Origin of the sequence: Pontibacter coccineus, assembly GCF_030546575.1 — a bacterium.
GTDB lineage: Bacteria > Bacteroidota > Bacteroidia > Cytophagales > Hymenobacteraceae > Pontibacter > Pontibacter coccineus.
In genome coordinates, this window is the sequence record NZ_JAUOTN010000001.1 from 518,086 (window position 1) to 575,320 (window position 57,235).

54 protein-coding genes and 1 riboswitch (2 of these 55 running past the window's edge) are annotated in these 57,235 nt (G+C 53.0%); of the genes, 23 read left to right on the plus strand and 31 right to left on the minus strand.

Annotated elements, in window-relative coordinates; all coding sequences use genetic code 11:
* Both Q4E40_RS02225 and msrA read left to right on the plus strand, forming a co-directional pair.
* Positions 1-363 carry the 3' portion of a hypothetical protein gene (locus Q4E40_RS02225; protein WP_303409772.1) on the plus strand. It extends 336 nt beyond the left edge of the window, so the window shows 363 of its 699 coding nt (coding positions 337-699); its start codon lies beyond the left edge, outside the window; it ends in the stop codon at positions 361-363.
* A gap of 98 nt (positions 364-461) precedes the next feature.
* Positions 462-1,004 (plus strand): peptide-methionine (S)-S-oxide reductase MsrA, encoded by a 543-nt coding sequence (gene msrA / locus Q4E40_RS02230; RefSeq protein WP_303409773.1) that lies wholly within the window; start codon positions 462-464, stop codon positions 1,002-1,004.
* 71 nt (positions 1,005-1,075) lie between these two features.
* Here the strand turns inward: msrA and Q4E40_RS02235 are convergent, their stop codons facing one another.
* The 11 genes from Q4E40_RS02235 to Q4E40_RS02285 form a co-directional block, all read right to left on the minus strand.
* A complete protein-coding gene (locus Q4E40_RS02235; protein ID WP_303409774.1) occupies positions 1,076-1,627 on the minus strand; it encodes an NUDIX domain-containing protein in 552 nt (183 codons plus the stop codon).
* A gap of 22 nt (positions 1,628-1,649) precedes the next feature.
* Positions 1,650-2,669, minus strand: coding sequence for an SDR family NAD(P)-dependent oxidoreductase (locus tag Q4E40_RS02240; RefSeq protein ID WP_303409775.1), 1,020 nt, complete (start codon positions 2,667-2,669; stop codon positions 1,650-1,652).
* A 121-nt stretch (positions 2,670-2,790) separates the two neighbouring features.
* Positions 2,791-3,561, minus strand: coding sequence for an outer membrane beta-barrel protein (locus tag Q4E40_RS02245; RefSeq protein WP_303409776.1), 771 nt, complete (start codon positions 3,559-3,561; stop codon positions 2,791-2,793).
* A 203-nt stretch (positions 3,562-3,764) separates the two neighbouring features.
* Positions 3,765-4,700, minus strand: a complete 936-nt coding sequence (locus tag Q4E40_RS02250) for a M28 family peptidase (protein WP_303409777.1) — start codon at positions 4,698-4,700, stop codon at positions 3,765-3,767.
* Positions 4,701-4,755: 55 nt separating this feature from the next.
* Positions 4,756-4,965, minus strand: a complete 210-nt coding sequence (locus Q4E40_RS02255; RefSeq protein ID WP_303409778.1) for a hypothetical protein — start codon at positions 4,963-4,965, stop codon at positions 4,756-4,758.
* Between the two features lie 214 nt (positions 4,966-5,179).
* A complete protein-coding gene (locus tag Q4E40_RS02260) occupies positions 5,180-5,770 on the minus strand; it encodes a hypothetical protein (RefSeq protein ID WP_303409779.1) in 591 nt (196 codons plus the stop codon).
* A 14-nt stretch (positions 5,771-5,784) separates the two neighbouring features.
* Positions 5,785-6,507, minus strand: a complete 723-nt coding sequence (locus Q4E40_RS02265; protein ID WP_303409780.1) for a head GIN domain-containing protein — start codon at positions 6,505-6,507, stop codon at positions 5,785-5,787.
* A 103-nt stretch (positions 6,508-6,610) separates the two neighbouring features.
* On the minus strand, positions 6,611-7,522 hold the full coding sequence (locus Q4E40_RS02270) for a M48 family metalloprotease (RefSeq protein WP_303409781.1): 912 nt from the start codon (positions 7,520-7,522) through the stop codon (positions 6,611-6,613).
* A 133-nt stretch (positions 7,523-7,655) separates the two neighbouring features.
* The gene (locus tag Q4E40_RS02275; protein WP_303409782.1) at positions 7,656-8,267 is read right to left on the minus strand and encodes a hypothetical protein; all 612 of its coding nucleotides are present in this window, start codon (positions 8,265-8,267) and stop codon (positions 7,656-7,658) included.
* Between the two features lie 147 nt (positions 8,268-8,414).
* Positions 8,415-9,164 carry a YgaP-like transmembrane domain gene (locus tag Q4E40_RS02280; RefSeq protein ID WP_303409783.1) on the minus strand — a complete coding sequence of 250 codons (750 nt, stop codon included), beginning with the start codon at positions 9,162-9,164 and terminating at the stop codon, positions 8,415-8,417.
* Between the two features lie 165 nt (positions 9,165-9,329).
* Positions 9,330-11,588, minus strand: coding sequence for a Tex family protein (locus Q4E40_RS02285; RefSeq protein WP_303409784.1), 2,259 nt, complete (start codon positions 11,586-11,588; stop codon positions 9,330-9,332).
* A 240-nt stretch (positions 11,589-11,828) separates the two neighbouring features.
* Here Q4E40_RS02285 and Q4E40_RS02290 point away from each other — a divergent pair, with 240 nt between their 5' ends.
* From Q4E40_RS02290 to Q4E40_RS02310, 5 genes are all read left to right on the plus strand, one after another.
* Entirely contained in the window at positions 11,829-13,187 is a 1,359-nt protein-coding gene (locus tag Q4E40_RS02290) for a neutral/alkaline non-lysosomal ceramidase N-terminal domain-containing protein (RefSeq protein ID WP_303409785.1), read from the plus strand.
* Between the two features lie 517 nt (positions 13,188-13,704).
* Positions 13,705-17,331, plus strand: coding sequence for a T9SS-dependent M36 family metallopeptidase (locus tag Q4E40_RS02295; RefSeq protein ID WP_303409786.1), 3,627 nt, complete (start codon positions 13,705-13,707; stop codon positions 17,329-17,331).
* A 211-nt stretch (positions 17,332-17,542) separates the two neighbouring features.
* Positions 17,543-17,782, plus strand: a complete 240-nt coding sequence (locus tag Q4E40_RS02300; protein ID WP_303409787.1) for a hypothetical protein — start codon at positions 17,543-17,545, stop codon at positions 17,780-17,782.
* Positions 17,783-17,926: 144 nt separating this feature from the next.
* Positions 17,927-18,508 carry a hypothetical protein gene (locus Q4E40_RS02305; RefSeq protein ID WP_303409788.1) on the plus strand — a complete coding sequence of 194 codons (582 nt, stop codon included), beginning with the start codon at positions 17,927-17,929 and terminating at the stop codon, positions 18,506-18,508.
* Between the two features lie 130 nt (positions 18,509-18,638).
* Positions 18,639-19,223, plus strand: coding sequence for a hypothetical protein (locus Q4E40_RS02310; protein WP_303409789.1), 585 nt, complete (start codon positions 18,639-18,641; stop codon positions 19,221-19,223).
* An 88-nt stretch (positions 19,224-19,311) separates the two neighbouring features.
* Here the strand turns inward: Q4E40_RS02310 and Q4E40_RS02315 are convergent, their stop codons facing one another.
* On the minus strand, positions 19,312-19,800 hold the full coding sequence (locus tag Q4E40_RS02315; protein ID WP_303409790.1) for a peroxiredoxin: 489 nt from the start codon (positions 19,798-19,800) through the stop codon (positions 19,312-19,314).
* Between the two features lie 137 nt (positions 19,801-19,937).
* On the opposite strand from Q4E40_RS02315, the gene Q4E40_RS02320 reads away from it, so the two are divergent.
* The 5 genes from Q4E40_RS02320 (at position 19,938) to Q4E40_RS02340 (ending at position 25,323) form a co-directional block, all read left to right on the plus strand.
* Positions 19,938-20,630 (plus strand): glycosyltransferase family 2 protein, encoded by a 693-nt coding sequence (locus Q4E40_RS02320; protein WP_303409791.1) that lies wholly within the window; start codon positions 19,938-19,940, stop codon positions 20,628-20,630.
* A gap of 19 nt (positions 20,631-20,649) precedes the next feature.
* Positions 20,650-22,131, plus strand: a complete 1,482-nt coding sequence (locus Q4E40_RS02325) for a cellulose synthase family protein (protein WP_303409792.1) — start codon at positions 20,650-20,652, stop codon at positions 22,129-22,131.
* Positions 22,128-23,480 carry an MptA/MptB family glycosyltransferase gene (locus tag Q4E40_RS02330; protein ID WP_303409793.1) on the plus strand — a complete coding sequence of 451 codons (1,353 nt, stop codon included), beginning with the start codon at positions 22,128-22,130 and terminating at the stop codon, positions 23,478-23,480. The genes Q4E40_RS02325 and Q4E40_RS02330 overlap by 4 nt, the downstream gene beginning before the upstream one ends.
* An 87-nt stretch (positions 23,481-23,567) precedes the next feature.
* A complete protein-coding gene (gene bla, locus Q4E40_RS02335; RefSeq protein ID WP_303409794.1) occupies positions 23,568-24,374 on the plus strand; it encodes a subclass B1 metallo-beta-lactamase in 807 nt (268 codons plus the stop codon).
* 514 nt (positions 24,375-24,888) lie between these two features.
* Positions 24,889-25,323, plus strand: a complete 435-nt coding sequence (locus tag Q4E40_RS02340; RefSeq protein WP_303409795.1) for a hypothetical protein — start codon at positions 24,889-24,891, stop codon at positions 25,321-25,323.
* 52 nt (positions 25,324-25,375) lie between these two features.
* Here the strand turns inward: Q4E40_RS02340 and Q4E40_RS02345 are convergent, their stop codons facing one another.
* A complete protein-coding gene (locus Q4E40_RS02345; protein WP_303409796.1) occupies positions 25,376-26,059 on the minus strand; it encodes a DUF2461 domain-containing protein in 684 nt (227 codons plus the stop codon).
* Positions 26,060-26,263: 204 nt separating this feature from the next.
* Between Q4E40_RS02345 and Q4E40_RS02350 the strand changes: the two genes are divergently transcribed.
* The gene (locus tag Q4E40_RS02350) at positions 26,264-27,430 is read left to right on the plus strand and encodes a L,D-transpeptidase family protein (protein WP_303409797.1); all 1,167 of its coding nucleotides are present in this window, start codon (positions 26,264-26,266) and stop codon (positions 27,428-27,430) included.
* A 2-nt stretch (positions 27,431-27,432) separates the two neighbouring features.
* Here the strand turns inward: Q4E40_RS02350 and Q4E40_RS02355 are convergent, their stop codons facing one another.
* The 5 genes from Q4E40_RS02355 to Q4E40_RS02375 are packed head-to-tail and all read right to left on the minus strand — an operon-like array spanning position 27,433 to position 30,640.
* Positions 27,433-28,038, minus strand: a complete 606-nt coding sequence (locus tag Q4E40_RS02355) for a TIGR04282 family arsenosugar biosynthesis glycosyltransferase (RefSeq protein WP_303409798.1) — start codon at positions 28,036-28,038, stop codon at positions 27,433-27,435.
* Positions 28,031-28,549 carry a rhodanese-like domain-containing protein gene (locus Q4E40_RS02360; RefSeq protein ID WP_303409799.1) on the minus strand — a complete coding sequence of 173 codons (519 nt, stop codon included), beginning with the start codon at positions 28,547-28,549 and terminating at the stop codon, positions 28,031-28,033. Before Q4E40_RS02360 ends, Q4E40_RS02355 begins: the two co-directional genes overlap by 8 nt.
* A gap of 7 nt (positions 28,550-28,556) precedes the next feature.
* Positions 28,557-29,621 (minus strand): arsenosugar biosynthesis radical SAM (seleno)protein ArsS, encoded by a 1,065-nt coding sequence (arsS, locus tag Q4E40_RS02365; RefSeq protein ID WP_303409800.1) that lies wholly within the window; start codon positions 29,619-29,621, stop codon positions 28,557-28,559.
* A 3-nt stretch (positions 29,622-29,624) separates the two neighbouring features.
* On the minus strand, positions 29,625-29,960 hold the full coding sequence (locus Q4E40_RS02370; protein ID WP_188500166.1) for an arsenosugar biosynthesis-associated peroxidase-like protein: 336 nt from the start codon (positions 29,958-29,960) through the stop codon (positions 29,625-29,627).
* Between the two features lie 59 nt (positions 29,961-30,019).
* Positions 30,020-30,640: a TIGR04282 family arsenosugar biosynthesis glycosyltransferase gene (locus tag Q4E40_RS02375; RefSeq protein WP_303409801.1), complete on the minus strand. Its 621-nt coding sequence runs from the start codon at positions 30,638-30,640 to the stop codon at positions 30,020-30,022.
* Positions 30,641-30,893: 253 nt separating this feature from the next.
* Between Q4E40_RS02375 and Q4E40_RS02380 the strand changes: the two genes are divergently transcribed.
* On the plus strand, positions 30,894-32,258 hold the full coding sequence (locus Q4E40_RS02380) for an NAD-dependent succinate-semialdehyde dehydrogenase (protein WP_303409802.1): 1,365 nt from the start codon (positions 30,894-30,896) through the stop codon (positions 32,256-32,258).
* A 335-nt stretch (positions 32,259-32,593) separates the two neighbouring features.
* Here the strand turns inward: Q4E40_RS02380 and Q4E40_RS02385 are convergent, their stop codons facing one another.
* The gene (locus tag Q4E40_RS02385) at positions 32,594-33,358 is read right to left on the minus strand and encodes a YdcF family protein (RefSeq protein ID WP_303409803.1); all 765 of its coding nucleotides are present in this window, start codon (positions 33,356-33,358) and stop codon (positions 32,594-32,596) included.
* Between the two features lie 231 nt (positions 33,359-33,589).
* Complete coding sequence (locus Q4E40_RS02390; protein ID WP_303409804.1) at positions 33,590-33,811, minus strand: DUF2905 domain-containing protein; 222 nt, start codon at positions 33,809-33,811, stop codon at positions 33,590-33,592.
* Positions 33,812-33,923: 112 nt separating this feature from the next.
* On the opposite strand from Q4E40_RS02390, the gene Q4E40_RS02395 reads away from it, so the two are divergent.
* A complete protein-coding gene (locus Q4E40_RS02395; RefSeq protein WP_303409805.1) occupies positions 33,924-36,386 on the plus strand; it encodes a type IA DNA topoisomerase in 2,463 nt (820 codons plus the stop codon).
* Between the two features lie 40 nt (positions 36,387-36,426).
* Here Q4E40_RS02395 and Q4E40_RS02400 read toward each other — a convergent pair whose 3' ends face one another.
* A complete protein-coding gene (locus Q4E40_RS02400; RefSeq protein ID WP_303409806.1) occupies positions 36,427-36,828 on the minus strand; it encodes an Ig-like domain-containing protein in 402 nt (133 codons plus the stop codon).
* Positions 36,829-37,260: 432 nt separating this feature from the next.
* On the opposite strand from Q4E40_RS02400, the gene Q4E40_RS02405 reads away from it, so the two are divergent.
* Together Q4E40_RS02405 and Q4E40_RS02410 are read left to right on the plus strand one after the other, a co-directional pair.
* Positions 37,261-38,289, plus strand: coding sequence for an SWFGD domain-containing protein (locus Q4E40_RS02405; RefSeq protein ID WP_303409807.1), 1,029 nt, complete (start codon positions 37,261-37,263; stop codon positions 38,287-38,289).
* A 192-nt stretch (positions 38,290-38,481) separates the two neighbouring features.
* Positions 38,482-39,105: a porin family protein gene (locus Q4E40_RS02410; RefSeq protein ID WP_303409808.1), complete on the plus strand. Its 624-nt coding sequence runs from the start codon at positions 38,482-38,484 to the stop codon at positions 39,103-39,105.
* A gap of 385 nt (positions 39,106-39,490) precedes the next feature.
* Here the strand turns inward: Q4E40_RS02410 and Q4E40_RS02415 are convergent, their stop codons facing one another.
* The 4 genes from Q4E40_RS02415 to Q4E40_RS02430 form a co-directional block, all read right to left on the minus strand.
* Complete coding sequence (locus Q4E40_RS02415) at positions 39,491-40,132, minus strand: carbonic anhydrase (RefSeq protein ID WP_303409809.1); 642 nt, start codon at positions 40,130-40,132, stop codon at positions 39,491-39,493.
* 42 nt (positions 40,133-40,174) lie between these two features.
* Positions 40,175-41,716, minus strand: coding sequence for a SulP family inorganic anion transporter (locus Q4E40_RS02420; protein WP_303409810.1), 1,542 nt, complete (start codon positions 41,714-41,716; stop codon positions 40,175-40,177).
* 181 nt (positions 41,717-41,897) lie between these two features.
* Positions 41,898-43,295, minus strand: coding sequence for an ATP-binding protein (locus Q4E40_RS02425; RefSeq protein ID WP_303409811.1), 1,398 nt, complete (start codon positions 43,293-43,295; stop codon positions 41,898-41,900).
* A complete protein-coding gene (locus tag Q4E40_RS02430) occupies positions 43,292-43,972 on the minus strand; it encodes a response regulator (RefSeq protein ID WP_303409812.1) in 681 nt (226 codons plus the stop codon). The genes Q4E40_RS02425 and Q4E40_RS02430 overlap by 4 nt, the downstream gene beginning before the upstream one ends.
* 117 nt (positions 43,973-44,089) lie before the next feature.
* On the opposite strand from Q4E40_RS02430, the gene Q4E40_RS02435 reads away from it, so the two are divergent.
* Positions 44,090-45,019 carry a cation diffusion facilitator family transporter gene (locus tag Q4E40_RS02435; protein WP_303409813.1) on the plus strand — a complete coding sequence of 310 codons (930 nt, stop codon included), beginning with the start codon at positions 44,090-44,092 and terminating at the stop codon, positions 45,017-45,019.
* On the opposite strand, the gene Q4E40_RS02440 is transcribed toward Q4E40_RS02435, so the two are convergent.
* The 4 genes from Q4E40_RS02440 to hpf all read right to left on the minus strand — a co-directional run bounded on the left by Q4E40_RS02440 (position 45,006) and on the right by hpf (position 47,434).
* Entirely contained in the window at positions 45,006-45,365 is a 360-nt protein-coding gene (locus Q4E40_RS02440) for a DUF1801 domain-containing protein (RefSeq protein WP_303409814.1), read from the minus strand. The two genes, Q4E40_RS02435 and Q4E40_RS02440, sit on opposite strands and share 14 nt — an antisense overlap.
* Positions 45,366-45,549: 184 nt before the next feature.
* On the minus strand, positions 45,550-46,188 hold the full coding sequence (locus tag Q4E40_RS02445; protein ID WP_303409815.1) for a DsbA family protein: 639 nt from the start codon (positions 46,186-46,188) through the stop codon (positions 45,550-45,552).
* 52 nt (positions 46,189-46,240) lie between these two features.
* Positions 46,241-47,023 (minus strand): SDR family NAD(P)-dependent oxidoreductase, encoded by a 783-nt coding sequence (locus Q4E40_RS02450; RefSeq protein WP_303409816.1) that lies wholly within the window; start codon positions 47,021-47,023, stop codon positions 46,241-46,243.
* Positions 47,024-47,128: 105 nt separating this feature from the next.
* Positions 47,129-47,434 (minus strand): ribosome hibernation-promoting factor, HPF/YfiA family, encoded by a 306-nt coding sequence (gene hpf, locus Q4E40_RS02455; protein WP_303409817.1) that lies wholly within the window; start codon positions 47,432-47,434, stop codon positions 47,129-47,131.
* A gap of 170 nt (positions 47,435-47,604) precedes the next feature.
* Here hpf and Q4E40_RS02460 point away from each other — a divergent pair, with 170 nt between their 5' ends.
* The gene (locus Q4E40_RS02460; protein WP_303409818.1) at positions 47,605-48,324 is read left to right on the plus strand and encodes a hypothetical protein; all 720 of its coding nucleotides are present in this window, start codon (positions 47,605-47,607) and stop codon (positions 48,322-48,324) included.
* A 57-nt stretch (positions 48,325-48,381) separates the two neighbouring features.
* A complete protein-coding gene (locus Q4E40_RS02465; RefSeq protein ID WP_303409819.1) occupies positions 48,382-48,795 on the plus strand; it encodes an OsmC family protein in 414 nt (137 codons plus the stop codon).
* Between the two features lie 79 nt (positions 48,796-48,874).
* Here Q4E40_RS02465 and Q4E40_RS02470 read toward each other — a convergent pair whose 3' ends face one another.
* Positions 48,875-50,044, minus strand: coding sequence for a trans-sulfuration enzyme family protein (locus Q4E40_RS02470; RefSeq protein WP_303409820.1), 1,170 nt, complete (start codon positions 50,042-50,044; stop codon positions 48,875-48,877).
* A gap of 10 nt (positions 50,045-50,054) precedes the next feature.
* Positions 50,055-50,156, minus strand: a riboswitch (SAM riboswitch).
* 1,305 nt (positions 50,157-51,461) lie between these two features.
* Here Q4E40_RS02470 and Q4E40_RS02475 point away from each other — a divergent pair.
* Positions 51,462-53,957 carry a TonB-dependent receptor domain-containing protein gene (locus Q4E40_RS02475; protein WP_303409821.1) on the plus strand — a complete coding sequence of 832 codons (2,496 nt, stop codon included), beginning with the start codon at positions 51,462-51,464 and terminating at the stop codon, positions 53,955-53,957.
* A 102-nt stretch (positions 53,958-54,059) separates the two neighbouring features.
* Here the strand turns inward: Q4E40_RS02475 and Q4E40_RS02480 are convergent, their stop codons facing one another.
* On the minus strand, positions 54,060-54,461 hold the full coding sequence (locus Q4E40_RS02480) for a DUF7793 family protein (protein ID WP_484573331.1): 402 nt from the start codon (positions 54,459-54,461) through the stop codon (positions 54,060-54,062).
* Positions 54,462-54,528: 67 nt separating this feature from the next.
* On the opposite strand from Q4E40_RS02480, the gene Q4E40_RS02485 reads away from it, so the two are divergent.
* Both Q4E40_RS02485 and Q4E40_RS02490 read left to right on the plus strand, forming a co-directional pair.
* Complete coding sequence (locus Q4E40_RS02485) at positions 54,529-56,973, plus strand: bifunctional aminotransferase class I/II-fold pyridoxal phosphate-dependent enzyme/GNAT family N-acetyltransferase (protein WP_303409823.1); 2,445 nt, start codon at positions 54,529-54,531, stop codon at positions 56,971-56,973.
* A 36-nt stretch (positions 56,974-57,009) separates the two neighbouring features.
* On the plus strand, positions 57,010-57,235 hold the 5' end (the start) of the coding sequence (locus tag Q4E40_RS02490) for a PAS domain-containing hybrid sensor histidine kinase/response regulator (protein WP_303409824.1). Its footprint extends 1,460 nt past the window's final position; the window shows 226 of its 1,686 coding nt (coding positions 1-226); the start codon lies at positions 57,010-57,012; its stop codon lies beyond the right edge, outside the window.

Here is a 57,235-nt window from a genome sequence, read left to right on the forward strand (position 1 = left end):
TACGAACGCTGGGAGAACCGACAGGAAAGACGGTTGAACACGCCGCTGGACCGTGCAGAGCTGGACCAGTGGGAAGAGCAGCTGCTCCGCGAATTTAAGGATATCGAAAACATAGCACCGCAGGACATGCGCGAGGCGTATCTCACTTTTATGGGCGTTATCCGGGCCAAGCGCCGCAACTGGACGCAGCACGACTGGGACTATGTGGACAATGTGTATGGCCAGCTGAACCTGCGCCGCGGCCAGGTAGAAAACCAGATTTCGAACAGCGACAAGCTCAAGATCAGGGCCTTGCAGGCCGAGTACCTGACCCTGGAAGGAGCCGCTGACGCCCAGAGTACGATGCGAAACATGCGCAATTAAAACTATTGGAGGGCTTATTGGTTTAGTCCTTATACCTTTGCACAGGTACAGCCAAAGGTTTTTGGCTGATTGCCTATACCTACATTAAAGCGAAAAAGATGGAAAAAGCGACATTTGGAGGAGGATGCTTCTGGTGTACCGAAGCGGTGTTTCAGGAGCTGGCAGGCGTGCAGAAAGTGGAGTCGGGCTATGCGGGCGGGCACATGGAGAACCCCACCTATAAGCAGGTGACCTCCGGCACTACGGGTCATGCCGAAGTGCTGCAAATCACCTACGACCCGGCCACTATCAGCTACGATGAATTACTAGAGGTATTCTGGAAAACCCATGACCCAACCACGCTGAACAGGCAGGGCAACGACATCGGGCCGCAGTACCGCTCCATCGTGCTCTACCACAACAACGAGCAGCGCCAAAAAGCTGAGCAATACCTAAAGGAGCTTGACGCTTCAGGTGCCTTCGATGACCCGATCGTGACAATGATCGAACCTTTGCAGGAATTCTACCCGGCCGAAGACTATCATACGAATTACTTCAACACCCACGGTCACGAGCCTTATTGCAGTTTCGTGATCCGGCCGAAGGTGGATAAGTTCAGAAAAGTGTTTGCGGATAAACTGAAGCCCGGCACAATCAGGTAAGCTGCCATCAACAAAAAGCGTCAGCTGCTCATACGAGTGGCTGACGCTTTTTATAACTGTATACTTTGCTTTTAGCCTTGTAGCTGCACCCATTGCTGGGCGATGATGGTCTTGGCATCGGTAAAGCTTTCTTTCAGAAGTTCTTCCCGGGTATAGCTCACCAGTTCAATGTGCTCGTGCTCGTCGTCCTTGCCGCCGCCTTCAGCATGCTGATGCGATACCTCGGCGTAGTACAGCAGCACTTTCTCGGTCGTGCCACCTGGCGAGGAGTAAAAGGTATGCAGGTGCTGCAGGCTGTCTACGCTGTAGCCAATCTCTTCCTCTATTTCGCGGGCAATGCTGGTTTCCGGGCTCTCGCCTTCGTCCACCATACCTGCCACCACTTCCACCAATTCCGATTCAGAGCCTACCCGAAACTGACGGGTGAGGATGTAAAGCTGTTTCTCCGTGTCGTATACCATGGCGGCCACAGCGGTACCCCGGTCAAATTGCTCCCGCGTAAAGGTATGGCCGTTCTGGGCAACGGTCAGTTTATAAATCTTGAAGTAGCCGTCGTAGGCCGTCTCTCTCTTTTTGATTTCCATAAGGGCGAATATAGGCAAAGCCAGGGTATAGCCTGCCATCAGATATTGGTTAATGTTCGTGTTACAGTTCGTTGTTGCGGAAGGCTGCTTTCTGGGTGCGCTCCGTCAGGCCGGACATGGAAAGCGGTGTCTCACTCTCATAGCCCTTCTTGGCCCGCTGCTCTCCGGTTGGTCCCGGCAGCATGCGGTTGAGCAATGCAAATACATCCGTTGTGGTTTCCGGGGAGAGCCCATGGATGAAAGCACCAATTTTGGCAGGTATAGACGTCACCACTTCAGCATCGCCATTCCGGCAGGCATCCAGAATCGATTTGGCAGAATCTTCCGCGCTGATGGAAGTAAGCGGGCTTGAGTCCATGATCTTAAACAATGTATATTCCTCTTCGTGTTGCCCCTTGACGTTGGCATGCCGCGGACTGCCGGTCTGCATCAGGCCCGGAGAGGCGCAGGTGACAATAATATTATACTGCTTCAGCTCAGCACGCAAGCCTTCGGATAAGCCAACCAGGGCGAATTTGCTGGCGCTGTAAGGCACCAGGTGCGGCACACCCAGTTTTCCGCCAATGGAGGCAATGTTCAGGATACGTCCGCCGCCGCGGGTCTTCATGGAAGGCAGCACGGCCAGAGTGGTATACAGCGGTCCCCAGAAATGCGTCTGCATCGCCTCCTCAAAGTCTTTCACGGTCATCTCCTCTAGCGGTCCCGCCGTGATGATGCCCGCGTTGTTGATCAGCACGTCGATCTGGCCAAACTCCCGCTGCACCCGTTCGATCATCTGCTCTACCTGCGCCTGCTGTGTTACATCGCAGGGGAGCACCAGTACGTCGGCCCCATTCCCTGCCAGCTCCATGCGGGCGTCTTCCAACTGCATTTCATCGCGGGAGCACAGCACCAGCCGGGCACCCTCCTTGGCCAGTTGCCGCGCCATCACAAAGCCCAGTCCGCGGGCACCGCCCGTTATCAGCACTGTTTTGTTTCGGAAGCTGTAGGCATTCAGTTTGCGGTTGATGGCACGGGCTGCCAGCAAAGCGCCTGCTCCGGCCGCCAGCCACCACAGGTTTCTTTTCTGTTCTGTTTTCATAGCATTGTAGGTATAACGGGTATAGCCGGAAGCAGCATACTGACAGCTGTTCCGGCTTTTTGTCTACGGGAAGGCGGGGGATGTAGGTTCGCGGATCGGGAACGGGCAGGTATAGCGCTGCTTACTTTTTCTTTTTGAAAGGCTTTATACCTTGACGTTTGCTGGTGAACACCTCATTCTTAGGCATCGGGGTGTACAGTAGTTTGACGGACACCACGCCGTAGTGGTCTTTGTTGTTCTGACTTTGATTGTTGTTGTCGAGATAGTCTGTGGTAGTAAGATGGTACATGACTTCTGGCGCGATACTGATCTGGTCAGAGAAGCGGAACCTGATACCACCTCCAATCGGGATTACCCCGGCTATTGCAGGATATGACCTCAGTCGGTCATAAGTAATATCGGAATTTGGAGGCCTGTTGGTCGGATAAGAACTAGGAGTGTAGTATACGAAGCCAATCCCACCTTTTACAAAGGGGACAGCAAAGCGTTTGCGCAAAGAGCGATAGTTGTTTGATCCGGCGTAACTATCCATCAGATTGTATACCAGCATTCCAGACACATCTATTACCCTTGACTCAATAGTAATATTTTTCGAGTCTTTCGAAACCGCACTCAGTTTTAGATACTCGACTTCGCCATTGAATGACCAAAATGGATTATACTTGAACAAAGCACCTATGCTGAAGGCAGAGCCGATTTCGTTACAACCATAACTGCCGCATATATCGCTTTTCACAGCGGCTAGACCAGCTCCAGCTTGGATGACGAGTCCACGCTCGGGAATCTTACTTACACCCATGCGGCGAAATCCACTATTCTGCGCCTGTGCGGTATTGCAAAATAGAAAGGTGACCGAAAATAATAATAGAAGGAAGTAGCTGCTCCTGTTCATGCTTCAGACAGGTTTCTCATTAAGGTTTGTGTGGCTTGCAGCCCAGGTATTGGCCTTGGTGGGCTTGCTCCCCTTATCTACGCAGGGCCAAAAGAAAGGATCATTAAAATTTATGAATACATTATAATATAGCCATGATAATATAAATGGTGCTATACCTTCCTGTGTTGCGAAGCTGGTTTGGTAGATGCTAACCCCTACTACTAAAAGCCAGTCGTTGAAGCACTTGCACGGAGACTTGGGCGCTTTTTGTTCAGAAGCTGAACAAAGTCGATGACGAGTGCGGCCGCATCCGGATAAAAGGTGGGATTGATATTTTCGTACACATCCGTTGGCTTGTGGTAGTGCGGATGGTCCTCCACGCCGAAGTAAATGTAGGGAATCTGGCGCTTGTGGAATTGGTAATGATCTGACTGCCGTGTCCAGTCGTTCTTACCTTGCTCAGGCCGGTCGTGGCCTGTTAGAAGCCTGGCCTGTGGCCTTGGCTTTACCTGTTGCAGCAGCGGCAACAGGGCCGGATAGTGGTACGCACCACTGGCGTATAGCTCGCCCTTTTCATTCACACTGAGCATGTCCATGTTCACGTTCAGCTGCATCAGGTCGAGGGCAAGCGGTGAATTTTCCAGAAAGGCATTGGCGCCCTGCAGGCCCAGTTCTTCGCCATCGAGTGCGGCGAAGATCAGGGTATAGTATGGTTTGTTTTTCTTGAAATAAGTGGCAGCAGCCAATAGCGCCCCCACGCCGGAGGCATTGTCGTCGGCCCCGTTGTAGATCTCGCCCTTGCGCACGCCCACGTGGTCGTAGTGCGCCGTCAGGACGATGGCTTTGTCGGTTTTGCCAGGTATAAAGCCGATCAGGTTGACAGCTTCCTCTACTACGATGCTCCTCCCCTCCAGGCGGAAGGTATGGCGGTAGCTGTTGTTATAGGCCTGCAGCCCGATCTCGTTGAAACGCTTCTCAATGTACTCCTGTGCCATCCGGTTGCCCTCTGTGCCGCTCAGTCGGCCCGCCATCGAGTCGGCAGAAAGCACCTTTACGTCATGCAGCAGCAGTTGTGAATCGAGTACGGTTTTCTGAGCCAGGACAGAGAACTGCAGTGCACAGACAAGTAAAAGGACAAGGGAGAGGTGGCGTTTCATGGCTATTATTTTAAGCGAAATTACTATAAAATCGCCAACACGTCCTTACAAAATATTAGTTGTTCAGGACAGGCCAGGCTATCCAGCTTTTCTGGCGTGCCGAAGCTCGCTTTTGCTGCTCTGCCACACGGCGCTCTACTTCCTGTGTATAATTTCCGTCTTTCTCAAAAAGCTCGCCTTTCAGCACCCAGCCTGTTTTAACGTAGTCCTGTACTCTGGTTACAAGTGCCTGTAGGTCGTTTGCTTCGATTACGTCGAATTCCATGTTCGTTCCTGTTTTAGTGGTCTTACAAATGGTTGTCAGATGTGATTTAAACAAGGAGCGTGCCACTTACGTTCACCGGCTGCAAATGTTACAATAAATTTAAAACAAACTACATTTCTGCTTACTGAGGCCTCCGGATGGCCCTGAATATCGCTAAAAACAAAACGGACCGATCAGCAGACCGGCCCGTTTCAGCACAATAACTAATTGGATTCTAATTCTTTACATTGATAAAAGCGGGCAATTCTACCGGTCCTACCGAGGTCTGTATGGTCGGCTTGATCTGGAGCATCACATCCGGCTTGGTGGAGCCACCGGACTCGGAAAACATGGTAACCAGGCGCAATAAGTTATTTAAACTAGGTTTGCCATTTTCCTCGGCTATCTGAATGGGCGTGCGCACGTTAATGGTGTTAAGTCCATGCCGCAACTCCACCGGCTCGTCCACGATGCCGCTCAGCGTTTGCTTGCCATCCAGCAGCAATTGCCATTTCAGTTTGGTCACGGTCATGCTGCGATCCTGGCTGCCCTCGTCCAGTTCTACGTTCAACCCCAAGCTGGAGAAGGCAGACAGGTTGTTGTCCGAAAAGGCCGAAAGCAGCAGGGCCGCCTCACTGAAGGAGAAATCCTCGGGCCGCTTCTTGTTCAGCACATTCACGCCGTTCAGCTTCACTTCATTTATACCTGACAGGCTATACTTTGCTTCCTTAAAAGCATCAACATCGCTCTTGGTACCGCATGAGAATGCGAATAAGGCTATACCTAGCAGCAGGGCGAAGGTTAGGAGATTTGTCTTTTTGATCATTTGCTTTAAACTGCTCAGCGCTTTATTACTTTGCCTGAGCCTGAAATAGTTGAGTTAATAGTCGGATTTCCCTGGTAATACACGTTTCCGCTGCCCGAGATCGTAACGGCCAGTTCATTGGCAGCGTTTACCTCCACATTGCCGGAGCCGCTCAGCGCCACGCCGGCACTTCCACTGGGCATACCAAAGGACTTTACGTTACCGGAGCCGGACAGGCTGATATCCTGTGCGTCCGCCTCCCCGACCAGGTCGATATTGCCAGAACCGGTCAGTTTGCTGGTTAACCTGTCAGCCAGGGCATTTATTCGGAGAGAGCCGGAACCATCGAGCACAGCGCGGAAGTCACTTGCTTCGAATTCATCCAGCAGCTCTATTCGCCCCGACCCGATCAGTTCAGCGCTGCTCAGCTCTGGAACCGTCATCTGCACTTCCACGGTTTTGTGGCTGCGCAGGCATCTATCGAAGCTGAGATCCCAAACGCCGTTTGACACATTGGTACTGATCGCATCCAGCACATTGGGCTGCGCCCGTACCTCGATCCGCTGCGTCGCTCCCCGTCTAACAAACACACGGGTATCCCCGTTCACGCGCAGTCCGCTGACCGCATCTAGGTTAAACTCCCGGGTTTCCACATCGCCCTTTCCCCGGATACAATCTACTTCATCGCCGCAGGAGGTAGGCAGCACTACGGGCAGGATAAGCAAAAGCATCCAGCGCCCAAAATTAGCAGGTTTCATAGTTTTATGTAGCTTAATTAATATAGCAGGTTAAATAATCCTGCTACAGCTGCATAAAGCGGCCTGCTTCGTCCACTCAATAATTTAATGCCATCACTAATTTTTAGCTGAAATGCCCTACTCTTTGCCCGCGCTGGTTAACGAGCACACCACTGTCAGTCACAAACAGGCCCTGCAGGAAATCACTCTCGAAGTAAAAAGGATAATCGCGGTTATTGGTACGTTCCAGCTTGCCGATGACGCGGGCGCCCTGTTCAGTCATGTGCACCAGTTGCAGACGCGTGGTCAGGAAGAACTGCTCGTCGGGCGCATTATTGAACACCACTTTGCGCAGCACCAGCCTGCTGTCCAGTCCCTGTGCGACCGTATTAGCCCTGGGTTGCTGCTGCTGCATCTGCTCTCTTTCCTGCTGTGGCGGGCGGCTCCTAGTTGCCCTAGACTGTTGCTGCTGCCCGTTCGCACTGGCCATTAGCTGGGCGTCGGCATTGCCCCAGCCTTTGCTGATAGCTGCCAGCCGATAGTTGCGTCCCGGATGCGTAGCCGAGCTTCTTTCCTCTGACAACACCTGCATGGCAGCCTGCGCCTCCTCCAGGCTGGCTCCCATTTTGCGGAGCACAAAGCCCGAAAACTCATCGGCCTCCAATTCATCGGCGTGGTTACTGCCCTGGCTCGACAAGGTATGGCCGTTCAGGTGATGCCCGATCTCATGCGCCAGAATACTCACCCCGGCCCAGTCAGTGTGCACCGCGTTGTTGATGGCATTCAGAAAACGTTCGTCGTACAGGATATAGCGCTTGCCGTTGTGGATGACGGCGGCGGCATTCTCGATGTTGGCAGAGCGCACCTCAAAGCGCGGCTTGAGACCAATCACGTCAATAATCTCGCTGATCACGTCGCGGGGGGCGGCTTTGGCGGTGGTATAGGGCGCCGGACCAGGAACAGCTGCTGCCACCGCCGCAAATAGCGGAGTCAGGGCCAGTAGCAGGGCCAGGCAAGTGATGTTCAATCGATTCATAGGAGGTCCCTTTCTGTAGGTGGATAAACACAGCATATCCAAAACGAAAAATAAGTGGACGCTGGTATAGCTTGCTATGCAAGTACTTTGCCAGATTTATTCTTTTCGTTCAACCAGAGCGGGCACCTATACCTTATCTGAAGAAAGCCACCAAACTTCTCGGTTTGCTAACCGTGATAAAGGCGGGCGACTCAATATTTCCGACCGGTGTTTTAATCGTGGGCTTGATCTTGAGGGTAACCCGCTCCCGGATATCGGTTTTCTGTCCCAGCAGCGTAATCAGCCTCGACAGGCCTGTATAATTGGGCATGTTGCCATCGGATGTCAACCCCACTGGCGTGGCGACCGGCAGTTGGTTCAGCCCCTCATGCAGCACCATGGTTTCCTCGATGGTGCCGGTCAGCGCATCTTCTCCGTCTACTTCCAGCAGCCATTTCAGGCGTGTGATGGTAAGGTTCCGTTTATCCTCGCTTTGGTCCTGCAGGGCCACGTGCAATGCCAGGGTGGCGCTTAACTTCAGTGAGTTGCTGGTGACGGCCGTCAGCAAACTATCGCCCTCCGCATGCGTGAAGCCGCGTCGTTGCTGTATGCGCTCCTCCACATCGATTCCGTTGAGCCTGATCTGCTTTACACTTTGCAGACTATACCTTGCTTCTGTAAACGCCTTGATATCCTGTGCCTGCTTGCAGGACAGACCCGCTAGCAACAGAGCCAGCGACAGCGCAACGTTCCATACTTTATTCATCTACAAGGCATTATCATACATTCTGATATGCAAATAAAGCAATAGTTAGCAATAATTAATTCAGGTGAGGCACAAAAAAAAACAGGTATAGCCCGCGCCATACCTGCTTCCTATCGACTTTACTGTTTCTGTATACCTACAGATCGATCATGTTGCGCCGAGCGGCTGATGGTGCTTGTGCTTCTCCTCACCCGTTTCCATGTAGCGCTTGAAGTAACGCAGGTCCTTTTCCACCATCGTCTTGAGCATCGGATTGAGCATCTTGGCCGCTAAGCCTCCGACAGAACCCGCTGGCGGACTGTAAGAAATAACAGCCTGCACAATGGTGCCGTGGCCATCCGGCGAATCGGAGAAACGTACCTCCCCGGCATTGTCGATGTCGGAGTTTGGCAGGGAGCGCCAGGCGATCAGCTCGTTTTCCTTTTCGTGAATGATGTCAGCGTCCCAGGAAACAGTGCCCACACCTCCCGGAATCTTGGCCACCCAGTGCGAGCGCTGCGGCCCGTTGGACTGTACGCTTTCGAGGTGCTCCATGAACTTAGGCAGGTTCTCGAGCATGCGCCAGAACTGGTATACCTCTGTGCGGGGCCGCTCTACTGTAATGGTCTTGATGATGTCCACCGAAATGTCTTCGTTCTCTGCCGTGTCACGGCCAATCATGTTGTTAACGAAGCAAAAGCCGGTAAAGCCTCTAAAGAGTAACGCACCGCCTGCCAAAGCTGTGAGGATGCCGGCAGTACCGGATTGACGCAGTCCGACGAGTGCCAGCGCAGCGCCTCCCACAGCGGAAAGCACCCGCTCCGGACGGCTTACGTTGATGTGGCTCGACCCGGAAGCCGGCGGGAATATATGCTCCGTCTGGAGCATCTTGGAGTAATTGGCGTTGTATGTATCCATAGCTTATTGGTTTTGTTCTATTTCGTTATAATGGATACGTGCGTTGGGGCTATTATAGTTGCTGCGTGCAGTTTATATCTCCCTGCTATCAGGTATGGTCGGGCATACAAGCAAAAAGCCCCGGCTGCTCGCCGGGGCTTTCTCTATACCTGAGTCAGGTATGGCTTACTTAAACTTGCCTTTCAGCATGGCGAGTTTGGCCGCGAAATCGTTGGCTGGCTCCTCTTCGCGTTTGGTAGCGCCGGCTTTCTTGCCGCCACCTCCGCCTGAAGGTCTGGCTGCGGCAGGGTCGCCTTTCATGCTCAGGGAAATGCGTTTGCGCGGCACGTCCACCTCCAGCACGGTTACGTCTACCTTCTGCCCTACCTTCACCACATCATGTGGATTCGTTACGAAGCGGTCAGACAAATGGCTCACGTGTACCAGTCCATCCTGGTGCACCCCGATGTCCACGAAGGCACCGAAAGCGGTGATATTGGTTACCAGGCCCGGTAGTTTCATGCCCTCACGCAGGTCTTTCATCTCGTTGATGCCTTCCGTGAAGCTGAAGGCCTCAAAGGTCTGACGCGGGTCACGCCCCGGTTTAGCCAATTCACTGATGATATCCTGCAGGGTTGGCAAACCGACGGTATCCGTCACGTAGTTTTTGAGATTGATCTGCTTGCGCAGTTCGTCTTTCTGCATCAGGTCCTGCACGGTTACGCCCAGGTCTTTTGCCATCTGCTCCACGATCGGGTAACTTTCCGGGTGCACGGCTGAAGCGTCGAGCGGGTTCTTGGCATCACGAATTCTCAAGAAGCCTGCTGCCTGCTCAAAGGCTTTATCACCCAGTCGTGCTACTTTCTTCAGTTCCGTTCTGGTTTTGAACGGCCCGTTCTGGTTGCGGTACTCCACGATGTTCTGCGCAAGCGATGGCCCCAAGCCTGACACGTAGGTCAGCAGCTGCTTGCTGGCGGTGTTCACTTCCACACCCACGGCGTTCACGCAGCTCATCACCACGTCGTCCAGCGAGTGCTTCAGGGCCGTCTGGTCTACGTCGTGCTGGTACTGGCCCACGCCGATCGACTTTGGATCTATTTTTACGAGTTCGGCCAGCGGGTCCATCAGGCGGCGACCGATGGAAACAGCGCCACGCACGGTCACGTCCTGGTCCGGGAATTCCTCCCGAGCCACGTCAGAGGCGGAGTAAATGGAGGCGCCGCTTTCGTTCACCATCAGCACCTGCACCGAAGCAGGCAGTTTCAGGCTCTTCACGAAAGCTTCTGTCTCGCGGCTGGCCGTGCCGTTGCCGATGGCAATGGCCTCTACCTCAAAACGAGTTACCATATACCTGACAGCCTGCGCGGCTTCGCTTTCCTTGTGCTGACCCGTGTGCGGGTAGATCGTTTCGTTGTGCAGCAGCTTGCCCTGTTTGTCGAGCACCACCGACTTCACACCGGTCCGGAAACCCGGATCCAGCGCCAGCACCGTCTTCTGGCCAAGTGGCGAAGAAAGCAGCAACTGACGCAGGTTATCGGCGAATACGCGGATCGCCTCTTCGTCGGCACGTTTCTTAGAGGTCAGGCGTACTTCGGTTTCCATGCTCAGCTTAAGCATGCGCTTGTAGCAGTCCTTGGCGGCCAGTTTCACCTGTTGCGCAGCGGCATTGTTGCCCTTCACAAACATGCGTTCCAGTCGCTCAAGTGCCTCTTCCTCGTCCGGCTGAGCGCTGAGCAGCAGCACCATTTCGGTTTCGCCGCGGCGCATGGCCAGGATGCGGTGCGAGGGGGCCTTCTCGATCGGTTCTTCCCACTCAAAATAGTCTTTGAACTTCTGGCCTTCTTCTTCCTTGCCCATCATCACGCGGCTCTTGAAGGTGCCTTTCTTCTCGAAAAGCTGGCGCATGGTGGCACGCGCCTCGGCATTCTCGTTCATCCACTCCGCCATGATGTCGCGGGCACCGGCTAGGGCCTCTTCGGCATCTTTTACTTCTTTCTCTTCTGAGATATAATTGGCGGCCTCGGCCGTTACATCAAAGCTTTCCTGCTCAAACAGGCGCTGTGCCAGCGGCTCCAGTCCTTTCTCGCGGGCGATGGTGGCGCGGGTGCGGCGCTTCGGCTTGTAAGGCAGGTAAATGTCTTCGAGCACGGCCATGGTCTCGGCGGCCATAATGCGTGCCTCCAGCTCCGGCGTCAGCTTTTCCTGGTCCCGGATGGACTTGAGGATGCTCTCGCGGCGCTTGTCGAGCTCGCGCAGCTGCTCCAGGCGGTCGCGCACGGCGGCAACCTGCACTTCGTCGAGCGAGCCGGTCGCCTCTTTTCGGTAACGGGAGATGAAGGGCACGGTAGCGCCTTCGTCCAGCAAGGTTGCCGTGGCTTCCACCTGCTTAATGGTGATGGAAAGCTCGGTGGCGATCTTGATTAGGTGGTCAACGTTTAATTCCATGTATTTGGGTAAAGAGTAATCTAGCTGTAAGGCGGGAAAAAAGCACAAAGGAAGGTATAAACGCAGCCCTGCCTGATTCGCCCGCACATGTTCTCCTGTCTTGAGGTATACCTGCTCGCGTAAGGAACGTCAAATTTAACCGATATTGCCAGAAAGCGAAACATCTGAGGCCTGTAAATTGACCTGAGCCCCTAATTGGCTGTCATACTGTTTGCTAAATATTTTTATACCTTCGCAGGGTTGGGATTCCGGAAACAAAATAAAATCAGCCTGTGGGTGCTGCTAAGCCTGTTGCTTTGCGCCATGCAAAGCTGCGTGGTACAGCGCATCGACTACACGCCCTTTGCCCAAACCGATTACTACCGCCATACCTTGCAGGAGCTCGAAGGGCAGCCTCCCGTTACCAATAAGGCCGATTCGCTGCAGGTTGGCTGGTCCAAAGTAAACATCACCCCTCCAGTGGGCACCCCACTGGCGGGCTATGGCAAGCGCAAAGGACTAAGATACAGCACCGTGCACGACTCAGTGTGGGTGCGCACGTTCGCGTTTGACAATGGCCAGACCGAAGTCATTTTTGTGGTGCTGGACATGCTGATTGCCCCCATGACAGTAGCTGCTGCGCTGGAGAAGGAGTATGCTGCCATGGGACTTAGCCCCGGACAGGTATACCTGAGCGCCACCCATACGCATAGCAGCTTCGGAGGCTGGGGGCGGAAACTGGTGGGGAGATTGATGGCCGGCAGGTATAGCAAGCAACTGGTACAGCAGACGACAGCCCATATCGTGCAGAGCATACAGCTGGCCAGGCAAAACAAGCGACCTTCCAGACTCGGATACGGTATAGCCTATGCGCCCCAGCTGGTTCGCAATCGCCTGACAGGCGCTGTGTCCGGTAGAGATACGACAGTTCGGTTCTTCAAAATAGAGCAGGTTTCCGGTAAAACGGCCGTATTGGCCACCTTCGCTGCCCACCCCACCATCCTGCCGTCCATGGATCCGGTGCTTTCGCGCGACTACCCGGGCGAGCTGGTGGACCAGCTGGAAACAAGTGTGGACTTTGCTGCCTTTGCGGCCGGCGCGGTAGGCAGTCAGGCTGTGGTGGCACCGCATGGCGATACCTACGCAAGCACGGCTGCTGTGGGGCAGGAACTGGCAGCCGCTATATTGGAAAAACTGCCGGGAGTTGAGCTGCAGCACACAGCCCGCCTCTGCCATGCCAGGCACCCACTTATGCTGCCCAAGCCGCAGTGGCGTTTGAACACCAACTTGCGTTTTGCTCCCTTCCTGTTCCATTGGCTGTTCGGCAAGTACCCCACCTATATTAACAGTATGCAATTAGGCGAGGCTGTGCTGCTGGGTGTTCCGGCTGATTACTCGGGCGAATTTCTACCCCTACTCGAGCAACAGGGCCTGCCTATCGTGGTAACAGGGTTCAACGGTGGTTACATCGGGTATATAACACCTGACCGGCACTACCCATTGAAGAAGTATGAAACCCGATCGATGAACTTTTACGGTCCACAAAGCGGAAGCTATATGACGGAGATTTTAAGAAAGATAATGGACAGCTACCAACTAAAGGATGGCCGAAACAATTGAGCTTTAAAAATGTTTTAATTTTTTTTGTGCAATTTCAATGCAATATTCTAATCCGGTAAATTCTTTAAGCCAATAAATTTTATCCTGTTTCTCATTCTTAATACCCTATCCCGTACTTTAAAAAAATACAATATTTAGCACAAACAGGCCCACGTGTTTTTCCCTTATTCCCTTTCCTGTCTTCCCTGTCCGTGTCAGGACTGCTACTTGGCAAATAAAATGAGTAGTTAAGGCAGGTCTTCCTTCCATTGCTGCAAAACATCCCCTCCTAATCCTCCAAAGATGCAAAAAGGGATACAATCTCCTCTACAATGATGTTATGACGCACAAATCCATCGGCCAACAACCCTCGTAAATGCATCATTATCAGTTAAAAACTGGTAGGTGTCGCTCTTTTACTATTCTGCGCATACAAAGTAACGCACAGTTATATAGTACAAAGAAACACACCTAAACCCGATTTAAAACCCCATCAAAGAATACTATATGTAACATTTCTAATTCTAAACTCTCCTCTATGAAACTAAGATTACCGTGCAATCCATTGTTTTTACTTGGATTGATTCTTTTGTTGGTATCGGGCAATGCAAACGCCCAGTCTGCCCTCGACGCAGCCCTGCGGCACATCGACCAGACCAAGGCAGAATACAAGCTCAATGCCGCTGATCTCTCCGACTACGTGGTCACTGACCAGTATACTTCCAAGCACAACGGCATCACGCACATCTACCTCCGACAGCGCCACCAGGGCATTGAAGTGGTGGACGCCAATATCAACATCAACATCGATCGTGATGGCAATGTGATCAACATGGGCAACCGGTTTATACCTAACCTGCGCGGTGCCATCAAAGGCAATGCGGCCGCCCTCTCCCCTGAGCGCGCCGCTATCGCAGCAGCTACTGCGCTCAAGCTCAGCCCAAAGCAGCCCATTAAACTAAAAGAACGCAAAGCACCTACCCCCAAACTGCCTGCCGCCGCTAAAGCTGTGGTGCTGACAGATGGCGGTATTTCACTGCAGCCTATACCTGCCAAACTGGTTTACCAGCCTATGCCGAACGGTGATGTGCGCCTGGCCTGGGAAGTAGACATCTACAACACGGACGCCCAGCACTACTGGAACATGCGCATTGACGCAGCTTCCGGGCAGGTGCTCAAACAGCAGGACCTGGTCATTCACGATAACTGGGGCCTGCCTGTGGTGACAGATGACCCGCACCAGAAAATGGCCCTTGTAACGCAGAACAGAAAAGGCCGCGTGGCTACAAAAGCGGAGCGACTGAAAGCACAACAGGATTTCTATACCCAGGCTTTCGCACCGCGTAGCGTGGCAGCTGCTGCCGTGGCTTCCAGCGGTACCTACCGCATTTACGACGCCCCTTTCGAAACACCGAGCCATGGCGACCGCACCCTGGTAACAGGCAAGGAAAACCCGCTTGCCTCGCCCCTCGGCTGGCACAACGATGGTCTTCTCTCCTACACCATCACCAAAGGCAACAACGTGCATGCCTACGAAGACCGCCTGGGCGCCAATGCCGGCACCAGCCCGGACGGCGGACTCAACCTCAATTTCGACTTCCCACTCGACCTCTCCAAAGAGCCTGACACCTATGTGAAAGCAGCCACCACCAACCTGTTTTACTGGAATAACATCATCCACGACCTGTTCTACCAGTATGGTTTTGATGAAGCCAGCGGCAACTTTCAGCAGAAGAATTTTACGGGTGAAGGCATGGGACTGGACGCCGTGATGGCGGAGGCGCAGGATGGCGGCGGTACCAACAACGCCAATTTCCTGACACTGCAGGACGGTGTACCCGGCCGCATGCAGATGTACCTCTGGACCTCTTCGGTGCCTGCCAAACTGCTCCACATCACGGCCCCTTCGGCAGTAGCGGGCTCTTATACCGGTGTGCAGGCGGCTTTTGGTCCGGCGATTGACGAAACAGGCGTATCGGGCAAGATCGTGCTGGCGGATCCGGCCAACGGTTGTAACGCCGCTCCTGAGCTTCCGGCCGGTTCTGTACCTCTCCCTTTCAACAACCAGGCACAAATAACCGGAAATATTGCGTTGGTTGATCGTGGCGATTGCTCTTTCATCTCCAAAGCGCTCAACGCACAGGCCTCGGGTGCCACCGGTGTTATCGTCGTGAACAACATAGATGGCCCGGCTATGTCGATGGGCGGCGATGAAACAGGCGCACTGGTACTGATTCCAACCATCATGATCAGCAAAGCAGACGGCGATAAACTGAAGACTGCACTGGCCCAGGGCCTGACCGGCGCTCTGCGCCTGGAAGGCGGCGTACCACCCTTGCGCGACGGTGACCTGGACAACGGTATCATCGCCCACGAGTACGGCCATGGCATATCCACCCGCCTTACCGGTGGCCCAAGCACACAGTGTCTGTCAGGCGCTGAGCAGGGCGGCGAAGGCTGGAGCGATTTCTTCGGTTTGATGATGACCATGCGCGTTGGCGACACAGGTACGCAGCGCCGTGGCATTGGTACTTATGTACTTTCTGAAGGTATAGACGGCAACGGTATACGACCAGCGCCTTACAGCACCGACATGGGCATCAACCCTTATACCTACAAGATGATCGCCAATCCGGAGATATCTGTACCGCACGGGGTGGGCTTCATTTGGGCTACGATGCTGTGGGATATGACCTGGAACCTGATCGACGAATACGGCTATGACCCCGATCTGCACAATGGCAAAGGCGGCAACAACATTGCCCTGCAACTGGTGATGGACGGTTTGAAACTGCAGCCCTGCAGCCCTGGCTTCATTGATGCCCGCGACGCCATTCTGGCTGCCGACCGTATCAACAACGGCGGTGCCAACCAATGCCACATCTGGCGTGCCTTTGCCAAGCGCGGCCTCGGCTACAGCGCCACGCAGGGCAGCAACAACGACCTGACCGACGGCACTGAAGCTTTTGACATGCCACCGTCTTGCGAACCGCAGTTTGCCATTAAGCTGCAGGCCACCCCTTCTCCGGTTACTGACGGTGGGGAACTGACCTACAGGATCACGGTGAAAAATGAAACAGCTGGCTCTGTAAACAATGTATCCATTACCAACCCACTGCCAGAGGGAACTGTATTCGTACAGGAATCAAGCAAAGACGCGCCTAAGCTGAGCAACGGGGTAGTAACCTTCAAGTCAGTGAAGATGGCCCAGGGTGAGACGCTGGAGCGCACTTTCAAGGTACGCGTAAACAAAGGCACCGGCACGACCGTGTTCTTCCACGATGACATGGAGAGTGGTGGCGGCAAGTGGAAGACAGCCCGCGGCCTTGGTCTGAGTGACTGGCAGTTGAGTACCAAGAACCCGCATAGCGGCGGCACCTCCTGGTTTGCCGTGGATCCGGACGCTTTCAGCGACCAGTACCTGATCACGGCGCAGCCTGTGACCGTTGGAGAAAATGCGCTGCTTCGCTTCTGGCACAGCTACGCAACCGAAGACGGATTTGACGGTGGTGTAGTCGAAATCAGTACGAACCGCGGCCTCACCTGGAGCAACCTGGGCGGCAAAATGATCCAGAACGGCTACAACGGTGAAATCCCACTGCTCAATGCCTCTACTATTAACGGACCGGCCTTCACGGGTGGCAGCAACGGCTACATACAGACCATTGCGGACCTGAGTAGCTACAAAGGCCAGAATGTGCTGATCCGTTTCCGCATGGGCTCTGATGTGCTCACAGGTGCCACCGGTTGGTATGTGGATGACGTAGATATTGTGTCGAACCCGACTGTGGTGAGCAGCACTGCCTATGTCACCTCTAGGTTTGGAGGGGATGCCAATGCAACCGCTGAAACGCTCGTGCTAAAGGCAGGCAGTCTGTCACAGAGCAGTGTGCTTACGGCCAAAGCGGCAGATACGCGTGAAATCCTGTTCCCGAACCCAGCTCAGAACAGAATCAGTCTGAAACTGGCGGAGAAAGCGACAGGCCCTGTGCTGATAACCGTTGCCAATGCCCTTGGTCAGCAGGTGGCACGGCACGAAATTTCAGCAGAAGATGCAGGCAGTGGCGCTACCCTGTCGCTGGAGGATCTCACCAATGGCATCTACTACTTCACGGTGCGTAATGGCGACAGGAGCAGTACCCATAAAGTGATCATTCGAAAATAGCATACCTATAGATTAAGAGCAAAAGCCACCCCGAGAGGGGGTGGCTTTTTTCTTTTTACACCTACTCAGCCAAATAAGTACAATATAGGGTTTCCATATAACTTTTATTCATATGGTAGTATTGAAATAGTTATAAACAAAAGACCGGGTATACGTGTTTAACAAGTGTAGGGTATATGTACCTTATATTGTATTACTTAAATCTTTGATAATGGAAACGTTTTTGCCGGATATAGCAAGTTTACTCTTTTTTCTAACCTTAGCCATTTATTCTTTACTGGTGGTATTTATGCTGGTGTGGACTTACCACGACGCGGAAAGCCGTGGTGTGAGGGGCTTACTGGTCGTTATTCCGACGTTCATGACCGGAACCATCCTGGGGGTTATCCTTTGGCTGGTGTTCAGACCGGAGTTGAAGCCAGTGCCAGTTATGGTAAGGGTAGGTGAGTGAGTGATGTGATGATGATAGTTAAACAGAGCAGCCGGGTTTTATCCGGCTGTTTTTATTTTATCCCTACCCTAAGACGCTAATCTGCGTTTTTTAGACTATCAAACAGATTAAGTTCGTTAATTTGCAGTATAGCCTAATGAACGTATGAAGTCAATTCGCTTACTCCTATACCTGTCCTTGTTCGGTGCCTCCCTGTGGCTCAGCTCCTGCAACGACTGCGAAACCACGGTGGCCCAGTTTGAGAACGGCGACAGCAGCTGGACTGTGTACAACTCCGGCGACTCTCTTCTTATGGTTGACAGCAGCACACCGGATACTGTTCGCGTGTTTTTGAACACCCGCATTAACTCCGATCCTATACCTGGCGAAGGTTTTAGCCCAGCCGATGTGTGCATTGAGCAGTACTACACCCGCCGCACCAGCGTGATGCAGCATAACGACCGACGCTATCCTGCCCTAACGGTTGTAGCCGTGCGCATGCCCGATTCTATTCGCGTGAGCCTGGTAGTGGCCGGCAAAGCCGAGCTTCCTATCCGGAATACCGACACGCCGGATCATGCTTCTCTTGCCGTAGGAGGTATAACTTACCAGGATGTGTACGATGTCGTGAATCCGGACAGCAGTGCGACTGGCGTGAGCCGCATCCTGTTCAACCGCGAGTTTGGCTTTCTGCAGGTGGCCTATTTGAACAAACGGACCCTGACGCGGACGACCCGCAAACAATAACCGAAAAGAGTTGCAACATTTATTTTTATACCTGCTTGCAACGCTTTGCCTCCAAAACGACTCTTACCTGTAGGTATGGCTATACCTAAAACAAAGGAACAATTCACCATTACAATCAAATTTCACCCAAATGACACACAGTATCAAACTGGTAGGCGCATTTATACTGGCGGCCCTGCTCTTTACCTCTTGCAAAGATTGCGACACCACAACAACTCAATTTGACGAAAAGGACGTGGAATGGCTCGTTTACGATCGGGGAGACACTGTCCGCTTTTTGAACGAGGTAGGCGACACTGTGACCTACACCAACACGGCGCTGGTAGCCGAGCAGGTACCGGGCGAAGGCTACAACGTTTCTGACAACTGCATTGGCCATTTTGATGTGCAGGCGTACAGTGTGATGGAAGATGTTGCCAGAAACAACACAGGCGCCACCAAAAACCCAGGCCTTGCGACCTATTTTCTAAAGCGCGAAAAGGGCCTGGAAGTGTCGGTAGCCGTGGATGAGCGGGGTGAGTACAAGCTAAACCTTGCCCAGCCGACCTACCCTTCTGTCGAGGTAAACGATGTGCTCTATAATGAGGTATACGAAGTGGTAAACAGCGATGCCAGCAAAGTGACCAACGTGAAGCGCATTTTGTTTAACAAGCAGAGCGGCTTCCTGAGCGTGGAGTTCTACAATGACAAGAAACTGGAGCTGATCTTCGAATAAGAAGCTATACCCATAAAAAAGCTATACCATAGCAAAGGCCCGGTGCGAAAAACACCGGGCCTTTTCAATTTATAAGGTTTTACAAATCTTAAGCGTACTGCGCTATGCTGTCGTGGTTGATGTCGTACAACACATCCAGTACCTGCTGCACGTGCTCCGCTGGCTTTGACAGGGAGTTGAACACATACTGCACTTCCCCTTTCTTGTCGATCACATAGATGGAACGTCCCGGCATGATACCGAACTTGCGCGGCACCCCGTACAGATTCCGGATCTGTGCATCGCAATCGCTCAACAGCGTAAAAGGCAGACGGTACATTCGCTCGAAGCGCTTGTGGGCGTCGGCCTTGTCGTAGCTGATGCACACGACCTCGGTGTCCAGGTCCTGGAACGTATCGTAGTGATCCCTGAACTCACAGGCTTGTTTGGTACAATCGGTTGAACTGTCCTTCGGGTAGAAGTACAGCACCACGTTTTTCTTCTTCAACAACTCGTAAAGTCGGAAAAAACCACCATCCAATCGCTGCAATTCAAAATCAGGGGCTTTATCTCCAATCTTAACTACATCTTTACCCATAATAAAAAAAAGTGCTACTCTCTATAAGCCTTCCGACTACCGAAAGGTTCAATTGGCAAATGTAATACACTTAGTACCACAAAAGCTATACCTGACCCTCAATAGCTTAGCAGAATATTTTTACCCAAATTTGCAGCATGCCCCGAATCAGCGTTATCATACCCGCCTACAACGAAGAAAATTCCATCGCACACGTTATCAGCGACATACCTGCCGATCTGGTACAGGAAGTAATCGTGGTGAACAACAATTCGTCGGACAATACCCCCGAGTTCGCTCGGGCAGCCGGTGCCACCGTGCTCGACGAACCCCGGCCAGGGTATGGCAATGCCTGTCTCAAAGGGATAGCCTACGTTGCCGAGAAGCCATTGCAGGAGCAGCCTGACCTTATCGTGTTCCTGGATGGCGACTATTCCGACTACCCCGGCGAACTGCCGCAGGTGGTGCAGCCCATTCTGGAGGGCAGTGCAGACCTGGTGATCGGTTCACGCGTATTGGGAAAGCGGGAAGCAGGCGCACTGATGCCGCAGCAGATCTTCGGCAACTGGCTGGCCACTACCTTGCTGCGCTGGCTCTACGGTGTCCGCTATACTGATCTGGGTCCTTTCCGGGCCATCCGTTTCAGCACGCTACAGCAGCTGGGCATGCGCGACCGCAACTATGGCTGGACCGTGGAGATGCAGGCCCGCGCAGCCAAACAAAAGATCCGGTATGCGGAAGTGCCCGTAAACTACCGCAAGCGCATTGGCGTCTCGAAAGTTTCGGGTACGGTGAAAGGCTCGGTGCTGGCCGGGTATAAGATTATATTGACTATATTTAAGCTCCTGTAGCCTAAACCAGAGCAGCCGCATGACGATTTTCCAGCTCCTTCTTGTTGCCGTGTATGGTCTTTGCCTGGCCTTCATTTTCTGCTACAGCCTGGTGCAACTGCACCTCACCTTCCTCTACTGGACCCGCCGGAAAGCTATACCTGCACCTGAGGCCATACCTGACGAACACTATACCTGGCCTGCCGTGACGGTGCAGCTTCCGCTCTACAACGAACGCTATGTAGTGGAACGCCTGATCGACGCCGTGACCGCCCTCGACTACCCCCGCCACCTGCTGCAGATCCAGCTCCTCGACGACTCCACCGATGATACGAGCGAACTGATCCGGCAAAAGCTCGTCCAGTATGCCAGCACCGACCTGCGTCTAGAGCACGTGCAGCGCCCCGACCGTAGCGGCTACAAAGCCGGTGCCCTGCAGTATGGCCTGCAACAGGCCACCGGGGAGTTCATAGCCATTTTCGACGCCGACTTCGTCCCACAGCCTGACTTTCTAAAGCGCACTATACCTGCATTTGATCATGATCAGGTCGGGGTTGTGCAAACCCGCTGGGGCCACCTTAACCAGGACTATTCGCTGCTCACCCGCCTGCAGGCCTTCGGGCTGGATGCGCACTTTACGATAGAACAAGTTGGGCGCAACAGTGGCGGGCACTTTATTAACTTCAACGGCACGGCCGGGGTGTGGCGCAAAAGCTGCATTGTGGATGCTGGTGGCTGGCAGTCCGACACGTTGACCGAAGACCTGGACCTGAGCTACCGTGCCCAACTGCGGGGCTGGCGGTTCCGCTACCTACAGGCTGTCGAAGCTCCCGCCGAACTACCTGCTGCCATGGGCGCACTCAAGTCGCAGCAGTACCGCTGGACCAAAGGAGCCGCCGAGACCGCCCGCAAACACCTGGGCAAAGTGCTGCGAGCACCCATGCCGTTTTCTACCCGCCTGCACGCGGTTTTTCATCTGCTCAACAGCGGCATATTCGTCTGCGTGCTGCTCACGGCACTGCTCAGCCTGCCCATGCTATACCTGAAACACAGCGTGCCGGGACTCGAGTTGCTTTTTGCAATGGGCTCCTTGCTGATCGTCAGCTTAATGGCTTTGCTTGTTTTTTACTGGACCGCCCTGTACCAGCAAACGGGCTCGACATGGCAAACCACCAAACGCTTTATACCGGAGTTTTTCCTGTTTCTGTCTATGTCGATGGGGATGTCGCTGCACAACACGGTGGCGGTGCTGGAAGGCTACCTGGGCCGCAAAACGCCCTTTATCCGCACGCCCAAGCACAACCTGCAGCACCGTAGCGACTCCTGGCGGCAGCATGCCTATGCCATCACCAGCCTCCACCCGGTTACTGTGCTGGAGGGACTGCTCACAGTTTATTTCGGGTACAGCATCCTGGTGGGGTTTCAGCTGCACGATTACGGACTGTTGCCTTTTCATGTAATGCTGACGCTCGGTTTTGGTGCCGTTTTCGTATACTCGCTCAACCACAGCCGCCGCGCATGACCCTTGCCCGAAAGCACATAGCAACCTATACCCTGCTGGGAATATCGGCCCTCGTATACATGGCGCTGGGCTACGCGACGCCCCGGGAGAATTTCACGCAGTTGCTCCTGCTCACTTTACTGGCCTTCGGCATCTACGCCTACGTCACCAACCAGAAGCTAAACGTATGGCACGGCATCGGGGCTGGCCTGTTTTTCAGGTTGCTCTTCCTGTTCGCTATACCTGCGCTGTCCGACGATTACTTCCGTTTTGTGTGGGACGGACGCCTGCTGCTGGCTGGTGAGAACCCCTTCCTCTACCTGCCGGTACAGTTTCTGGGCGAAGAAGCGAAAGCTATACCTGGTCTCACAGCCGAACTGTTTTTGCAACTCAATTCCCCGCACTACTACTCGCTATACCCGCCGGTGCTGCAGGGCGTGTTCTGGCTGGCAGCTGCCCTCTCCCCTGAAAGCCTGACGGGCAGTATCCTGGTGATGCGGGTGATCATTTTGGTTGCCGAAGCGGGCTCTATCCTGCTTTTGCTGCGCCTCCTGCGCCGCATGGCCCTACCCGACCGCTACGTGCACATCTACGCCCTCAACCCACTGGTGATCCTCGAACTAACGGGTAACCTGCACATGGAGGCGCTGCTGATCTTCTTTCTGCTGCTTTTCCTGTACCAACTGCACTTCCAGCGCTACCTCATCGCGGCGGTGCCTTTTGCCCTGGCCGTTGGCAGTAAGTTGTTGCCGCTGATGTTCCTGCCGGTTGTATGGCGCAAGCTGGGACTCAAGCGCTTTATGAGCTTTGGCGCAGTGGTGGCCGTTGTGGTATTGCTGCTCTTTCTGCCGCTGCTTTCGCTGGAGGTGCTGCGCAATATCTGGCAAAGCATCGACCTGTATTTCCAACGGTTTGAGTTCAATGCCAGTGTCTACTACCTGCTCCGCTGGCTGGGTTATCAACTGACAGGGTACAACCAAATTGCCGTGATCGGTCCGCTATTATCGTTGGCCACCCTTTTTGTCATTTTGTCGATGGCCGCAGTGAAAAAGCTGGGCTCGGTGCGCCGACTGGCTGGCTACATGGCGGCGGCCCTCACGGTATACCTGCTGCTGGCGACTACAGTGCATCCCTGGTATATCACGACGCTGGTGGCGCTCACTACCCTGAGCCACTTCCGCTACGCCATCGTCTGGAGTTGCCTGGCTATTTTCAGCTATTCTGCCTACCGCACCAGCGCTTATACCGAGAACCTGTGGCTCGTCGCTTTGGAGTATACCTTGGTTGGACTTTGGCTGCTGGTCGAGCTATACCTGTACCGCCAGCAGATAAAGCATGCCAACCTGCCCCGGCAGAGTGTGGCGCAATAGATGTGATCTTTAAACCTGATACTATTCAACGGCATGGAAAGGCTTTCCCATTACCTACAAAATATACCCCACAGTAAACCCGGCATATTGCTCCTGGCAAGTGTGTTGTTTGCATCCGGCCTACCTTCCTGCCTGTCTTCTACCAGCAACGTAAAAAACACGGTAGCTGAACAGGAAGCTGCTTCCACTATTGACAAAAGCAGCTCTGATGTTGCCGCCAACTACAGGAAGAGTTATACCTCCGAAACATTGGAAGTACACAAAATAGCTGATCAGGTATACCAACACCTTTCCTTTCTGGAAACACAAAGCTTTGGTAAAGTTCCGTGCAACGGGATGGTGGTCATTGACCAGCAGGAAGCCATTATCTTTGACACACCGACCACAGATCAGGCTTCGTTGGAACTGATCGATTGGGTCGAGCAGCGTTTGGGATGCAAAGTAAAAGCCGTTGTCGCCACACACTTTCACCAAGACTGCCTTGGCGGACTGCCGGCGTTCCAGCGGCGGGGTATTCCGACCTACGCCAGCCATAAGACCATTGCCCTGGCCAAAGCCAACCGGACTGCCGTGCCTGAAAATGGTTTTCATAAAGAGCTGACCTTTGAGGTCGGAAATGAAAAAGTGTTGGTGTTATATCCTGGCAAAGGACACACGCACGACAACGTGGTCGGCTACTTTCCGAAGGCGGAAGCCATGTTTGGGGGCTGCCTGATCAAGGAGGTAGGCGCTGGGAAAGGCAACCTGGCTGATGCTGACACGGTCGCCTGGCCACTGACAGTGGCAAATTTGAAGACAGCCTACCCTCGCGTAAAGCATGTCATTCCGGGGCACGGCAAAGTGGGCGGTCCTGAATTACTTGATTATACTGTCCGTCTATTTGAGCCTAAATAAGGTATAAATGGAGAAAAAACATTTGCTCTTGCTATACCTTATTTAGTCCTGCATCATGCATACGAAAACAATGAGCTTTATTTCGGCAACTGCGTTCCTCCTGGTCAACACAGCCAATTGTCAACCGACTGTTATGGAGAAGCAGGGGGGGCCAAGAACAGACGGAAAACATTCTCCAGTCTAAGTAAGGTGCCTTTATTGAGCACAGTGAGTTTTTAGCACCCGGTGGAATCATCACAGCAACTGATTCCAAACTCATTTTTACGCTCATCAAGACGTTTCTTCGCCGGAATGTAAGCATCACAGAGATTCCTTTAAATGAAATAGCAGCGGTAAGAAGAACAAACACCTTTGGGATCGTGCCGAATGGAATTGTGCTGCAGCTTCAGGACGGTACAAGTCAAAAGCTTAAAACTATTGTCTTCAGAAGGAAAAAGCTTTACCACTTCCTCTTAGACCAAACAGCCCATTAAGTCGCCCCTTCCTATTTGTTACATTAATGCTTTTTGAAAAGATGGTGACAGAACCTGTATTTGAGTTAGAAGGGTTTGGCGTGCTGAAATTAATCTCCGACAAAAACGGGAGTGAATGGTTTGGTAATGTTCAGAATATCTCGAAGAATAAAACAGTCGAATTATCGATTGAAGTAGAGAGCAATTCTTTACCCTCCCCCAATCAGATAGCGTTCGCTAAGAGATTCGCTCAGCATATTGAAGTAACTGAGCAAATCATTTACGATTATATCTACAAAAGCTTCAATGAAACAGAGTGGCAAATGACAAAGGAGAGCTTGAAAAGGATGTATTATCTCTCAGCGCTAATGCTCAAAAGACATAGTGAAGATGTATGGATTACTCTTGAGCCACACGCTGACGTGCCAACGATTTTCAACCACTTTTTACGTTTCACCTTGAGAAATAATGAAATAGTGTGGAGCAATCTAGCTTAAAAAGTAGCCTAAAATAATGCAAACAGCAGCCTCAGCTATAGTCACTCAAATCTTACTCCTCCCCAATATCCTTTAAAGGCTCCGTCAGAAAACCATTGAAAGGCTTCACGGCTTTAAAGCCCTCCAACAGGGTATGCATAAAGTCTTTGCTGAGCACGACTTTGTCGGGTAGCGGCATGGTGGCGTTCCAGCTTTTGAAACGGAGGTACTCGATGGCGGGATTTTCTTTGTCGTAGCCTTTTGGCGTGGTCTTGAGCTGCTCGCCCTGTATGCCGCCGAAACGGTTTTTAAAGTCAGGTGCCTGGATGATGCGCTCCAACCCATCGAGGTTGTAGTCAATCTCCTGCCGAACGGCTTTCAGGTAGTTCGCGGGCGGCATCCACAGACCGCCGGCCAGAAAGGAATTGTTGTTGGCGGCCAGGTGCAGGTAGTAGCCCGGCATAATAGACTTGCGACCACCTTCAGCTACATAAGCCCCGAAGTGATCTTTGTACGGTCGTTTGTCGTTGGAAAAGCGCACGTCGCGGTAAATGCGAAACACCAGGTCCTTGCCTTTCTGCCCGATCGCCACGGGTTCAAAAAGCGCCATCTCTTCGAGCATCTCATCCAGAAAAGCCAGGTAGTTTTTGCGGGCGGCATCGTAGCGCGGCTTGTTCTCCTGAAACCACTCGCGGTTGTTGTTCTGTGTCAGATCGGCCAGAAAGGCCAGCGTGCTTTTGTCTATCGTTGTTGCCATGGGCTATTTCGTCGTGCTTTTAGCGATGCATTGGGCTAATATACTAGCAGGCAGGAGGCTTTGTTCATGCCCTTGCCAGATAACTCAATTTATACCTTTCTACTGACCAAACCAATTGCCAGGGCAAGAACCTAAATATGGGATACAAGCGCCTTATCTTTAGCCGATTGCGTACATCTAAATACCACCGCTTTCCTAACGCACATGTTACGTCTGCTTGCCTTCATTTTGCTGTTGCTGTACGCACTACCAGGTATAGCCAGCGATTCTACGGAGGTATGGCTACTGGTGCCGGACCAGAAACAGCAACTCCGCCAGGCCATTGCAAAGTACGAGGGGTTGAAAGACAGCGCCTGGCATACCTTCCCGGGCAAGCTACTCCTCCGCCCCGGAGACAGCAGCCGCTATACCCCGGATCTGCGAGCCAACCTGGTGCTGACCGGTGACCTGATGAGCGCTGATACTACCGAGAACGCAACGTATTATACCCGCCAGCTGGCAACGGCCGTCGCACGGTTTCAGGCAAGGCACGCGCTTAAGGCAGACAGCATCGTGGGGCCGCGCACGGTGGCTGCGCTCAACATCCCGCCCCTCCGGCGATTGCGGCAGCTGCAGAATAGCCTGTACCGCTGGGAAGCCTTCAGCCGCGACCTGCCCCAGCCTTACCTCATCGTCAACATCCCGGACTATACCTTGCGGTTGATCGATCAGGACAGTGTGTTGCTATACCTGCGCACTATTGTAGGCAAGCCTAAGGTGCCCACCATCGTTAACCACACCAAGCTGCATACCATGGTTTTCAACCCCTACTGGTACATCCCCAACTCGATTGCTTCCAAAGAAATCCTGCCCCTTCTCAAGCGCAACCCCGGCTACCTGGCTAGTCGTGACATGGAGATTTTCCGGCCTATAGCACTGGGAGGCTGGCAGAAAATAAATCCCTGGAGCGTGGATTGGAGCGCAGTTACAGCAGCTGATTTCAATTACCGGATCGTGCAGGTAACGGGGCCGCACAATGAACTGGGCCATGTGAAGTTTCTGTTCGATACCGGCGTGAGCCAGTACTTACATGACACCAAAGACAGGTACCTGTTCTCCCTGGAAAAAAGAGCCCTCAGCCATGGCTGCATCCGCCTGCAAAACCCCGAGGAACTGGCGCTTTATCTGTTGCAAGCGCGAAGTGGCCTATCGGACAAGCGCATTGAAAAGGTGCTGGCATCTGACAAGGACGAGCAATACATCCAACTCAAAAAGCCCGTGCCCCTGATCATTGTATACCTGACAGCCTGGGTTGATCCTGCGACGGGGCTGCAGTTCAGAGAAGATATTTATGGGTATGATAAGCTGGAGGAGGTACAGCTGGGGCAGTAGCTTTAGCCCAGTTCCGGCCAGTTTTCCTGCAGGTCCTCGAGCTCATCCACATCCGAAAGGTAGGGTAGCAAGGTATGGTTGAGGTGCAGGCGTTCAATGTCGGCAATGGTATCCGGAAAGACGTGCTCGGTGCTCCAGCGCTTGTCCTGAAAGAAATCACGGTATAAACGTTTCATGCCTAGCAGGTAGTAGCCTCCATCCAAAGCCGGGCCAACCACCACTTCATGCGTCTTCAGTGCCTCAAATGCCTGGTTGATGATCTCGGAGGTAAGTTGCGGGCAGTCGCTCCCGATGATGACCACTGAGGTATAGCCATCGGCAAAAGCCGTCTCAAAAGCCTTTTTCATTTTCTCGCCCAGGTCGCCTTCGGGGCGCTGCAGCCTTTTGAGGTAGAGTTGGTTAGGCCAAAGGTCGTCTTCCTCCACTTTTTCAGAATAGTACACAACTTTGTCCATGGGCAGGTGCTGGGTGATGTTGCGGGTATGGCGGAGCAGGTGCAGGTAAATGTCAAGGGCCGTTTCAGGGCCCACACTGGCAGCCAGGCGGGTCTTCACCTTGCCCAGTTCCGGGTTGCGGACGAAGAGCATCAACAGGTTTTTCTCAGTCATAAACTTTCTCTCCTTTGCGCAGCCATACGCCCCAGGCGCGGGTATAGCCGTGCACTTTTGTCGTTTGGCCCTGCGCACTATACACAGGCAGCCCTTGGTTCACCCACCCGAACAAGCCCCCATACAGGTTCCGTACGTTGGTATACCCTGCTTTCTGCAGCTGCTCGCCTATCTTCTCGCTGCGATAGCCGACAGCGCAGTATACCACCAGGGGCTTATTCGGGGGTACGTCTTTCAGGGCGGAAAGGTCAAAGTCCGCGTAGCCTACATACCAGGCACCGGGCAGGTGACTAACCTCGTATTCGTTTATACTGCGGGTATCGAGCAGCAGCGGGGCTATACCTTGCCGCAGTTCCTGCTGTAGCATTGTGACCGAAATTGTATCCACGCTGTGGCTGTAGAGCTGCCTCAGCACCAGGTTGTAAGTTGCATCCGAAGGCGGCTTGCAGGCCGAAAGCAACAGGCTCAGCAACAGTGTCAGGTATAGCCGATGATGCCAGGTAGAGCGCATGGGCAGATCAGGTAGTAGAGCCGCCGCAACTGGAGCCGGCACCGGCGGTGCAGCCGTAGCAATGCTGGTTCAGCACGATCTGCCGCCTGTCAAGCTGCGTCAGGTTGAAGTCGCGGATGTGCTGCGGCGTACCGGGCTGCACCTTCAGCTCGAGCATCTGGTTAAAGTCGCAATCGTACAAACCTCCGTCCCAGCCGACCGAAATGGTATTGCGGCACATCACATTGGCGGCCGCCACTGGGTTAAAGGCGTTCACCAGCTTTTCCATATAGCTGCTGTAGTTTCCGCTTTCCACCAGGTAGTCGAGGTAGCGGCTGATGGGCAGGTTGGTGATGCAGAACAGGTTGTTGAACACAATGTCGTAACCACTCAGCAGCCGACGCTTAAACTCCGCCTCCAACGATTTCTGACTGGCAGGCAGAAAAGCACCCGACGGATTGTAGACCAGGTCCAATTCCAGGCCACTTCCCTCCTGTCCATAGCCCACCTTGTTGAGCATCTGAAGCGCTTTGATGGATTTTTCAAACACCCCGTCGCCACGCTGGGCATCGGTGCGGGAAGCCGAAAAATAAGGCAACGAGGAAACTACCTGTACCCGGTGCGCTTTGAAAAACTCCGGCAGGTCGTGGTATTTGGGGTTGGCCAGGATGATGGTGAGGTTGCAACGCACGATCACTTGCCGACCCATAGCTGAGAGCTGCTCCACAAACCAACGGAAGTCCGGGTTCATCTCCGGTGCACCGCCTGTCAGGTCCACGATGGTGAGTTGCGGGGATTTGGCCAGGGCATTGAGGCAGAGTTGCATGGTGTCGCGGGTCATGATCTCTTTGCGATCCGGACCGGCGTCTACGTGGCAGTGGCGGCAGGTTTGGTTGCACATCTTGCCCACGTTCACCTGCAAAATAGTGGTACCGGTGGGTTGCAAAGGGTATAGCTCGTGCTCCTGCAGCTTGGCTCCAAAGAGCGGAAAATCGCCTTCCTCCGTTCCCGCGTGCTGCAATACCTCCAGTTGGAAAGCCGGGTTGGCAAACTGGTGGTGCTGCGCCTTCAGCGATTTAACAGGTATAGACATGGCTTACATCGTCAGGTCCTTGATCTTATTCATCATCTGCACGCCGTGTACCAGCGCAGCACCACCCTTGATGGCGGCGGCCACGTGCACGGCTTCCATCATCTGGTTTTCGTCGGCTCCTTTTTCAAGGCAGTCAGAAGTATAGGCGTCGATGCAGTAAGGGCACTGCACAGCATGGGACACGGCCAGGGCGATCAGGGCTTTTTCGCGCTCGGTCAGGGCGCCTTCTTTAAACACCTCGCCATAGTAATCGAAAAACTTGCGGCCCATCTCGGGCTGCAACTCGCTTATGTTCCCGAATTTCTTCAGGTCCGCCGGATTGTAATACGTATTTTCCATAGAAGTATAAAGTCTTATTTACCTATAAAGGTAACAAGAATCTAGGTACTCCTGTTTCGTCAGGTCAGAATAGCGCTGAGCTGCCTTTGCAGATGATGGTAAACGGGGAGGATGTTGAGTTGATGTGAAAGGTCGGTTCCGCTCCCTGCTTCGGTCTTTTCGTCGAGCACGGTCAGGCTGCCCATGCTGGCCTGCATGCGGTAGCCATAGAGCACCAGTTCGTTCAGCAGTTCGTCGGTTTGCCAGTTGAGCATGGCCAGCGCCTCGGGGTCGAAGCTGTCGATGTGCAGGCCCACCAGGTAAGCACCGCCTTTTGTACCCGGCCCTACGACCATACGGCCGGTGCTAAGCGCCTCCTGTGCCAGCAAAAGTTCGGTTGAGGTAAGGTCCACGCAGTCGGCGCCGATGCAGATAACACGCTGATAACCCATGGAGTACACTTCCTGAAAGGCATTGGCCAGGCGCTCTCCGAAGTTGCTGCCCTCCTGTCGCTCCGGGTAAATGACCACCAGCGGAATACCGGAGCCTTTGGCCACAAATAAGGTATGCTGCAACAGCAGGTCAGCCGCTTGCTGGTTCAGTTCGGGGCCCTGCTCCTCTGTGAACGTTTTATAGCGGACCTGTTGCTCAGGGGTTTGGGCGAACAGCAAAATAACGGTATCTAGTTGAGGCGTATCCAAGAAGGAATGATTTAAATCAGAGCGTTATCCGATCGGCGGAAAGCCTTTTTCGTTGCTCTAATGGGAGGCAATTTAGTAAGAAACCCGCTATATATAAGGGAATATCTGCGAAAGAAGTAACAATATCCGCAAAACCCCGCAAATAGAACTTTTTCAGCACTTTGTTTAACCATATTTTTATTAGATCGTGGCTTTCGTCAGCAAAAATGGCCCGGCCTCCGTATATTTACACCACATCCCAGATTTGAAAAGAATGGCCATACAGACAATAAACCCCGCAACCAACGAAGTCATCAAAACCTTTGAAGCCCACACAGCTGAGCAGGTGGAGCAGAAACTGAAAGCGGCCGATAAGGCTTTCCAGCAATGGAAGAACACCAGCTTCGAGGAAAGAGCACGCCTGATGAACCGCTGCGCTGAGATTTTGGAGCAGGATGCTGAAAAGTACGGGCGGACCATCACCCTGGAGATGGGCAAGCCCGTCAAAGACTCTATTGCCGAAGTGCAGAAATGCGCTAAAGTGTGTCGATACTATGCCGAGAACGCCGCTGATTTCCTCAAAGATGAAGAGGTGGAGTCCGGAGCAAGCCGCAGCCTGATTGCCTACGAACCGCTGGGCGTGGTGCTGGCCGTGATGCCTTGGAACTTCCCGTTCTGGCAGGTTTTCCGTTTTCTGGCCCCTGCCCTGATGGCCGGCAATGTAGGCGTACTCAAGCATGCCTCCAACGTGCCGCAGTGTGCGCTGGCGATCGAGGAGATCATCCACAAAGCGGGCTTCCCAAAAGAAGTCTTCCATACCTTGTTGGTTGAATCCAAAGCAGTGGATGCGATCATCGAAAACCCGGTTGTGAAGGCCGTTACGTTGACCGGCAGCGAAGGAGCCGGCTCCAAAGTAGCTGAAAAAGCAGGCAGTGAGATCAAAAAGACGGTGCTCGAGCTAGGTGGCAGCGATCCCTTTATTATTCTCGATGACGCGGACCTGGACGAGGCTTCTTCTGTTGCCGTAAAATCCCGCATGGTGAACACCGGCCAGAGTTGCATTGCCGCCAAACGCTTTATTGTGCTCGAAGGTATAGCCGACGCCTTTCTGGAAAAAATGAAGGAGAAGATGCAGGCCCTGCGCACTGGCAACCCGCTCACCGATGAATGCGACTACGGTCCGCTGGCCCGCAAAGATCTGGCTGAGGAATTGGAGGTACAGGTGCAGGAATCAGTCAAAAAAGGAGCTAAAGTAGTGCTGGAAGGCGGCCGCGAAGACAAAGACTCTGCTTATTTTAAACCGATGATCATCCGCGATCCCAAACCCGGCTCGCCCGCCTACGAAGACGAACTGTTTGGCCCGGTGGCGATCGTGTTTGTGGTGAAAGACGAAGCGGAAGCCATCCGGATAGCCAACGACCACAAGTATGGCCTGGCCGGCACCGTCTTCACCGGCGACAAAGAGCGCGGTCTGCGCATCGCCCGGCAGGTCGAGACCGGCGCCATGTTCGTCAACGCCATGGTCGCTTCCTCTCCCGAAATGCCATTCGGTGGCATCAAAAAGTCAGGCTACGGCCGTGAGCTCTCCTACATCGGCATCCGCGAATTCACCAACCAGAAGAGTATTTGGGTAGGTTAGTGATGGAGTGATTTGGTGAGTTAATAAATGGGTGAGTGATTTCTATTGGTATGATCGGGTGGTGTGATCGGGTAGTTTGTTAATCAACCTATGAGTATAGGTTGCGACTCTAGTCCGCTAGCTATAATCTTTTCCTGTCATTTCGACTTCAGGGAGAAATCTGAAATAGTGCTTGGGTTCTCTAATAATCCAGATCTCTCTTATCGTCGAGATGACAGTTTAGAGCCATTGCTACTTAATTTAAAAACCTTAGATTGAAACTGCCCACTCGTGCACCCAACAATTCAACAATTTAACAATCCACCAACTCGCTCCATCACTAAATCACTCAATCCTCAAGCATACCCCACCACCTTGTAAATCACATATCCGGTTACCTCGTGAATCAGGCGATGCCAGAGCCGGAAGGCATCCGGGTTAGGTATAAGCAGCTCGTCGGGGGTGTAACGGAGCTCAGAGGTATAGAAATCAGTCGGGAAAACGTCGGTGGCTATACCTGCTTTGTCGAAGCAGGCCTTGGCGCGGCGCATGTGGAAGGCGGATGTTACGAGCAGACGGCGCTCCAACTCGGGGTGCTTCTGCAGTACATCACCTGTGAAGATGGCATTCTGGTAGGTGTTGTCGCTACGGGTCTCGATGATGATGTCCTCCTGCGGCACGCCTGCCAGCAACAGAATTTCCTGCAGCATTTCGGCTTCGGGTCGGCGGTCCAGGGCGACAGTGCCTATGCCTCCCGTGATCAGGAATTTGTCCACCTTGCCCATGCGATACAGCTTGAGCGGGTGCAGGAAGCGGTCTGCCCCCTTGTTGGTATGCACCCGGTCTTCGGCAAAGCCAATGGCTTGGGTCACACCGGTCAGGATGATGGCAACATCATAATTTTCCACCTGCTCCAGCGGCACGGCTTCCAGCTCCCAGGCCCGCATGGTCACATTCGCCAGAAAAGGGTTCGAAAAAACCAGCAACAGCACCGTGGCCGAAACCAGCGTGATGCGCCGCCATTTCTGTGATCGCAGGAAAATAGCCAGCAGCAGCAATATAGCGATCCAGATGATGGGCATCAGGAAGTACTGCAGCAGCTTGGAAAGAAGGAAGAACATTTCGATTTACAGGTATACCAGAAGCCGCAAAGGTATAAAAGATGGGCTATGCTTGCTTTCTAAATTTTGGCAAAAGTTTTCCCTGACAGCGGCTAGAAGAAAAAGGACTTTTGAGCTGAACATGATAAAGCGGCAAATGCTTGTAGGGTCACATCAGGTATAGCAAGACAAAGTGCAGCTGTAATTTTCTTGTCTGAGAAGTCTTTCGGCAAAAAGCAACTTTCTCTTTCATTAAAAGAACCGGCGGAACACCCAGAGCAGTAGCGAGAGCAGGATGCTCACCAGGATCATGCTCGTGATCGGCATGTAGAACTTGAAATTTTCGCGCTCCACCCGGATGTCACCGGGCAGATGACCGAACCAGCCCAGCTTGTCGCCTGCCAACCAAACAATCACGCCAATGGCGACAACGACTATTCCGATGATCACGATGTATTTCCCGATTGGCTGCATGGTTTCGAAATTTAGAGGACAATGGTAGTATTTACGGCAAAGCAAGTGTAGGGATTTATACCTTAAAAGCGTAAATTTGAATGTTAGAGTCACCCTAAAATTACCCTATACTTTGAAAGTTTGCATTGCTGAGAAACCGAGTGTCGCGCGTGAGATTGCCAACGTGATTGGTGCCAAAACCAGGAAGGACGGCTATTACGAGGGCAACGGCTACCAGGTCACCTGGACTTTCGGGCACTTTTGCACGTTGCGCGAACCCGACGACTACCGTCCCGAGTGGAAGCGTTGGAGCCTCTACGACCTGCCCATGCTCCCGGAAAGGTATGGCATCAAACTGATGCAGGACAAGGGCGTGGTACAGCAGTTCAACATCATCAAAAAGCTCCTCGACAATGCCGAAGAGGTGATCAACTGCGGTGACGCCGGACAGGAGGGGGAAGTGATTCAGCGCTGGGTGCTCACCGAGGCCAACTACCGCAAACCCTTCAAGCGCCTCTGGATCTCCTCCCTCACCGAAGACGCCATCCGCCAGGGATTTGCCCGATTGCGCGAAGGCTCCGAGTTCGATTCGCTCTATCAGGCCGGTAAAAGCCGCGCTATCGGCGACTGGCTCCTGGGCCTCAATGCCACGCGGCTTTTCACGCTCAAATATGCGCAGGGCCGCCAGACGCTTTCCATTGGTCGGGTGCAGACCCCTACCCTGGCCATGATTGTGAACCGCCACCACGAGATCGCCAACTTTGTACCGCAGGCTTACTGGGAACTTAAGACTGTATACCGCGACACGACTTTTTCGAGCACCAACGGCCGTTTTCACAATGAGGAAGAAGGCCAGCAGATACTGGAGGCCATCCAGCAGGATGAACTCACCATCACCGACATCGAGACCAAGAAAGGTACCGAGAGTCCGCCCAAGTTGTTTGACCTGACCTCGCTGCAGATCGAGTGCAACAACAAGCTGAGCATGTCGGCAGACGAAACGCTCAAAACCATCCAGAGCCTCTACGAGAAAAAGGTAGTATCCTACCCGCGTGTGGATACCGTGTTTCTACCCGACGACATCTATCCGAAAATACCGGGCATCCTGCAGGGACTCACCAATTATCAAAGTGAAGTGGCCCCTTTGCTGCAGAGCAAGATTAGGAAGAGCAAAAAGGTCTTTAACAACAACAAAGTAACAGATCACCACGCCATCATACCGACCGGCGCGCAGGCCAGCCTGTACGGCCGCGAGGCGGACGTTTACGACATCATCACGCGACGCTTCCTAGCCGCTTTCTATCCGGATTGTATCGTGAGCAATACCACTGTGCTAGCGGAGTCGGCGGGCTATACCTTCCGGGTGCGCGGCAAGCAGATTCTGGAGCCGGGCTGGCGTGTGCTTTATGGCGCCGAAGATGTGAAAACGGACAACAATACTGGCAAGGATGGAAATAAAGAAGAGGAAGAAACAGCCGGCATTCTGCCCAACTTTGAAAAAGGCGAGCACGGTCCGCATGCGCCCTTGCTTGATAAGAAATGGACCAATCCGCCGAAAGAATACACCGAAGCAACCCTGCTGCGTGCCATGGAAACAGCTGGCCGTCAGATAGACGATGAGGAACTAAAAGAGGCGCTGAAAGAGAACGGCATCGGCCGCCCTTCCACCCGGGCCGCCATCATCGAGACGCTGTTCAAGCGCCAGTACATCCGCAAAGACAAAAAGAAGATCATCCCCACCCAGATGGGCATCGACCTGATCGGGGTTATCCGCAACCAGACCCTGAAATCGGCGGAGATGACCGGGCAGTGGGAGCGCAAGTTGCGCCAGATCGAGGGTGGTTCTTTTAAGGCAGAGGCTTTTCTGCAGGAACTGCAGGAGTTTGTGGTGAGTTTGGTGCAGGAGGTGAAGTACGACAAAGCCACTGTGACCATGGAGGCCCAGCCGGAGCCTACGCCTGCCAAAGGCGGCGGATCTGACAAAGGTGGAAAAGAGAAGGCTGCGGCTAAAAAACCAAAGGCTCCTGCAGAGGCTATACCTGGCAAGGGCCTGGGCGCCTGCCCTGCCTGCGGCGAAGGCCACATCCTGAAAGGCTCCAAAGCCTTCGGCTGCATCCGCTTTAAAGAAGGCTGCCGCTTTTTGATCCCGATTGAGCAGCAGGGCAAAACCATCACCGACAAACAAATCATGGCCTTGCTCAGCAAAGGCAAGACGCCCGTTATCAAAGGTTTTAAAGACGAGCAGGGCAATAGCTTTGACGCCAGCCTGAAACTGGACGGCAACAAACAGGTGGTGCTGGAGAAAGCGGAAAAAGCCCCGGAGGTGGACCCCTTTGCTACCTGCCCACGATGCCAGCAAGGCAGCATGCTCAAAGGCAAGACCGCCTACGGCTGCAGTCGTTTCCGGGAAGGCTGCCAGTTTGTGGTACCTTTCGAGATGGGCGGCAAGCAGCTCAGCGAAAAGCAGATCGGCACTTTGCTCACCAAAGGCAAGACCGGCAAGATCAAAGGCTTTACCTCGGCCAAGACCGGCAACAGTTTTGATGCGGCCCTGGCCATAAATGACAACTGGCAAGTCGTATACCTGCTGAGCTAACCGGCAAAGCGGCCATAGGTATAGCCGACAGGTATAGACCTTACTTTACTGAGAAGAGCACTTCGGCAGACGAAACATTCGTACGGAAGTCTGTGGCGTTGATCGACAAAGTATAGTCACCCTTTGGAAGTTCGGTTGCGTTGAGCAACGTATCGAATTCGAGAATCTTGGTATCAGGCAAGGTAGTGAAGTTGAAGTAATCCGCATCGCCGTTAACAGACCGCACACGCACCTGCAACTCCTTCACTTTATCTTTGTCTGAAGCTGTCAACTTTACACGAAGTCCGGACGACTTGGTAAGCACTTGGTTCTTCGTTGGGTTTCGGATCGTCAGAGCGGGCTTTGAACCATCAGGCTGCAGGCTCCCATCCTCAAACACATCTTCGCAGGCTGCCAAAGAGACAACCATCACCGCTGAGGCCAGCAATTTTGTAAATTTCATAAGATAATTACCAGGGGAAAAAACTAAAGGTCTGCAATTTACCAAATCAATGTAATTTACAAAAATAAAAAAGTGTAAAATATGCAATCCCCTAAATTAGGCGCGCCGATACCAAGGGAGCTCAAACAAGCTTAAGTGTATAGATTTCAATAATCTACAATACACCATCCCATCTCCTCTAAATTCAGTCACCCGAAATAATTCAATTCCAAATATATACGCAATCTATTTTTATTGATATTTATATACAATTTATAATTGTGCCTGTTTTGCTCATCTCCTGTGTTATACCTGTTGGGCTTTGGAGCACCTGTTCCTAACAGCCTCTTAAATAACTTATAAGCATGACAACCGTAGAAAATACCGGCGCGCCTTTTTTGGGAGTGCCTCAAATTTGTTCTTTTTTTCAAACCTAAAAATTTAACTAAAGCTATGAGAAGCTATGAAAATTCGGGTTCAAACCCATTCAATGACAACTTCAGGACCGAGAGCAGAGGCTCAGGCAGAAATTATTATTCAGGAGAGTACGACCCAACCAGCCGTTTAAGAGGTTCTTATGGCAGTGGGTCCTCAGGTTCTTCCCGCTCCGGCGATTTCGGAAGCGGCCGCGACGCCTACTCCTCTTCCGGCTATGGCGGCACCTCTACTTATGGCCGCTCAACTGGTTCCAACTATGGTTCGGGATCATCCTCCGGCTCCGGTTCATCTAACTATGGATCAGGTTACGGATCCGGCTCATCCAATTACGGATCAGGCTCTGGCCGCCGCTACGGTAGCAGCGACTGGGATTCATCTAACCGCTACGGCGATCGCGATGCCTGGGATCGTGGCTCCGACGAGGTAAAATCATGGTTCGGCGACGATGACGCCGACCGCAGAAGAAGAATGGACGACATGCGTGACCGTGGTAGTGACAGCTATCGCTCAAACCGTGGCTACAGCGGTTCTTCTAACTACGGCGGCTCAAACTACGGATCGGGATCGTCTAACTATGGCGCTGGCTATGGCTCATCCGGTAACTACGGATCAGGAACGTCTGGTTACGGTTCTTCTTCCAACTACGGTACTGGATCGGGCAGCTATGGTTCTGGCTCCTCTAACTACGGCTCCGGTTCGTCTAACTATGGTTCCGGCTCATCGAGCTATGGCTCGGGTTATGGCAGCGGAAGCAGCTATGGTTCATCTAACTATGGAAGCAGCCGAAGCTCCAGCGACTGGGATCGCGATAGAGATAGAGACAGAGACAACGACAGAGGTTTCTTTGACCGTGCCGGTGACGAGGTAAGATCGTGGTTCGGTGACGAAGAGGCAGAGCGCAGAAGAAGAATGGACGAGATGCGCGACAGAGAGCATGACAGCGACTACAGCAGCCGCTCCAGAACGCATACCAGCTACGGCAACACCTATAGTGGACCTCCGTACTCATATGGCTCCTCTTCCCGCAGAGACTACGAATGGTAAAAAGCAGGCTGACGGCTTATCAGTCGATCACCTGAATTAGACCTTTTGAGGATAAGAAAAGCCCGGCCAGAATTGGCCGGGCTTTTTGCATGAGAAAAATAGCACAATTTATATATTTCCTCCATTGACCTGTTCTCTCCTTCTCAGTAATTTCACCCCGATTAAACCAACCCCTAAAAACAGGTATTCCCTATGAAAAGACTCTTACTGGTTCTGTGCTGCGTGGCGCTTCTGTCAGGCACCGGCTTTGCCCAACAAATGGGCTTTAAAGGCGGCGCTACCTATACAACGTTTAACGGCGCTGACACCGACGGTTACAAGTACCGGGTGGGGTATACCGGCGGTATATTCCTGCAAAAGCACATTAACAACATGATGGGCCTGCAACTGGAAGCCCTCTATACCTCCAAAGGCGCCCGACGCGAAATCTACTCCGGCAGCAATCTGCAGACAGCCGAAGTGTTCAAGCTCAACTACATCGACATTCCGGTGCTGTTCCATGTATCGGCCAGCGGCATGTTCTTCGATCTGGGGCCGCAGGTGTCCTTCATCTACAGTGCCAGCCACATACACGAGGCGCACTCCAGCAATGGCGACAAGATCGTGACCACCAAACACAACATTTCAGATAACCCCTATACCATCGACTTTGCCTATGTAGGCTCCGTGGGCTACCGTGCCACCAATGGCCTGGGCCTTGAAGTGCGCTATACCGGCGGCCTGAAAAAGATAGATGACGAAGGAGCATTCGTTAACCACGAGCGACGCAACTCCGGCTTCAGCCTGATGCTAAGCTACCTGCTCGGCGGACGCTAACTTTCCTATACCTTATAGCCTAAAGCCCTCCCTTGCGGAGGGCTTTTTGTTTTGGTAAAGAACCAAGCTTTTGAGGGCAGCATCTTTTCATTCTATTAATTTTGTTATCCTGAAAGGATCTTGAAAGCACCTGACATTGGTCCTACCTTCTGCCAGGTTTCTTTACAATTCCCAAGTGTATCGGCAACAGCTTATAAACAGAGCCAGACATCCCTACTCCATTGAGGCTTTCTTATTGATTCAAACACTTGCTAAGGTATAGCAGGAACCGGCTATACCTGCACGATACCTTCTCACCCAACCCTATAATACAAAACCCTCACAAATGCGAGGGTTTTGTCCGACCCAGATGAACCGGGAAGGGATAGGTAGTAGTAGTCAGCATTTAGTTCGTTTCGTCCTGCTCCAGGTTGTAGATGTGCTCATAACGCTTCATACAATCTTTCTGCTCCATCACGTTCAGGTCTCTCAGAAGGCCCTCCTTCAGGTCGTATACCAGACCGTACAGCCTAGGCGGATTGTCGGTCTGCATGGCATTCTGAATAATGGATGTCTTGGACAGGTTAAGCACCTGCTCTATAATGTTCAGCTCCACCAGGCGACGCTGGCGCTGTTCCTCATCCTTGATGCTCAGCAGCTCCTGCTCGTGCAGGCGTATCACATCCTTAATGTTGCGCAGCCAGTTATCCATCAGGCCAAACTGTTTGTTGCTGGCCGCCGCCGCCACACCACCGCAGCCATAGTGACCGCATACGATGATGTCTTTTACTTTAAGCACCTCCACGGCATATTGCAGTACCGAAAGCAGGTTCATATCGGTATGCACCACCATGTTGGCAATGTTACGGTGCACGAAGATCTCGCCCGGGCCTGTCCCGGTTACTTCATTTATTGGAATGCGACTGTCTGAACAGCCTATGTACAGGTAACGCGGCTTCTGACCCATGGCCAGCTTGTTGAAGTAGTCTTTGTCTTCGCTAAGCTTGCGCTCTACCCACTTTTTATTATTCTCGAATATTTTCTCCATTCTATCGGGATTTCGATTGTTCTACTAGGTTATAATTTATTTCTAGTGCATATCCAGCACCTGTACTTCTTCTATATTTAAAACTTCTACAAATATACCGCGCTCGTGGGCTGTTTTTTTAAATTCCTGTATGGCTTCCAGCACATCGTAATCTATATACTCCGAGTTAGCTCCGTCAATAATCACATGGCTGTCGTTCGGCAGTTTCTCGAGTGTCAGCACAATGCTGGCTTTGTTCAGGAAGGACACGTGCTCGCTCAGCTTGATGCGGATCGTTTCTTTATCGCGGTGCTCCTCTTTGTGGAAGAAGTAAGGCGATTTGTAGTTCGCTTTCAGGATGAAGAATATGCCAACCGCCAGACCGATCAGGATACCCACCAGCAGGTCGGTGAACAGGATGGCCACAATCGTCACTACAAACGGAATAAACTGCTCATGCCCCAGTTTTAGCTGCCCTTTGAAAAGGGTTGGCTTCGTCAGTTTATAACCCACCATTAGGAGTACGGCAGCCAGCGCAGAAAGCGGCACCTGGTTCAGGAATCCAGCCAGGAAAAGCACCGCCAGCAACAGGAACACCCCATGGATAAAGGCAGACATTTTCGTTTTGCCCCCGGCCGCAATATTGGCGGAGCTCCGCACGATCACGGCCGTCATCGGGATACCGCCCAGCATACCTGCAATGATGTTACCTACACCCTGGGCCTTCAGTTCGCGGTTGTTTGGCGTGCGGCGCTTGTGCGGGTCTAGCTTGTCCACGGCCTCTACGCTCAGCAAGGACTCCAGACTGGCAATGATAGCAATGGTGAAGGCCACCACATAGAGCGACGGGTTGGTCAGTTGCTCAAAGGCCGGGAAGCGGAGTTCATTCTGAAGCGCCCCCACACTCGATATCTCCGGCAGGTTCACCAGGTGCGTGCCCGCTATGGCCAGCTCAGGAAAGTAATTGATGAACAGGTAGTTTATACCTACAGAACCGACTACCACAATCAGTGCGCCAGGCACCAATTTGAACAGTTTGATGCGTTTCATAAACGGCTGCTCCCACAAGATCAGCACGGCCATAGAGAGGATACCGATCAGTAGTGCGCCCAGCTGTATGGCACTGAAGGCATGGAATATACCAGAAAAAGTATTGCGGCCATCCGCCTGCAGGAAATTCATTTCGCCAAAGAAATCATCGTCCGCCCCCATAAAGTGCGGAATCTGCTTCAAAATCAGGATCAGACCGATGGCGGCCAACATGCCTTTAATAACCGAGGAGGGGAAGTATAGACCAATGACACCGGCCTTCAGAAAACCCAGTGCCACTTGTAGTATACCTGCCAGCACAACCGCCAGCAAAAAGGCTTCATACGACTGCAGGGTTTCAATGCCATTGAGCACGATCACGGTCAGGCCGGCGGCAGGGCCACTTACGCTCAGGTGCGAGCCACTCAGCCAGGACACAACCAAACCGCCTACCACACCCGTAACAATACCGGCAAAAAGGGGGGCGCCTGAAGCAAGTGATATACCTAAGCAGAGGGGCAGAGCAACTAAGAAAACAACGAGACCAGCCGGAATATCCTTTCCGAGGCTAGCCATGTAGTTTGGCTTTAATGAGGTTTCTTTCATATAGTAAATGTTGTAAGCGAAGGGTTCCCAACTCACATCCCTGCGCCGGCCAAATGCCCGGCAGCAGGAACATAAGTCAGAATACTCACCTTATGCTCACAAATGTACGGGGGAGGCATTAAGGGGAAATTAAAGTCAGATTAAAAACGAATTAAAATGTGTTTTTTGCTGAAATTAATCCGACAGCCTGGGGTAAACGCAAGGTCACCACCGTGCCTTCGTCCACCCGTGAATCAATGGAAATTGAGCCTTTATGCAGTTTTATGATGCTCTCCGTCAAAGGCAAGCCGATGCCATGGCCGTTGATGTTGCGCACGTTATTCGCTCTGAAAAAAGGCACAAACACATGCCTTAGGTCATGCGGTGCAATGCCCACGCCCTTGTCCGTTACCTGCAGCACCACCTCCCGCCGGTCCGCCGAAAGCCGCACAGTACTATACTCCCCCTTAGGCGAGAACTTGGCCGCATTCTCCAGTACATTCACAATCGCGATCAGCAGCAGGGCGTCGTTCCCTTTCACGATCAGGCGGTCTTCGTCATCGGGCAGGTTGTCGAAATCGATGTCAAACAGCGCACCCGGGTGCCGTTTCAGCGCCTGCTCATGCGCCATCCACAGCAATTCATCAAAGCGCAGATGTGCGAGTTTTATTTTAGAAGTGTCCACACTGGCCTGGGCGATCTGCAGCAGACCGTTTGAAAGCTCGGCCAGAAGACGGGCGTCTTCGAGGGTAGACGCCAGCACCCGCTGGTACTCTTCTTTCTCGCGGGGCTTCATCAGGGCTACCTCCAGTTCGCCGATCATAGCCGTGAGTGGGGTGCGCAGTTCGTGGGAGGCATTTGACACAAAGGTACTCTGCATCTCAAACGCCATCTCCAGGCGGTCCAGCATTTTATTGAAGGTCTGGGCCAGGTGCGACAGTTCATCTTTGCCGTCCGCATTGCTCAGACGCAGGTGCAGGTCCGAGGCGCTGATCTTCTCCACCTCCCCCACCACTTTGGTGATGGGCCGCAACGCTTCGCGCGAAAACACCCAGCCAGCCGCCACCACAACCACCATGGAGCCCAGAAAACCGACGATCAGGATGATCTTGAGATGCTGGAGCTTACGCAGACTGTAAGCATCCACCGAAGAGGAAAAAACGATAAAATCGCCTTCATTGTCTTCGTAAAGCAAACCGACCACCTGACGCTCATCCTGCTCATATTGCACCACCCCTTCCTGCTTCACGCGATCCAGCATGCCGGGCGCCACAGTCAACTGCCCGTCGCCGTCTGAGAAATACAGGCTGCCATCCTGCCGGTAAATGCTCACCTTTTCAAATGGAAGCACCTGGTAGTAGCGGATCTGGTTGCTGCGCCGGGCTCTTTCGCCCACCTCGTCTGCCTCCAGCACATGGGCGGCCGTGTCGTAGGCGCGCCCCTCAATGCGCTTGAAAAAATCGTCCTGCCGGTAGATTGAAGTGAAGTAGTAGATCACCAGGGAAAACAGGATCAGGATGAGGGCGAATATACCTGCAAACTGCAGGGTCAGTTTATTGCGGATGGTCATGCGTCGTCCTCTTTGAGCACATAGCCCATACCTACCAGGGTATGGATCAGTTTACCGGGAAAGCCTTTGTCTATCTTTTTGCGCAGGAAATTGATGTACACATCGATCACATTGCTGCCTGTGTCAAAAGAGGTCTCCCAGACACTTTCCGTAATATCGACGCGCGAAACCACACGCCCCTTGTTGCGCAGCAGGTAATGCAGCAGCGTGAACTCCCTTGCCGTGAGGTTGATGGGTTTGCCTCCACGAGTCACTGTCTTGCTGCCCAAGTCCATTTCGAGGTCCGCGATGGCGAGTTTTTCCCCTCCCCCGTTGTCGCCCGACCGGCGGGCGAGGGCGCGTAGGCGGGCCAGCAGCTCCTTGAACTCGAAGGGTTTCGTGAGGTAGTCGTCGGCCCCGGCGTCCAGTCCGGTGATCTTGTCGTCGGTGGAGCCGAGGGCGGTCAGCATCAGGATGGGAAGCTGTGTTTTCTTCTTCCGGATGGCCTGGCATACTTCCAGGCCATTCAGGTGCGGCAGTATGATGTCCAGTATGATCAGGTCGTACTCGTTTTGCAGGGCCATCTTCAGGCCAAAGTTGCCGTCATAGGCCTGGTCCACTTCATACGACTGTTCTTCCAACCCCTTCTTGATAAAGGAAGCTACTTTGGGTTCGTCTTCTACCAGCAGTATTCTCATAATCCTGTCACTATTTACGTTTTTGCCGGCACAAGATACGATTTCTGCAGAACTGAGCTGTCCGGTAGTTTGCAGTTGCGTTAATATCTGTCTATTTTAGATGAAGAAAAGCAGTTTATGGCACACGATCATCACCACCAAGGGGGCCACGGCCATCACCATCACCACGGAGGTGATAACCTCAAGGTGGCTTTTTTCCTGAACCTGGGCTTCACCGTGATCGAAGTATTTGGCGGACTCTGGATCAACAGCATGGCCATCCTCTCGGATGCCCTCCATGACTTCGGCGACTCCCTTTCACTGGGTCTGGCCTGGTACTTTGCCCACCTCTCCAGCAAGGGCAGCGATCAGTATTTCTCTTATGGGTACAAGCGTTTTTCGCTGCTCGGCGCGGTCATCAACTCGGTGGTGCTGTTGATTGGCTCCGGTATCGTGCTGTGGGTGTCGGTTCCGCGTCTTCTCAATCCGGAGCCCGTGCATGCTCCCGGCATGATCGGCTTCGCCATACTGGGTGTGCTGGTAAATGGATTTGCGGCCCTGCGCCTAAACAAGGGTGATTCGCTGAACGAACGGGTGGCGATGCTGCACCTGATGGAGGACGTGTTGGGTTGGGCTGCTGTGCTGGTGGGGGGTATTCTGCTCTATTTCTTCGATTGGCCCATCATCGATCCCCTGCTTTCGGTGCTCATTACGGGCTTTATTCTCTATAACGTGGTGCGCAACCTCCGGCAGGGCCTCCAGATTCTGTTGCAGGGCACGCCCGCCAATATTAGTCTGCAGGAAGTGCGCCGCCGGCTGGAGTTACTTCCCGAGGTACGCTCTGTTCACGACCTGCACCTGTGGACGCTGGACGGCATCAGCCATGTACTGACCATGCACGCTGTTGTGGAAGGTAACCTGGATCTGGAAGAGGCGCATGAAGTGAAACAGCGCATACGCGACACCATGCAGGACGCGCAGATAGACCACGTAACGGTAGAGTTGGAAATGCCGGGACAGGAATGCAGCCAGGAGCACTGCACACCCGATCTGTCTAATTCTGGTTAAGGTGCACCGCCTGGCGCACCAGGTCGCTGAAATATTCTTCGTCTATATCGTCGAGTGTGCGCAGTTTGATGTGTGGGAGCTGGCCATTGCGGCTCACCAGGCGCCTGTGTGGGTCCGAAAGCTCTTTTCCGCGGAAGAAACCAAAGTGCAGTCCGCTGCGGGAAGAGGCGAAGTAGCATACAGGTCCGTAAAAGAAATAGCAGGGATTTTCCCAGCGCACACACTCCTCCAGATGCGCAGCCGTGTGACTGATGATCTGGCGTACTGCCTGCGCTAACAGCTGTTTCTCAGGTGATAATTTGTCGATATACTCATCGACCTGGTTGGTAGATATCTTGCTTCTCATACAGGGTATGTATTGGCCTTAGCGGCCAGAGCCGTTAATTTACAGCTAAATATACATATCTTTTAATATTGAAGCAAAAAATATGCTTTTGCAGTTTGTGGGTCGCCGGATACCTAAACCCCTTTCCAGCCACTGGCAGACGCTTAAGCTCATCGTTTACAAACACTTATACCCTGGGTGAGGTTTAGACCATTTCGAGGTGCTGCAGCAGCCTTCCCTCAAGTTCGTCGAGCTGGCAGAAGCCGCTGACAAGCAGTTCGGGGCCCATGCCGCCTTCCATGTACACGCTCGGCAGATTCTTCACACCCAGCATCTCCACGAATTCAAACTCCTTTTCGGTGGCGTCGATGATCTCTTCAGCCTCAAACAAGGTATAGAACAGGTTTTCCTGGATGCCAAAAGGGCGCACCACGTGGGCCAGCACCTGCGGGTCTGCCAGGTTAAGGCCGTCGGCATAGAAGGCGGAGTGTAGCGCCCGGAGTATTTCAAGCGTGAGGGCTGGCCTTAGTCTTCGCACCACATGCAGGGCGCGGCAGGCAGGCTCGGTATCGTACACAAAATCCTCCTGCAAGAAAAGGCTATAGTTAAAGGGCAGACTGGTGCGCTCCTGTACCCGGTGCCAACTCACAGCCAGTCGCTCCTTTTGCTCCCGCGAGATAGGCTCCCGGGCATAAGGGTTCAGCCCACCGGCAATGACCTCAACCGTCAGCCGCCCGTGCCAGAGGGCGCGCAAACGGCGAATGACATGCGTGAAGCCGTAGCACCAGGCACACATCGGGTCGGTGACGTACAGCAATACCGGGTTATAAGGACTGTTGACCATAGGCATATTTTACATTTCCTTAAAGGTTGTACCCCAATGCAGGTGGTTAGGTTCAGGCATAGATCATCTTTACGGTCATACCGCCGTCAACCACCAGATGCTGGCCCGTAATAAAACCGGCTTTCTCAGAGCACAGAAAGAGCGCCGCCTCGGCTATGTCCTGCGGCTCCCCTACCCTTCCGACCGGGTGCTGCTCCATGTCTTCGCGGGTATGCTGCGGCTCGTACCGCTCCCGGTCTTTTTGCCAGGGCCCCGTCTCTATCCAGCCCGGCGCGATGGCGTTCACCCGGATGCGATCCGGTGCCAGGCTCACGGCCAGGGAATGGGTGAGCGCCTCCAGTCCGCCTTTGGAGGCTGAGTAGGCGAAGGTATCCGGCTCGGACATAAAAGCGCGCGTGCTCGTGATGTTGAGGATAGCAGGATGTGCTGCTTTGCGCAACAGGGGCAGCGCATATTTAGCGCAAAGCATCGGTCCGCGCAGGTTCACCGCCAGCACCCGGTCAAACTCCGACATCGGCATTTCCTCCAGCTTGCCAGCAAAAGGGTCGGCTATACCTGCGTTGTTCACCAACACATCCAGGCGGCCGTGTTTCTCCTGCACTTTTTCCATCAGGGCAACCACCTCCTGCTCATCGCTTACGTCGCAAGGTATAAAGGTAGCCTGCAGTTGTTGGCCCTGCAAGCGCTGTAAGGCCTCGCGCCCTGCTTCTTCATCTGCATCCGCCAGCACGACCTGAGCGCCTGCCTGCCCGAAAGCCTGCGCTATACCTAAACCTATACCTTGCGCGCCGCCCGTAACCAGCACTACTCTGCTTTTGTAATCCCCTGTGGCCATACTTTTTATGATGATCTTATACCTGCCTATACCCAACAGCAGACCCGCTGCCGGCCGGTGCTATACCTGATCCTGCAGCGGGTCTGCCTGGTGGTGCCTCTCGGCTTATCTTTTCTCGAGCTGACGCTTGAGCTTTTCTTCTACGTTTTTGAGCAGTTCGTACCAGTTGTCGCCATCATCCTCGGCGAACGCATCGTTGCCCGGTATACCTACGCGCATGCTCAGTTTTTTGGAGTCGGTGGCGTGGCTGGCCTCTTGTTTAAAGTATACGTCCACAGAGTCGATCTTCTTGGCGTGGCGCTTAAGTTTGGTGATGGTGTTGCGGATATGTTGCTGCACGTCGTCTGTGATGGAAATATCTACAGCCTGCACGTCAATCTTGATTCCTTCGAAATTCTCTGTATAATTCATGTTCTGTCTTGTATGTATTTTCTGGATGTGGGAAGCCTTTTAAGCGGCATCCCAATGCTGAATTTAAACGGAGGCAAAGCATTAAAGTTTACCTGAGCAAACACGCTACCAGGGGCAACATAGCTGCAGTGTGGCTCGTTTTTATGCATATTCACCCAATGCTGAGCGTTATGCAAAACTTACCTATCAACTGGCTGACAGAAGGATTGCTTGACTTTGAGTTTAAGAAATATCGTTTGTTGGCCTACCTGCAAGCTGTTCGTGCCGAGTTCGGGCAGCAGCGCCTCTACCCTGTTTTTTCGGACCTGATCATGCACTACCGCCACCTCAAACAGGTGCAGGAGCATAAGAAACTGGTGTACGAATCCTTTCCGCAGCAAATTACCCGTGCCGACTTCGAGAAGCTGGAGCTGGTGTATGAAAAGATCGTGGAAGATGATGAGACCATGGCCCAGATCGAGGAGGTGATTCAGTATGCCGCACCGCTTTTCACGGAGGCCGTGAGCGAGGGCAAGGAACTGTACGATTTCATTGAGCGCCACCTCGAGATCAATCCCGTGGGCATCACGCCGATGTACTTCAACGAGGGCTACCTTTTCCTGGACGCTTTCCCGGGCAAGGAAACGCAGGTATACGTCTACCGAATCACCGTTTTTGAGAACACCTACGAGAAGTACCGCGGCATTAACACGCAACTGCTCCGCACCGTGCGCCGCGGACTGGCCCAGACACACGAAAACCTGAAGGTGCAGCTGGTGAGAGAAAACCAGGAGCTGCCCAACCCCGCCACCTTTGTAGTGGTCGCCAAAGTACCCTGCCCGATTGACAGCGCCCTGCTACCCATCGCCAAGCGCTCGCTGGTGAAGTATGTGACGCGCATGGCAGCCTGACTTGGTGTAAAAGGTATAAATGTATACCTTCGGACATCAGAAAACGAAAAGACCAACATGGAGATTAACCTCACCCGCGTAGACCAGGACTATCATTTTGAAGCCAGAGGCGCCGCCAACGTAGCTATTAATATAGATGCTAACCCCGAGATTGGGGGCCACAACCAGGGTGCCCGCCCGATGGAGCTCATGCTCATGGGCCTGGGTGGCTGCAGCGCCATCGACATTATCAGCATCCTCAAAAAGCAGCGCCAGCCGATCGAAAGCTTCGATATCAACATAAAGGCCGAGCGCCAGAAGGTGCAGGAGTTCAACCTTTTCAGCACCATCCACATTCACTTTATACTGGGTGGTCAGCTGGACGAGGACAAAGTGCGCCGCGCGATTGAGCTTTCGCTGGAGAAGTACTGCTCTGTAGCGGCGATCCTGTATAAGACGGCCACGATCAAGCACTCGTTTGAGCTGGTGTAGATCATACTTTCAAAACAGAACGGGCCTTTCCTTATATGAGTAGGAAAGGCCCGTTCTGTTTTAAGGAATTTGCCAGACGCTATACCTTCGCCAGTGCCTGCTGCACATCCGCTATCACATCTTCCACGTTTTCCAGCCCAACCGATATGCGCACCAGCCCGGGCGTGATACCGGTCGCCTGCCGCTCGGCTTCGGTCAGTTTGGAATGGGTGGTGGAGGCCGGGTGCGTTACAATGGTGCGGGTATCGCCGAGGTTGGCGCTGATGCTCACCATGCGCAGATTATCCAGGAAGCGCTTTGCAGCCTCGTATCCGCCTTTCACGGCAATGGTTACGATGCCGCCACCCTGCCGCATTTGCTTCTTGGCCAGTTCGTACTGCGGAAAAGATTTCAGGAAAGGGTAGCGCACCTGCTCCAGTGCAGGATTCAACTCCAGTGCCTCGGCCAGTTGCAGGGCATTGTGGCAGTGTTTTTCCACCCGCAGCTGCAGCGTTTCCAAGCTCTTGGACAGTACCCAGGCATTGAAGGCCGACATGGCCGGCCCCGTATGGCGGGCGAAGAAGCGTATGTCCGCGATCAGGTCTTTGCGCCCCACGGCTATACCTCCCAGCACCCGTCCCTGCCCGTCGATGTACTTGGTGGCAGAGTGCACCACAATGTCGGCACCGTAGTCCACTGGGTTTTGCAGGATCGGGGTGGCAAAGCAGTTGTCTACGATCAGCACCAGGTTGTGCCTGCGCTTTAGTTCGCCCAGCCACTCCAGGTCAATCAGTTCCAGCCCGGGGTTGGAAGGTGTTTCGACCAGAATCACTTTGGTGGCGGGCGTAATAAGCCGTTCCCATCCGTCCGAGTCAGCCACATCGGCATAGGAATATGAGATGCCCCACTTGGGAAGCACCCTGGACAGCAGTTGGTGGGTGGAGCCAAACACCGCACGTCCGGCCAGCACATGGTCGCCCGCCTGTAGCAGGGCCGCCAGGCTGGAGAAGATGGCCCCCATGCCGGAAGCGAAAGCAAAGCCGTCCTCTGCTTTTTCGAGGTGGCACATTTTCGCCAGCAGCTCGTCTACGTTGGGGTTCGAATAGCGGGAGTACACATTTCCCTCCTCCTCTTCGGCAAATACGGCACGGGCTTGTTCGGCGCTTTCAAATACAAAGCTGGAGGTAAGGTATAGCGGCACCGAATGCTCCCGGTGGTGCGATCTGTCGGCCTGCAGCCGAATCGCGTTGGTCTCGTTGTGAATGGACATGTATGTAAAAATTTTATATTCCCCTTTTTCTTGGGCAGGAATTGGCACCTTTCTGTGTAGATGGTTGCCAGAGGATCACAGAGCCTGTTCTCTCACCTCTTCTTTATAAAAACTTGCCTGGGCAGGAATAATTATGACGCAAAAATAAGGCGGATATTGGAGAATGCACAATCTCAGGTATAATAAAGTCTACCTTAGCCCCTAGCTGGGGGCTATTTCTGCAACCTCCGGCTTTATGTTTGCCATCCTGGAAGAATTTTGGTTGTAGGCGGGTCAGGGAATTGGTATAATATACATATGCCCTTTTGAGAGGGGAATTGTGCAGTTGCAGTACTACGAGGTATAATTGCTGTAGTTTCGGCTGTGCTCTTGCTATGCCCGGTTCAACCACCCCTAACCCCACAGAGCTACGCTCGCTACTTTCGAACTCTCGTTCTCAGCAGTCCAGGGCGGGAAACCTGTAGTTGCCATTCAACAGGTATAGACACTATAGCTCCGGTTTTCATACACGATTGTCATCCCCCTGCCCCCTTTAAATGGGGACTGTTCGGCATACCGGTTTTTAGGTATAGCTTCTCAGCGGCAGTCTTTATTACTCCCACGGATTATACCCACCCCTACCCCTCCCAAGAGGGGACTTTCTGCCGCTGCCTGCTTGCAGGTATAAGCTTTGTAGTTTCTGTTTTGCAATACCGGGTCCAACCCCTCCTTATCCTTTAAGAGGGCCCCTACCCCCAGGCGGGGAGCTTCTGCCACTACTACTTTACAGGTATAAGGCCTGCTGCGAGTGCCACACACCCCTGGCAGGTATAGCAAGAGTAACTTGCCACGGAAGCTATGCAACAGATCACCTTAGCCAGGTGCACCAAATGACTACCCACTGTTTGAGCGTTCAGCGAGTGGGGGTAGGGGCCCTCGATTTGGGGAGTCTTGACCTTTTTGCTTACTTTTTGTGTCAAGACAAAAAGTGAGTGCCCGCCGCACAGGCGAAGCTACAAAGCAAAAAGCTTAAGGTATAGAAAGGCTGAAGCTACGCCAGTTGCAAACTGGCCTCAACTATAACCACAAGTTGCGCTGACGCTAAACTTGCGGTATGCTATACCTATACCAGAGGCCCCTCTATAACCGTCACGAGCTGGACGCTCGAGCCCTTCATTACGGCCACAATGTACAAAAGAAAGCTACTTCCTATAACTGCCGCAGCTGTCGCTATACCTACACTCCCCTTTCCCTCCACCAACCTCCCCTATTTCCCGACGAATGCCTGATAGGCTATATAAGGCTATTCATATAGAAATGCGGCGCCTTGGTATATTCTGTTTTCAGGACTCAAAAACTAGCTTTTCCTTTACTGAAGCAATTATTACAGAAGACTGGAGACATGAATAAAACACATTTACGCCAACTAGAAAAAACTATGAAAAAGAGCCTGCTGCTCGCCCTGTTGGGCCTGAGCACCGTGCCGGCTCTCGCGCAGGCACCGCAGGCTGCCCCGCAACAAGCTGCCGCAGGTATGGCCGCACCGCGTGGCAACGCCACCATCGTGGGTATCGTGCAGGACGCAGACACCAAAAAACCAGTGGAGTTCGCTACGGTTGCCCTGATCAGCCTGGCGACCGGCAAACCGATCGACGGCGCGATGGCCGATGACAAGGGTCGCTTCACGATCAGCAGAGTGGGCGTTGGCAAATACAGACTACAGGTGAGCTTCCTGGGTTATCAGCAAAAGCTGGTAGAGGACGTGACGGTAACGTCTGACAATGCCAGCGTAAACGTAGGTGCTGTGGCCATTGCCTCAGATGCCAAAAAGCTAGGCGAGGTAGTGATCACAGGTGAGAAACCACTTGTAGAAGAGAAAATCGACCGCACAGTGTATAACGCTGAGAAGGACATTACCAACTCCGGTGGCAACGCAGCCGATGTGTTGCAGAAAGTACCTTCGCTGGCGCTGGACAACGACGGCAACGTGCAGTTGCGTGGCAGCTCCAATGTGCGCGTACTAATCAACAACAAGCCGTCTGCTATCATGGCGGGCAGCGTGGCCGATGCCCTCAAGCAGATTCCAGCCGACCAGATCAAGTCGGTGGAAGTGATCACCAGCCCGTCTGCCAAGTATGATGCAGAAGGTACAGCCGGTATCATCAACATCATCACCAAAAAAGACGGTGGTCTGCAGGGCGTGACCGGTTCGGTGGCAGCCACAGCAGGCACACGCGGCAGCAACGCCAACGCCAGCCTCAACATCCGTCGCGGTAAACTGGGCATCAACGGCACCTTCGGTGGCAACATGTTCTACAACCATGGCAACATGAGCAACACCATCTTTGCCGGCAACACGACCAGCAACCAGTTTGGCAAAACCCGCATCAATGGCAAGTTCATGAATGCACTGGTAGGTTTTGACTATGACCTCACGCCGAAGAACAACATATCGGGCAGCATCCGCAGCAACGGCGGTACTTTCCGGATGGAAAACGACCAGGAAGTGACCAGCCGCGAAGGCGACAACCTGATCCAGGACTTCCGCAACGAGATCCGCAACCGCAACCAGCGCATCGGCACCGATTATAACCTCGACTACACCCGCACGTTCAGCAAACAGGGACAGGAACTTGCGCTGCTGTCGCTTTACTCGGTAACCAACACCGACAACGACATCCGCCAGGACTATCTGAACGAGGGCAACGATCCTTATCTGCTGAAGCGCAACCTGAATGAAGGCGCTAACAAAGAATTGACTTTCCAGGCGGATTATACCCATCCGTTTGCCAATAAAACTATACTGGAACTGGGTGCCAAATCCATCTTCCGCGATGTGGAAAGTGATGCTCTTTACCGTGACATCCTCAACTCAGGGGACGAAACCCGTCGCATCGACGCTTTCTTTTATGAGCAGGATGTATACTCTACTTACATGACGTACGGCTTCATGCTGAAAAAGAAATTGAACGTGAAAATGGGTGGTCGCTATGAGTTCACAGACATCCAGGCCGACCTGCAGGGTGACAATGACTACAGCCTGGACTATGACAACTTTATACCTAGCGTAGCCTTGTCGTACAACCTGAAACAGAAGCATACCTTCCGTGCCAACTTCACACAGCGTATCCAGCGTCCGTCGCTGTTCTACCTGAACCCGTACGTGCAGGAGCAGACCTCCAACACCCGTGTGCAGGGTAACCCGAGACTCGATGCAGAACTAACTGATCTATTTGAACTGGGCTACAGTACCTTCTTCAAGACCACTTCGATCAACGTGACCGGCTACGTGCGCCATACTGACAACGCCATCGAGACGGTAGCGACAATCGATCGGGAAACAGATGCGAGCGGTCTGCCTGTGGATGTAACCACCCTTTCGTTCGACAACATCGCCAAAAACAAAACTTATGGTGTGAGCTTGTTCGGAAATACCAAACCGACCAACAACTGGACGATCGGCGGTAGCTCTAACTTCTATTTTGTAGACTTGAACGGAAAGTATGCCAGCAACAGTGGTTGGATGTACAACATCAACGCCAACTCATCTTATACCTTTGGAAAGGGCATCACGGCGCAGTTTAACGGTGGCTTCAACTCCCGCCGCATCCAGCTGCTGGGAGAGTTCGCTGCCTTCTCGTACCATACCATTGCCATCAAGAAGGAGCTGTTCGACAAAAAGGGCGGCATCAGCCTGGGCCTGGACAACCCTTTCAGAGAGAGCATGCGCATGCGCAACGATGTGCGTGTAGAGGAATCGCCGACCAACCCAAGAGCCTATACCCAGGAGATCCGCATCAACAACTTCAACCGCGGTGTGCGTGTGAGCTTCGACTACCGTTTTGGCAAGATGGACCAGCAGCGCGCGCCTAAGCGCAAGAAGAGCATCCGCAACGACGACGCCAAGCAAGGCGACGGCAACGGCATGAACTAAAATTTTAACCCATAACCCTTAACCAGCAAAAAGCCCTCCTGATAGGAGGGCTTTTTGTTTTCTTAGCAATGGCAATTCCACATGAATCGCAACTTCGTCTGTCTATCTTTTGAATTGCTCCAGCCAAGCAACCGCCTCCGCCTGGTTCGTGAACATCAACGTGGGGTTCTTAGGCCTGTTCACATGGATGTAAATATTGGCCGCCATCTTTACCATCGGTGAGCTCACTAAAATAGCACTGGCTGAGACACCTGCATTGCCTTCGTCGGCCAGGTAATCGCGGGCCTCTTTCGTGGAATGCTTCACACGCGTGATGTCGAACAAGCTGGGGTATACCTGCTCGCCGATGTACTTCAGGCGGTCCTGCACACATACACGGGCTTTTTCAAGATTGAGCTCTTTTACCTCATTATAAATACAGTACAAGATTCCCCCCTTCAAATAAAGTTCGAGGCAATCTGTTTTAATTGGACTCTTTTCGTATTCTTTTTCGAAATTTGTCATTCAGATTTGAATTGGATCTATCGTTTGCTTGTTAGGCCATACCGACAATGCGGACATAGCAAAACACATGGCAAAGATACGACATAATAACATCATTGATACGGTTGACTCCGTACTTTCTGTTTCTAAAAAAAAGGGAATCATCCACCTGCACGCTGAGGACCAAACACTTAGTGGTCAACACTTAACCCTGCACGGGAAACGGGTGCTACACTTCGGCACCTGTGGCTATCTGGGGCTGGAACACCACCCAAAGGTGAAGCGCGGGGCCATTGAGGCAATCGAGCGTTACGGCACGCAGTTCCCGATGTCGCGCACCTACATCTCCAATCCCTTGTACAGCGAACTGGAGGCGCTGATCAGGCAAATGTATGATGCTCCGGTTGTTATCTCTAAAAATTGTACACTTTCGCACCTCACCGTTATACCTAGCATCATCCGCCAGGCGGACCTGGTTATACTGGACCACCAGGTGCATGCCAGCGTGCAGGAGGCGGTTAAGAAACTGCTGAGCCAGGGGGTGACTGTGGAGATGGTGCGCCACAACAACCTCGAAATGCTCGAAGACCGCATTAAAAAGCAGCGCGGCAAATTTGATCGCATCTGGTACATGGCCGACAGCGTGTACTCCATGTACGGCGACTTTGCCCCGATCAAGGAACTAATAGCGCTGGCTGAAAAGTACGAACAGCTATACCTGTACGTGGACGATGCGCATGGCGCAAGCTGGGCAGGCAAAAACGGCACGGGCTACGCCATGAGCCAAATGCCGGAAGGCCTGTACCGTAAAATGATCCTGACCGCCAACTTAGGCAAGGCCTTTGGGGCCTGCGGTGGTCTGTCGCTTTTCCCGAATGAGGAGTGGTATAACAGAGTCAACAACTTCGGTGGCCCCCTCACCTTCTCGGTGCAAATAGAGCCCGCCACGCTGGGAGCGGCCATTGCCTCCGCCAAAATTCACCTGAGCGACGAGATCTATACCTACCAAAAAGAGTTGCAACGCAAGATCGCTCACTTCAACTCCCTGCTCAGGCAAACCGACCTGCCCCTGGTGCACGAATGCGAGAGCCCGATCTTCTATATCGGTACGGGCACCATGGAGATGGGCAACCACCTGGTGCAGGCTTTGCTGCAGGACGGCGTATACGTGAACCTGGCTACTTTCCCGGCGGTGCCTGCCAAGAACATCGGGGTGCGCATCACGATCTCGCTCACGAATGCTGATGAAGACATAGAAGAGCTGGTGCGCAAGCTGCAGCTGCATTTTCACCTGGCCCTGGCTCTCACAAACCAGACCCAGGAAAGCATCCGGAAAGCTTTCAAAATGCCGGCGATGGCACAACCTGTTGCGCCGCCGGCAGCACCAACCGCTCTTTCAACCGGTATCAGCCTGCAGTCCTATACCTCTATCACCCAGATCGAGGCAGCGCTCTGGAACGAACACCTCGGTCACCGGGGCATGTTTGACTGGGAGGGCATGCGTTTCCTGGAAAATTCCTTCAGCAACAACCCAGAGAATGAAAATAACTGGACATTCCGCTACTATACCGTACAGGACCAGCAAGGGAAAGTCGTGCTGATGACTTTTGCGACCATTTCCCTGCTGAAAGAAGACATGTTCTCGCAGGCGTCTATATCCAAAGCGCTGGAGCGTGAGCGGGAGGCCAACCCCTACTACCTCACCACAACCGGCATCGTGCTGGGTAGTTTGTTTACCGAGGGCAACCACCTATACCTGGACCGCAGCAGCCCTTACTGGAAAATGGCGCTAAAGGCATTGCTCACAGCGTTAAGCAAAGAGCAGGAAGCCCACCAGGCCAGCAGCATCCTGCTGCGCGACCTCGACGACAAGGACCCAGAACTGGATGAGTTTATGGTGGAGCAGGACTTCGTGAAAATGAACTTGCCGGAGTCATGCGTGGTGGAGAACCTGAACTGGACAGACGAGGAGAGCTTCAGAAAAACGCTTTCCAAGAAAGGGCGCGAGAACTTTGTCCAGAAAATCAAGCGCAACGAGCACTTTTACGATGTGGTCATTAAGAACCAGCTGGGCAGCGAGGAGCTGCAGCACGCCATGGCCTTGTTCCGCACCGTGAAGGCCAACAACTTTGCCATCAACAACTTTCTGTTCCCGGAGAAGATGTTTCAGCTGCTCAATGAGAGCGAGTCCTGGGAGTTTATCGTACTCTATATTAAAGAAGAGTACTCGATCAACCGCAAGCCGGTAGCGGTAGCATTCTGCCATAAGAATGCCGCAAATGTGTACAGTTTTATGTTGATCGGGATGGACTACGAATACCTGATGACCTACGGCGTGTACAGGCAGACGCTTTACCAGGTGATAAAGCGCGCCAATGCCTTACAATGCACGCAGGTGAACATGGGGATATCTGCCACCCTCGAAAAAAAGAAAGTCGGCGCAACACCTTACCCTAAAGTCGGTTATTACCAGAGTAAAGATAACTTTGTACTGGAAATGATGGGGGCCACCTTTGCCGTCGAAAAAGAATAGCACCGCACCGCCGCAGGCGGTTCAAAACTGGAACAAGTGAAAGTACTTAAAGAGAGAATAGAGGAGATCATGACACTGATCACCGAAGTTGCCAACGGAAATTTCGACTACCAGATCGACACTTCCGAAACAGGCGACGAAATGGATGCCGTCATTGCAGGTATAAACATGCTGGGGCAGGAGCTCAAGAGCTCTACCGTATCCCGGGACTTTATGCAAAGCATTTACCGTGGCGTAGTGGACATGCTCCTTATTTTGAATA

Coding starts and splice junctions, on each gene's coding strand:
- msrA (WP_303409773.1), top strand. CDS start 462: ATGGAAAAAGCGACATTTGGAGGAGGATGCTTCTGGTGTACCGAAGCG.
- Q4E40_RS02235 (WP_303409774.1), bottom strand. CDS start 1,627: ATGGCAGGCTATACCCTGGCTTTGCCTATATTCGCCCTTATGGAAATC.
- Q4E40_RS02240 (WP_303409775.1), bottom strand. CDS start 2,669: ATGAAAACAGAACAGAAAAGAAACCTGTGGTGGCTGGCGGCCGGAGCA.
- Q4E40_RS02245 (WP_303409776.1), bottom strand. CDS start 3,561: ATGAACAGGAGCAGCTACTTCCTTCTATTATTATTTTCGGTCACCTTT.
- Q4E40_RS02250 (WP_303409777.1), bottom strand. CDS start 4,700: ATGAAACGCCACCTCTCCCTTGTCCTTTTACTTGTCTGTGCACTGCAG.
- Q4E40_RS02255 (WP_303409778.1), bottom strand. CDS start 4,965: ATGGAATTCGACGTAATCGAAGCAAACGACCTACAGGCACTTGTAACC.
- Q4E40_RS02260 (WP_303409779.1), bottom strand. CDS start 5,770: ATGATCAAAAAGACAAATCTCCTAACCTTCGCCCTGCTGCTAGGTATA.
- Q4E40_RS02265 (WP_303409780.1), bottom strand. CDS start 6,507: ATGAAACCTGCTAATTTTGGGCGCTGGATGCTTTTGCTTATCCTGCCC.
- Q4E40_RS02270 (WP_303409781.1), bottom strand. CDS start 7,522: ATGAATCGATTGAACATCACTTGCCTGGCCCTGCTACTGGCCCTGACT.
- Q4E40_RS02275 (WP_303409782.1), bottom strand. CDS start 8,267: ATGAATAAAGTATGGAACGTTGCGCTGTCGCTGGCTCTGTTGCTAGCG.
- Q4E40_RS02280 (WP_303409783.1), bottom strand. CDS start 9,164: ATGGATACATACAACGCCAATTACTCCAAGATGCTCCAGACGGAGCAT.
- Q4E40_RS02285 (WP_303409784.1), bottom strand. CDS start 11,588: ATGGAATTAAACGTTGACCACCTAATCAAGATCGCCACCGAGCTTTCC.
- Q4E40_RS02295 (WP_303409786.1), top strand. CDS start 13,705: ATGAAACTAAGATTACCGTGCAATCCATTGTTTTTACTTGGATTGATT.
- Q4E40_RS02300 (WP_303409787.1), top strand. CDS start 17,543: ATGGAAACGTTTTTGCCGGATATAGCAAGTTTACTCTTTTTTCTAACC.
- Q4E40_RS02305 (WP_303409788.1), top strand. CDS start 17,927: ATGAAGTCAATTCGCTTACTCCTATACCTGTCCTTGTTCGGTGCCTCC.
- Q4E40_RS02310 (WP_303409789.1), top strand. CDS start 18,639: ATGACACACAGTATCAAACTGGTAGGCGCATTTATACTGGCGGCCCTG.
- Q4E40_RS02315 (WP_303409790.1), bottom strand. CDS start 19,800: ATGGGTAAAGATGTAGTTAAGATTGGAGATAAAGCCCCTGATTTTGAA.
- Q4E40_RS02320 (WP_303409791.1), top strand. CDS start 19,938: ATGCCCCGAATCAGCGTTATCATACCCGCCTACAACGAAGAAAATTCC.
- Q4E40_RS02325 (WP_303409792.1), top strand. CDS start 20,650: ATGACGATTTTCCAGCTCCTTCTTGTTGCCGTGTATGGTCTTTGCCTG.
- Q4E40_RS02330 (WP_303409793.1), top strand. CDS start 22,128: ATGACCCTTGCCCGAAAGCACATAGCAACCTATACCCTGCTGGGAATA.
- Q4E40_RS02340 (WP_303409795.1), top strand. CDS start 24,889: ATGGTGACAGAACCTGTATTTGAGTTAGAAGGGTTTGGCGTGCTGAAA.
- Q4E40_RS02345 (WP_303409796.1), bottom strand. CDS start 26,059: ATGGCAACAACGATAGACAAAAGCACGCTGGCCTTTCTGGCCGATCTG.
- Q4E40_RS02350 (WP_303409797.1), top strand. CDS start 26,264: ATGTTACGTCTGCTTGCCTTCATTTTGCTGTTGCTGTACGCACTACCA.
- Q4E40_RS02355 (WP_303409798.1), bottom strand. CDS start 28,038: ATGACTGAGAAAAACCTGTTGATGCTCTTCGTCCGCAACCCGGAACTG.
- Q4E40_RS02360 (WP_303409799.1), bottom strand. CDS start 28,549: ATGCGCTCTACCTGGCATCATCGGCTATACCTGACACTGTTGCTGAGC.
- arsS (WP_303409800.1), bottom strand. CDS start 29,621: ATGTCTATACCTGTTAAATCGCTGAAGGCGCAGCACCACCAGTTTGCC.
- Q4E40_RS02370 (WP_188500166.1), bottom strand. CDS start 29,960: ATGGAAAATACGTATTACAATCCGGCGGACCTGAAGAAATTCGGGAAC.
- Q4E40_RS02380 (WP_303409802.1), top strand. CDS start 30,894: ATGGCCATACAGACAATAAACCCCGCAACCAACGAAGTCATCAAAACC.
- Q4E40_RS02385 (WP_303409803.1), bottom strand. CDS start 33,358: ATGTTCTTCCTTCTTTCCAAGCTGCTGCAGTACTTCCTGATGCCCATC.
- Q4E40_RS02390 (WP_303409804.1), bottom strand. CDS start 33,811: ATGCAGCCAATCGGGAAATACATCGTGATCATCGGAATAGTCGTTGTC.
- Q4E40_RS02400 (WP_303409806.1), bottom strand. CDS start 36,828: ATGAAATTTACAAAATTGCTGGCCTCAGCGGTGATGGTTGTCTCTTTG.
- Q4E40_RS02405 (WP_303409807.1), top strand. CDS start 37,261: ATGAGAAGCTATGAAAATTCGGGTTCAAACCCATTCAATGACAACTTC.
- Q4E40_RS02410 (WP_303409808.1), top strand. CDS start 38,482: ATGAAAAGACTCTTACTGGTTCTGTGCTGCGTGGCGCTTCTGTCAGGC.
- Q4E40_RS02415 (WP_303409809.1), bottom strand. CDS start 40,132: ATGGAGAAAATATTCGAGAATAATAAAAAGTGGGTAGAGCGCAAGCTT.
- Q4E40_RS02420 (WP_303409810.1), bottom strand. CDS start 41,716: ATGGCTAGCCTCGGAAAGGATATTCCGGCTGGTCTCGTTGTTTTCTTA.
- Q4E40_RS02425 (WP_303409811.1), bottom strand. CDS start 43,295: ATGACCATCCGCAATAAACTGACCCTGCAGTTTGCAGGTATATTCGCC.
- Q4E40_RS02430 (WP_303409812.1), bottom strand. CDS start 43,972: ATGAGAATACTGCTGGTAGAAGACGAACCCAAAGTAGCTTCCTTTATC.
- Q4E40_RS02435 (WP_303409813.1), top strand. CDS start 44,090: ATGGCACACGATCATCACCACCAAGGGGGCCACGGCCATCACCATCAC.
- Q4E40_RS02440 (WP_303409814.1), bottom strand. CDS start 45,365: ATGAGAAGCAAGATATCTACCAACCAGGTCGATGAGTATATCGACAAA.
- Q4E40_RS02445 (WP_303409815.1), bottom strand. CDS start 46,188: ATGGTCAACAGTCCTTATAACCCGGTATTGCTGTACGTCACCGACCCG.
- Q4E40_RS02450 (WP_303409816.1), bottom strand. CDS start 47,023: ATGGCCACAGGGGATTACAAAAGCAGAGTAGTGCTGGTTACGGGCGGC.
- hpf (WP_303409817.1), bottom strand. CDS start 47,434: ATGAATTATACAGAGAATTTCGAAGGAATCAAGATTGACGTGCAGGCT.
- Q4E40_RS02460 (WP_303409818.1), top strand. CDS start 47,605: ATGCAAAACTTACCTATCAACTGGCTGACAGAAGGATTGCTTGACTTT.
- Q4E40_RS02465 (WP_303409819.1), top strand. CDS start 48,382: ATGGAGATTAACCTCACCCGCGTAGACCAGGACTATCATTTTGAAGCC.
- Q4E40_RS02470 (WP_303409820.1), bottom strand. CDS start 50,044: ATGTCCATTCACAACGAGACCAACGCGATTCGGCTGCAGGCCGACAGA.
- Q4E40_RS02475 (WP_303409821.1), top strand. CDS start 51,462: ATGAAAAAGAGCCTGCTGCTCGCCCTGTTGGGCCTGAGCACCGTGCCG.
- Q4E40_RS02480 (WP_484573331.1), bottom strand. CDS start 54,461: ATGACAAATTTCGAAAAAGAATACGAAAAGAGTCCAATTAAAACAGAT.
- Q4E40_RS02485 (WP_303409823.1), top strand. CDS start 54,529: ATGGCAAAGATACGACATAATAACATCATTGATACGGTTGACTCCGTA.